This window comes from Pedobacter sp. Leaf194 (assembly GCF_001423945.1).
Taxonomy (GTDB): domain Bacteria; phylum Bacteroidota; class Bacteroidia; order Sphingobacteriales; family Sphingobacteriaceae; genus Pedobacter.
The window spans coordinates 1-57,312 of sequence record NZ_LMPU01000010.1; the positions used below are offsets into that span (position 1 = coordinate 1).

The following is a 57,312-nucleotide window of genomic DNA, read 5'->3' on the forward strand; positions in this document are numbered from 1 at the left end:
TTAAAGTTCACACCAAAAACGGAATAACCATCTCTACCAAAGGTAATCACTTTTTCCTCACCCGCAAGAAATATTTTAAAATAATTTCAAGCCCTCCTACCTCATCATTTCAACCTTTTCCCTTCCTCCGAAGCGGGATGCAAAAGTAGAAAAAAAATTGATGCAGACGAAACGATGAGCTGTTTTTTTATTGATAAATATGTAAGTGTGTGATTTACACTAAGAAAAAATGCAAATTATCTCAAAAGCCGAAACGTGCAGGAGACTTTATAGCATGATTTAGATTTGAAGGGTTGGCTGATGCCCTTTAATAGTTAACGTAAAAGAGGTTAATTAAACCCGACCCGAATGAAAAACCCGCAAGCTGAGGAACGAAGCGAGAATTGAAATGGAGGGCGGGATTGACAATAATAGCAGCACAGACCCTGCTTTAGTAAAAATTAATATTGCCCGGTACTCAACAGCACCAGCGTGCAGGCTTCGATGGGTTCAATTCCATTTGCATCTAACAGTTTTTCTAAGTCGTAATTTTCTGTACCAGGGTTGAAGATAACGCGTTTAGGTTTAGTTGCTAAAATATAATCGTGATACTGTGCTTGTAAAGCCGGCCCGATATATAGTGTTATCGTATCTATATCGTTGTGAATTTTTTCTGGTTGCTCTATTGCTACGCCAGCAACCTCGCCACGTTTAATACCTACATTAACGATTTGGTGATTAAAACGGGTTAACATGTGAGCCGCTTTGTACGCGTATCTTGAGGAATCGGGCGATGCACCGATAATGAGTGTCTTTTTCATAAACTAAAATTTTGAAAGAAGTGCTATTTGTCCGGAGTGATAGGCATGATGCTGAATTAAACCATTTAACAATTCTGCCTTGGTAACGCCGCTACCTAATGGCAAATTGCGTTCATCATTGGTTTTCTCGTCCCATTGGTTGGCATCTATGTTTTCGCAAACCCTGATTAGTTCTTCGTTTGCGACTTTAAAATTAAAAATAATTTTCTCCCAACCTTGAGCAGTTTGGTCATGAACCGGAGGCCAATCGCCCATTGCAGGCTCCACGGCGAGATTTCCATTTAATCTTGAAGATACTTCTTCCGTCCAACTGGTTAGGTGTAATGCAATTTCGGCTATAGAATGCGCATTTGGTATGAAATGCTGAAAGGCATTTTCTGGCATTACATTGTTTAATGTTTGCATTACGTGGTTACCATGCCATGCATCGCCGTTAAAAGCTTTTTTAATTTCGCTGGGTAGATTAAACATAAATGAACAACAACCGCAGTAAAATTATGTTTTTCTATTTTGCTAAAAGGATTGCATTGGCACAATTGATTCCATCGATTGCGGCTGATACAATTCCACCTGCGTAGCCAGCACCCTCTGCACATGGATACAAGCCTTTAAGTTGTGGGTGCTGATAGGTTTCCTTATCCCTGGGGATGCGCACCGGAGATGAGGTTCTGCTCTCGACGCCAACCAAAATTGCCTCATTTGTATAATAGCCCTTAATTTTTTTTCCAAACAACGGCAATGCGGCTTTTAAGCTGCTGGAGACAAAATCTGGTAAAACGTTATCTAACATAACACTTTTTGTGCCGGGCAGGTATGAGTTTTTCGGCAAATCGATTGAAAGTTTATTGTTTACAAAATCTACCATCCTTTGAGCAGGGGCCACTAAATTTCCGCCGCCGGCTTCGAAGGCCAGCTTTTCAATCGCGGATTGAAAGTTCAACATTCTTAAGGGGTCATAACCCTGAACATCATCTAACGTAACCTGAACAACGGTGCCCGAGTTGGCGAACGGATTATTTCTTTTTGATGGCGACCAACCATTTACTACGATTTCATTTTCGCCGGTTGCACAGGGAGCGATAATGCCGCCGGGGCACATACAAAAAGAAAACACGCCACGACTACCAACCTGTTCTACCAGGCTGTAGTAGGCTGGAGGTAAAAACGCTGAGCGAATATCGCAATGGTACTGAGCGGAATCTATTATTTCCTGAGGATGTTCTATCCTTACACCCAAAGCAAAAGGTTTGGCTTCAATTAAAAGATTTTTTTTGTGTAGTAATTCGTAAACGTCTCTTGCAGAATGGCCGGTAGCAAGAATGATATTATTGGCGTGTAGTTTATCTTCGAAGTTAATTTCTATGCCTTTTACTTGACCAAACTCAATTAAAATATCTGTCATCTGGGAATCGAACATCACCTCACCGCCGGCATTTAAGATTGTATCTTTAATTGAAGTAATGATGTGTGGCAGCTTATTAGTGCCAATGTGCGGGCGGGCATCAACAGCAATATCAGGCTCTGCTCCGTGATTTACGAAAACCTGCAGAACTTTGTTAATATCGCCGCGTTTATTGGAGCGGGTGTACAATTTTCCGTCTGAATAGGTGCCTGCCCCGCCCTCTCCATAGCAGTAGTTAGATTCTGTATTAACCAGGCCTTGTTTATTTATGGCCGCTAAATCGCGTCGACGTTGTTTTACGTCTTTTCCGCGTTCGATAATAATAGGCTTCAGACCGTTTTCGATACATTGCAAAGCAGCGAACAAACCTGCCGGCCCTGCTCCAATTATTAGGACAGGTTGCGCATTACTGACATTTTGATAGTTTACAGTATGAACCTGAGGTATTGGTTCTTCGTCGATAAAGACTTTAATCTGCAATCGGAAAATAACTTTTCTGGAGCGGGCATCAATAGAGCGTTTTGCAATTTCATAACCTTTAATTCGCTTTAAAGGAATGTTTAATGCATCAGCTAATTTTTGATTGATGACTTCAGCCTGCTCAACCTGATGAGGAAGCAGCGTAATTTCGATATCTTTTTGCATACAACTTGTCAGGTTTTTATCCTGAATTGTAACAAAGGTACAGATTTTGTAATCTTATTAGTAAATTGACCATAATTCAATTTGACAAATTAGACAAAAACCATAAAAATGAAAAGATTAGTATTTGGAATTTTAGCTGCTGTAATTGCAGTTAGCACTTTAAGCTCATGCGGTTACAATAGCATGGTTAAACTTGATGAAAATGTAAAATCGAAATGGGGAACTGTTCAAACCCAGTACCAGAGACGGGCAGATCTAATTCCGAATTTAGTTAGTACGGTAAAAGGTGCAGCAAAATTTGAACAAGGAACATTAACTGCCGTTGTTGAAGCACGTGCCAAAGCAACACAAATGACGGTAAAGGCTGATGAGTTAACGCCAGAGAACATTCAAAAATATCAGGCTGCGCAAGGTCAGCTGAGCCAGGCGTTGGGAAAATTACTATCTATTACTGAAGCATATCCTGAATTGAGAGCGACACAACAGTTTAGTGATTTATCTGCCCAGTTGGAAAGTACCGAAAACAGAATTACGGTTGCCCGTAAAGACTTCAATGATGCTGTGCAGGAGTATAATGGTAAAATCCGTTCGTTTCCAACAAACTTAACTGCAGGAATGTTCGGCTTTAAGCCTAAAGGCTATTTTGAAGCCGATGCTGCTGCCAAAAATGCACCTAAAGTAGAATTTTAGTTCGCCAAATAATAACATTTGAGGGTAATGGGTGTTTGTTCAGAAACATTTATTACCCTTTTTCATTAATTTAAAATAGAAAGATGTCATTATTCTCAGATATTGAACAAGATAAAATTGCCAAAGCTATCGCCGATGCAGAGCAGGCAACCTCTGGCGAAATTAGAATTGCCATTGATAAACATTGTGACGGTAATGCGTTTGAAAGAGCAACTGAATATTTCGCGAAACTTGACATGGATAAAACTGCACAACGGAACGGCGTATTAATTTATCTTGCCCACGCAGATCATAAGTTTGCAATCATTGGCGATTCAGGAATAAACAGAGTTGTACCAGATAATTTTTGGGAAACCACACAAATTGCCATGACAGCGCATTTTGCTAAGGGGAACCTTGCAGATGGAATTATTGCCGGAGTTGCCCTGGCTGGCGAAAAGCTAGCGCTATATTTCCCTTATCAAACGGGAGATATAAATGAGTTACCAAATGATATTATTTACATGGATGATAAAGAAACCAACTAAGACGATGAAAAAATTACTTCTTTTATCGTTCTTCAGTTTAATTTTTGCTTTTGCCTTTGCCCAGGATTTCCCGGCAAAGCCGACAACATTGGTTAACGATTATTCGAATGTTTTGTCTGCGAGCCAAAAGCAGGCATTGGAACAGAAATTAGTCGCCTTTGATGATTCTTCATCAACACAGATAGCAATTGCCATAGTAAAATCTGTCGGCGATTACGATATTAACGAATATGCGGTTGAGCTGGGCAGAAAGTGGGGCGTTGGCCAAAGCGGAAAAAATAATGGAATTATGATTGTTGTTGCCGTTGGCGACAGGAAAATATCAATTCAAACAGGCTATGGCGTTGAAGGTGCTTTGCCAGATATATATGCGAAAAGAATTATAGACAATGATATCAAGCCAAACTTTAAAGCCGGCGACTATTATGCCGGTTTGGATGCGGGTACGACATCAATTATAAAGTATACCAAAGGCGAATATAAAAATGATAATCCCAGGGCTTCGGCCAAGAAGGGAGGCTCTGCGAGTGTGGTTGTGATCATTATCATCATAATTATAGTAATCATAATTATGAGAAAAGGTGGCGGTGGAGGCAATGGCGAAGTTATCGGCAGTCGCGGTGCTTCGAATGCGCTGTTTTGGGCCATGTTGTTTGGCGGAAGCGGACGTGGAGGCAGCGGAGGCGGAGGCTGGGGCGGCGGTGGATCTTCCGGTGGTGGCGGATTTGGTGGGTTCGGAGGCGGAAGTTTTGGCGGTGGTGGCTCTAGCGGCAGTTGGTAAACCACGAAAATAAGGATTGATTATTCAGCCTTTTTTACAGGTTCCTTAATTATCACCTTGTTTTGAAGTTCGTTGATGCTGAGTTTACTTTTTATCGCCCGGCTTAAAAGCTGGTCAACTTTATAGAATAAAAATGTATAGAAGAGATTTAATAACGGCCGAGATTCAAAAGCTTGCCCAGGTTTTGGCCAAAATAATGGGGTTAAAACTGGAGGGGAATTTGGACGAGGCCCAACAAGTTTTCGAGGAAACCATGGAGGCAGGTTTTAATCTGCCGATTGACATCCTGGAAAGCGCCGACCAAACCATGTTTGAAGCTTGGCTGAACGGTATTGATTTTCCTGCTGAAAAGCTCGATTCTTTGAGTGAATTTCTATATTACGAGTTAGGCGTAAGCGATGAGCGAAACAAATTAATTGCGCCAAAACTGAACCTGATCTACCAAACGCTTGCCGATAAACATAAGGTTGTCCATTTGGTAAACATGCACCGTCAGAATCTAATTAAACAGTATTTATAACGAACGCTTATTTAAGTATTAACCTATTTGAAATGATTATAGAGAAGTGGCAAAAACTCGCCTCAAAATATTTGGTAAGCGAGAAATGGGCAACATTACGTGTCGACGAAGTTAAGCTTCCTGACGGTGTGGTTAAAAACGACTACTATGTTTTGGAATATCCAAACTGGGTTAATGCCATCGCCTTAACAGCGGAAGGAAAAATTTTGATGGTTCGCCAATACCGGCATGCAGCCGATATTGTTTCACTTGAAGTTCCGGGTGGCGTAATGGATGGCGATGAAGCACCAGAATACGCAATTAAACGTGAACTATTGGAAGAAACCGGTTATAGTTTTAAAACATGCAAACTTGTTGCCGAGCTATATCCAAACCCTGCAACCGCGAACAATATAACATTTACTTACCTTTTAACTGGTGGCGAAAAAACACACGAACAGAATCTGGATGAGCACGAAATTCTTAATGTTGAAGAATATACTGTTGATGAGGTTAAGCAGCTTATAAAAGAGAACAAAATTGCACAGGCACTGCACGTGGCAGCTTTATGCTATGGATTGGCAGAACTGGAAAACTTATAAAGTAAAACCCCTTTTGCAAAGAAAGCCTCAGATAAAATTATCTGAGGCTTTCTTTTTTATGGCCTTTGCCCGACAATTAGTTTTACCTAATGTCTTAGCTCATTTTTAATTTTTTCTGAATATCGTGTACGTAAGCTTTAAACTTTTTGTCGGTATCAATTAAATCCTCAACGGTTTGGCAAGCGTATATAACAGTACTATGGTCGCGGCCGCCAAAGAAGGCACCAATTGTTTTCAACGATGATTTTGTATGACTTTTAGATAAATACATCGAGATCTGACGGGCCTGAACAATCTCACGCTTCCGGGTCTGAGATTTAACCATATCAACCGGAACTTCAAAATATTCACAAACAAGTTTCTGAATGTATTCCATAGAAATTTCTTTCGAAGTATTCTTTATGAAATTTTTGAGCATTTGCTTAGCCAGGTTCAAATCGATTTCTTTTTTGTTCAAAGTTGCCTGAGCCAATAAAGAAACCATAGCACCTTCCAATTCCCGAACGTTATTATCGATGTTGTGGGCAACATATTCTACAACTTCCCCAGGTAATTCGATACCATCGGCATACATCTTCTTCCTTAAAATCGCGATGCGGGTTTCCAAGTCAGGAACCTGCAAGTCGGCAGATAAGCCCCATTTGAAACGGCTCAATAACCGCTCTTCCAGGCCAGCTAAATCTTTCGGTGCTTTGTCTGAAGTTAAGATTACCTGTTTACCAGATTGATGAAGATGATTAAAAATATGGAAGAAAATATCCTGAGTTTTTTCTTTCCCGGCGAAGTTATGTACATCATCCATAATGATCACATCCATTGCCTGGTAGAAATTCACGAAATCGTTGATTGTGTTATTCTTTAATGAATCTACAAACTGCTGACAGAATTTCTCACAGCTTACATAAATAACCAGTTTATCTGGCATGCTGCGTTTGATTTCATTTCCAATTGCCTGCGCAAGGTGCGTTTTGCCTAAACCAACGCCACCGTAAATCATCAATGGGTTAAATGATGTACCACCTGGTTTTGCCGCAACTGCATAGCCTGCAGAGCGAGCCAAGCGATTGCAATCTCCCTCAATATAATTATCAAAAGTATAATTTGAATTTAATTGAGGATCGACATTCAATTTTTTTAATCCGGGAATAATGAACGGATTTTTAATGTCTTTATTTATCGAAACCGGGATAGGCATCGACTGCACTTTTGCTTCTGCCCCATTCCCGTTTGAAGGCATGTTTGTTGTGTACGGACTACCGCTGTTAGATGATTTATCTACAACGATGTTATATTCCAACCGGCCATCCTCTCCAAGTTGTTTTTTCACCGTTTTACGGAGTAAGCCTACATAATGTTCTTCAAGCCATTCGTAGAAGAATAAACTTGGTACCTGAATGGTTAAAACCTTACCTTCCAATTTAAGGGCTGTGATAGGCTCGAACCAGGTTTTGAAACTTTGGTTCGGGATGTTATCCTTAATAATTTGAAGACAGTTCTTCCACACTTCTGTACAAGTTTTTTCCATTGCGATTTCTATAATTTATTGGTTTTCAGTGCCGATTCGAATTTACGGGATGGTCCGTTTCGGGACTACGAATATTGATAAAATTATCAACATTTGAAACAAAAATTTCAATTATTTTGTAACGTATTCATAAGCAGTAGGGTACCTCACTTAACCTGAATTTTTAGTGTGGATAACTATTTATTAACATTGGTTTTCCACACAAAAATCGTTTTACCGAGCATTTCAGCCTTTATTTCGAATCTGCAACTAAAAAGCAAATTCTAGGCCACTAATGTATCAGAGGCAGTTTTTTAAACGATTGTGAACCATTTTTTAGTTAAATCACTTGTTATTAAAGCCATTACAAAATCATAACTTAAAATTGTGCGCTAATCGATTGTTTTCCGCTCGTTCCCCCGATGTCGGAACACCCCAGCAACAGCTCTTAATACTCCCCAAAAGTGCCCCTCAGTACATCAGCTATTTCGCCAAGTGTTGCGTACTTTTCTACGGCATCGATAATCAAAGGCATCAGATTGGTTTCTGATTTAGCGGCCTCCATGATAGATTCCAATGCGTGTTTTACCGCAATACTATCTCGCTCCTTTTTTAAAAGATCCAGCTTCTCCGTTTGCAGTTTTCTTATCGAGTCATCAATATTAAAAACCTCGGTTAAACCTTCTTCCTTTTGAGTAAATTTATTAACGCCCACCGAGACCCGGCTACCATCTTCTATTTCAGTTTGATACTGATAGGCCGCGGAAGCAATTTCCTGTTGCATGTAATCGCTTTCAATTGCGTTTACAGAACCGCCCATCGCATCGATTTTATCGATATAAAGCCATGCAGCTGCTTCAACTTCGTTGGTTAGGCTCTCCACGAAAAAAGAGCCTGCTAAGGGGTCAACAGTATCTGTAACCCCGCTTTCGAAGCCGATAATCTGTTGTGTTCGCAATGCTATCTTCGCTGCCGCTTCTGTTGGTAGCGATAGGGCCTCATCAAAACCATTCGTGTGCAAAGATTGAGTACCACCCAATACAGCCGCCATCGCCTGGTTGGTTACCCTAATTACGTTGTTTAAAGGCTGCTGTGCGGTTAATGTTGAGCCGCCAGTTTGTGTGTGGAACCTCAGCATCTGAGCCTTCTCATCCGTTGCGCCTAACTCGCGGGTAATTTTGGCCCACATTCGCCGTGCTGCCCTGAACTTTGCAATCTCTTCGAAAAAATTGTTGTGGCAGTTAAAGAAAAAAGAAAGGCGCTTCGCAAACACATTTATGTCTAAACCTTTATTTATTGCTGCTTTGAGATAGGTTTTACCGTTTGCCAAAGTAAAGGCTAATTCCTGTACTGCCGTAGAACCCGCCTCGCGGATGTGGTATCCGGAAATAGAAATGGTGTTCCACTTCGGAATTTCTTTGCTGCAAAATTCAAAAATGTCGGTAATTAGCCGCATAGATTGTTTTGGAGGATAAATGTAGGTTCCCCTGGCGGCGTATTCCTTTAAGATGTCGTTCTGTATTGTGCCCGAAATTTGTTTCAAATCTGCACCCTGCTTTTTTGCCAGTGCAATATACATCGCCAGCAAAATTGATGCGGTTGCATTAATCGTCATCGAAGTTGTGATGTTTTTCAATTCAATTCCATCAAAAAGAATTTCTATGTCTTTTAAAGAATCAATTGCGACACCGACCTTGCCAACCTCCCCGTCAGCCATTTCATGATCCGAATCGTAGCCTATTTGTGTTGGTAAATCAAAGGCAACAGATAAGCCCGTTGTGCCTTGCCCTAATAAATAATGATAGCGTTTGTTTGATTCTTCTGCGGTAGAAAAACCGGCATACTGCCTCATGGTCCATAACCGGCCGCGGTACATATCTTTTTGAATGCCCCTGGTAAAGGGAAATTCCCCCGGCTTTTCTTCCATCGGCTGCGCCGAGGTATAAAGCTCTTTAATCTCTATGCCCGATGTTGTTATATGTTTTTTATCGCTCATATTTATTTGGTTAGTTGGCATTAAAGCCAGTTTATTGATGATAAAAGACTAAGAAATTTATGCAATTAACCACGCAGCTGCATCAGAACAATTTTTGAATATCCTTTTTAATCAACTCAATCGTTAAGTCGTAAGGATTCTCATCAATACTGGCCATATGCTGCAGAATCGCTTTACTCAGTTCAATTCCGTTAGCCTCTGCCGGTATATTTTGTACGGCGTTGTTAATCATTGCAATCGAATCGTCTTTTAATTTGCGTACAACATTCCAGGTTTCACTATTTACGTAAAGTTGCTGTGTAATGTTGTGCTGATATTCTGAACGCACTTCGTTTAATATCCCGGCCTGCAGCGTGGCAATCGCGATGCCTTGCTGATGCAGACGCACCAAAAGATTCGCAGGGTTAATTCTATCAACAAAAATTATTAGTCGTTCATGTGCCTGCAGCCTCAAGGGCAAGATATGTGCCCTGCTTTCTTTATTCAGCTCGATTGTTTTTAGGTTAAAGAAACGTTGGATATCATTTTTCAAAACGTAATAAATTGCGATTAGCGCTAAAAAAACGCCTGCGCCTAATACCACGACATCTGTGATTATTTGCTGTACATTCATATATATTGTTTATCTACGGTAATTTTAAAACCAGAGAAAAGCAAAAATGTGCATTATTATTTATATTTGTAACAGATAAAATTTAAATAACATGAGCACAACAGTTGATACAGCATTTGCACCGGTAACTTTTTCAGAAGGCGCAGCAAAAGAGTTATATAAATTAAAAGATCAACAAGAAATTGGTGATGACTATGGTTTGCGTGTTGGTGTAGAAGGTGGTGGTTGCGCCGGGATGAATTATATTTTGGGTTTCGACCAGAGAAAAGATGGTGACCAGGAGTTTTTCATTGATGGAATTAAGGTTTTCATGAACAAGGCCCATCAAATGTATTTAATGGGCATGATGATAGACTGGCAAGACGGTTTGAACTCCCGAGGTTTTACTTTTGTTAACCCAAATGCGACGAGCACCTGCGGTTGCGGCACCAGTTTTTCGGCCTAAAGAAAATAATATTGTAACATATTGTACAGTCCCTTTGTCTAAACATCGGGACTTTTTTTATTTTTAGGGATCTTCTAAGAAAAAACCATCGCAATTACGCTATATAACTAAATGAATTACAGAGAAAATATCAGGCTGGCATTACAATCTATTAAAAGCAATCGCTTGCGCACAATGCTAACGGCATTAATTATTGCCATTGGTTTGAGTGCTTTAGTCGGTATTTTAACAACACTCGATGCTGTAAAAACAAGTATGACCGAGGCTTTTAGCAGTATGGGTGCTAATTCATTTACAATTCGTAACCGCGGCACGGGCATTAGAATAGGTGGCCAGGGCAAGCGCCCAAAACCCTTCAAGGCTATCAGATATGAAGATGCTGTTAAATTCAAAGACAGTTTAAATACACCCGCAACGGTTGCAGTGAGCGTTTTTGCCAGTGGTGGTTCTACCATAAAAAATGGAAGTTTAAAAACGAATCCTAATATAAACGTTCAGGGCATCGACGAAAACGGACTTGCCTCACAAGGCCTGAGCTTATCTGAAGGTCGGAATTTTAGTAAGTCGGAAGTTGAAATGGGCAGCAATGTTTGTATTGTTGGTAGTGAAGTTGTGGATAAACTTTTCAAAAATCAGGACCCGATCGATAAACTCATCAACGTGGGAAATAATCGATTCAAAATTGTAGGTATTCTGGTATCGAAAGGTTCGAGTATGGGTTTTAGTGGCGACAGAGCTGTTTACGTGCCCTTGCTAAAAGCAAAACAAATCAATGCTAATGCCAATCCATCTTATACGATAACGGTAATGGTGCCAACGAATGACATGCAGGAAAATATTATCGGTGAATCAACGGCGTTATTCAGAAACATTAGAAAAGTTAAAATCAGCGAACCTAACAACTTCGAGATTACCAAAAGTGATGCTGTTGCGCAAACGCTTTTCGAAAACCTTGCTTTCGTTGCCATTGGTGGCGTGGCAATTGGGATTATTACACTAATCGGAGCATCTATCGGCTTGATGAACATCATGTTGGTTTCAGTTACCGAAAGAACACGCGAGATTGGAATCAGAAAAGCAATTGGTGCAAATCCTAAAGTTATTCGCCGGCAGTTCTTAATCGAAGCGGTTGTAATCTGCTTAATGGGCGGTAGTTTGGGGATATTTCTGGGAATTGTAATTGGAAACCTGATATCGCTCGCCATGGGCGGCTCGTTCATTATCCCATGGTTATTTATTTTTGGAGGATTTGTTATTTGCGTAGGCGTCGGTATTCTTTCTGGCTACTACCCTGCTAAAAAAGCTTCGAAATTAGACCCTGTTGAGGCGCTTAGATACGAGTAACCTTTATTAGCTTAAAGCAAAACATTATTTAACTGGTGGGTAGTTAACAACCTTTGCATAGCAGGGGTATTTAAACTTTCGGCCAATGCTGCAGCATGTTTAAGGTGGTGCATATCGCTGCCAATAAAATCAACCAAATGGTGTTCAACCATCTCGTCGGCCACTTTAGCAGCCCCTTTTCCATAATAACCTGTTAGGGCAATAGAATTTAATTGAAGTAAGCAACCTGTTTCCCTTATCTGATGGTAACTTTCTAAAGAACTGTAGTAGTAAGGATACCTTTCTGGATGTGCGAGCACCGGTTTGTAGCCACAATCCTGTATCAATTTAATAAAATCAAAAAGATTTTGAGGAGGATTTATGTAAGATAGCTCAAAAAGAAGATAGTTGCTGCCAAAAGTTAAAACCTCTTTTTTTCTGATTTTTCGTTCTAGGGTTTCATCGAGGTAATATTCTGCAGCAGCTTCAATTTCTAAATCCAATTGAATTTCTAGCAATCCCTTTCTCAAAACATCGAGCGCCCGGTTAATGGTATCAGGCGTATTGCGAAAATAATCGGCCATGATATGCGGTGTTGCAATAAGCTTTCGGTAGCCAAGCTGCTTGAATTTCCTGGCTAGCATTAAGGCATCACTAAGGGTCTGTGCCCCGTCGTCTATACCTGGAATGATGTGCGAATGCATATCAGTTCCAATATTTGAAAAGTTAAATTCTGGAGTTGGCTTTTTCTTTTTGAATAATCCGAACATGGTAAACTATACAGTTTTAAATGGCACGTGGCAAATTTGATGCCTCTGCTGCTCCTGCTAATTTAGATGAATAAATTTTAGCAAGCAATTTGTTTGTTTGCTCCGACAAGTCAAATTGCAAATCTTCGTGAAGTTTAGCGAGTTTATTTAGCGTAACCTGAACGGTTTTGAGGTAAAAAGTTGAAAAAAGAAAGCCAAAATCTTTATAGCCAAAAAGCGATCGTTTGTAATACAGAGGGATTGAAGACAAAATGAAAATTTTTAATTCAACTTCTCCGAAAGCATCTTTGGTTACTTTGTAGAAATGATTTACCGAGGTAATCATTTTCCTTACTTTTGCGAGTGCCTCTTTAACGTTTAGTTTTTTAAGCTCCGCAATTTCTGTGGTAAAATCTGATTTAAGCTGTTCCTTACGATATTCTAAATCAGTTTCATCTTCCAATAAGCGATAATGAAGGTGTTCTGTTAAAACTTTATCCTTTGCAACTAAGCGCAGCAATAACTTATCTTTCTCTTTAACAGGTAAATCTGTAATGGCGTTTTTTAAGTCTTTATGCTCCGCAAGCTTCATCTAAAACGGATTTGCTTTAATGTATTTTTCCCATTCCCAGGCAGAACGCATCATTTCATTAACGTCTAATTCCGTTTGCCAGCCAAGTAATTCTCTGGATTTTGTTACATCGCCATAAATTTGCTCAATATCACCGTCTCTTCTTGGGCCAATCTGGTAATTTAATTTCTCACCTGTTGAAGTTTCAAAGGCTTTAATGATTTCTAAAACAGAAGAACCTTTTCCTGTTCCAATATTAAAGACTTCGTAATTAGAGGCAGATTCAGCATGTTCCATACGCTTAATGGCAGCAACATGTGCTTTCGCTAAATCTACAACATGTATATAGTCACGAATTGCACTGCCATCCGGTGTATTGTAATTGTCGCCATAAACAGTAATCGGCCCACGTTTACCAATTGCAGATTGCGTAATAAAAGGAACTAAATTAGCCGGCACACCGTTTGGAAGCTCACCAATCAAGGCTGTTTTATGAGCGCCAACCGGGTTGAAATAGCGTAAGGCCACTACATTTAAATCTGGTGTAACTGCAGCTGTTTCCGTTAAAATTTCTTCAGCAATTTGTTTCGTATTTCCATAAGGAGATTCTGCCTGCTTCACTTTTTCTTGCTCCGTAACGGGCAAATTATCGGGCTGACCATAAACGGTACAAGAAGATGAGAATACGAAATTTATCTTTCTATCAAACGCAGTTAAAAGATTGATTAAACTAAAGAAGTTGTTTTTATAATATTTTAAAGGCTTCTGAACGGATTCGCCAACGGCTTTAAAAGCTGCAAAATGAATGATACCGGTGATATCATTATATTTTGCAGCAAAATCGTTTACCTTGGCCGTATCGCACAAATCAAACTGATGAAATTCTGGTTTGATGCCGATAATGGCTTCAATCTGATCTAAAATTTTGATACTTGAGTTGGATAAATCATCAACAATTACAACTTCGTAACCTGCATTGTGTAACTCAACAACGGTGTGTGAACCAATATATCCGGTACCTCCGGTAACTAAAATTTTAGACATTTTTAACGATTGTATTTATGAAAATCTTTGTGTTCTATTTTTGCCAGGGCCTCTTCAGGCAATGATTTAAAGTAATCGTAAGTAATTTTTAATCCTTCGGCACGTCCAACTTTCGGCTCCCATTTTAACAAAGCCTGTGCTTTGGTAATGTCTGGTCTGCGTTGTTTCGGGTCATCCTGAGGAAGTTCCTTGTAAATTATCTTTTGCGATGTACCGGTTAACTTTATAATTTCTTCGCAGAATTGTTTGATGGTAATTTCATCCGGATTACCAATATTTACCGGCTGAGCATAATCGCTCATCAATAAACGATAAATACCTTCAATTAAGTCATCTACATAACAAAATGAACGGGTTTGGCTACCATCACCGAAAACGGTTAAATCTTCTCCTCTTAATGCCTGACCAATAAATGCAGGTAAAACACGACCATCGTTTAGGCGCATTCTTGGGCCATAAGTATTAAAAATACGAACAATCCTCGTTTCTACACCGTGAAAGGTATGATAGGCCATTGTAATTGCTTCCTGGAAACGTTTCGCTTCATCATACACACCTCTCGGACCAACCGGATTTACATTTCCCCAATATTCTTCAGGTTGTGGGTTCACGCTTGGGTCGCCATAAACTTCAGAAGTTGAAGCAATTAACATCCTGGCGCCCTTTGCCCTTGCCAAACCCAATAAATTGTGTGTTCCTAAAGAACCAACTTTTAAAGTCTGGATGGGTATTTTTAAATAATCAATCGGACTTGCAGGAGATGCGAAGTGCAAAATATAATCTAACTGGCCTGGGATATGGACAAACTTTGAAACATCGTGGTTATAAAACTCGAAATTTTCGAGGTGAAACAAATGTTCGATATTGGCCAAATCGCCTGTTATCAGGTTATCCATACCAATTACGTGGTAACCTTCTTTTATAAAACGGTCGCAAAGGTGAGAGCCCAAAAAGCCCGCTGCGCCGGTAATTAAAATTCTTTTATTGCTCATATTAATCTACCAGTTTACGGCCAATGCTGTTGTAATAATATCCTAAATCTACCATTTTATCGAGGTCGTATAAATTCCGTCCGTCAAAAATAACCTTGTTTTTAAGGGTTGACTCTATTTTATCGAAATCAGGATTTCTGAAAACCGACCATTCTGTTGCAATTAAAAGCGCATCAGCATTTTCTAAGGCATCATACTGGTTATCGGCATATTTTACCTTATCACCAATTACACCTTTAACGTTCGACATTCCTTCCGGATCGAAAACAGTTACGGTGGCACCGTTTTTAACCAAAGCATCAATAATATATAAAGCAGGTGCTTCGCGGATATCGTCTGTTTCAGGCTTGAAAGCCAAACCCCAAAGTGCAAAATGCTTGCCCGCGATGCCGTTCTTGTAATATTTCAAAACTTTATCAACCAGGATTGTTTTCTGGCGCTCATTAACTTCCATTACGGATTTTAAGATTTGAAAATCGTAGGTATTTTCGTCGGCTGCCATTACCAAAGCCTGAACGTCTTTCGGAAAACAAGAACCGCCATAGCCGATTCCAGGAAATAGAAAACGTTTACCAATACGATCATCCGAGCCTATACCTCTTCTTACCGCATCAACATCAGCCCCTACCAGTTCGCAAAGGTTTGCAACCTCGTTCATAAAGGTAATTTTTGTTGCCAGGAAAGAGTTGGCCGCATATTTTGTTAATTCTGAAGAACGTTCATCCATAAACAAAATCGGATTTCCCTGGCGAACATATGGTCCGTAAAGGTCTGTCATTAACTTTTTCGCTCTTTCGCTTTTTGTTCCTAAAACTACCCGATCAGGTTTCATAAAATCTTCAACAGCAACCCCCTCGCGTAAAAATTCAGGATTTGAAACCACATCAACTTCTATAGCTGTATTTTCTGCGAATACTGCCCTCACTTTATCCGCTGTTCCAACCGGAACGGTAGATTTGTTAACGATGATTTTGTATTCTTTGATAATTTTAGAAATGTCTTTAGCTGCACCTAAAATATAGGATAAATCAGCTGCACCGTCTCCTCCCGGAGGCGTTGGTAGAGCCATGAAGATAATCTGTGCTTCTTCAATTGCCTCTGCAAGGTTGGTCGTAAAATGCAACCTGCCTTGCTCAATATTTCTGTGAAACAGCAAATCCAGACCCGGCTCATAAATGGGAACCTGTCCTTCTTGCATTTTCTTAACTTTGGCTTCATTAATGTCTACGCAGATTACATTATTTCCTGTTTCTGCTAAACACGTTCCGGTTACTAAACCTACGTATCCGGTACCAACTACGGCTATTTTCATATATTTAATAGGGGATTTTAAATATTTTCGTTTTATCTTGGCACGAAGATAATAAAATCCAATCAATGCTTTTACTTTATATATTAGGAATTAAAATTTATGGTGCGATTATCTGGATTTTCTCCTTTTTTAATCAGAAAGCGGCACTTTTTATTTCCGGAAGGAAGCAGATTTTCAATCAGATAGCCCAAAAAATTCAGCCAGGAAATGAAAATGTGTGGTTTCATTTTGCATCGCTTGGCGAATTTGAGCAAGGAAGACCCGTTCTGGAAAAGTTTAGAACATTACACCCTAAAAAGAAAATCGTCATTACATTTTTCTCTCCTTCGGGATACGAAATCAGAAAAAATTACGCATTAGCCGATGGAATTTTTTACTTACCGCTTGATAGCGAAACCAACGCAAAGCGTTTCATCGAACTGGTAAATCCTGAAATGGCCATTTTTACAAAGTATGAGTTTTGGTATTACTATTTCAAACAGCTTGATAATAAAGGCATTCCACTTTACATCATCTCCGGGATTTTTAGAAAAGACCAGGTTTTTTTTAAAAGCTTCGGAGGCTTTTACAGAAACATACTTAAATATGTTACCCATTTCTTTGTACAAAATCAGGAGAGCAGCTTTTTACTTAAATCAATTGGCCTTGAAAACGTAAGCATAAGTGGTGATACGAGATTCGACAGGGTTTTTGAAAATGCCGCAAATGCAGAAGCAATACCAGAAATAGCTTCGTTTTGTGGCGATTCGCCCGTGTTAATTTGTGGCAGCACCTGGCCTGATGACGAAAAACTGCTGGCCGCACTGCCTGCAAAATATCCAGACTGGAAATTTATCATTGCCCCTCACGAAATTCATGAAGGGCATCTAATGAGCATAGAAAACGCCTTTGGAAAAACGACGAGATATTCTACATACAAAGCCAACCCCCACATTAATTCCCGGGTTTTAATTATCGATAATATCGGGATGCTTTCCGCTTTGTATCAATATGGAAAGATAGCCTACATTGGTGGTGGCTTCGGTGCCGGAATCCATAACACGCTGGAGGCCGCAGCCTTTGGTTTACCTGTAATTTTTGGCCCGAACTTTAACAAATTCCAGGAAGCGAAAGATTTACTTGCCATTGGCGCAGCCAAAAGCATATCAAATGCGTCCGAATTGACGGACGCTTTCGAATATTTTAAATCTAATGAACAATCCTCGTTTTCAGCAAAGAAATATGTTCAGGATAAAAAAGGCGCAACGGAAGTAATTTTGAAGAATTTAAACTAAATCTACTTTACCATTCCAGCTAAAGCTTCAATAAAAACGGGGCTATCGTTCAAACTCTCCACGAGTTGAACATGTTCGCCACCCAGCGCCCTGAATTCTTCATGATATTCAACCGTAATTTCATAAAGTGTTTCAAGGCAATCGGCAACAAAAGCAGGACTAAAAACTAAAAGTCTTTTCTTACCTTCTGATGCAAGTTTCTTTAAAACATCTGTAGTATAAGGTTGAACCCAAGGCTCTTTACCCAAACGTGACTGAAAGCAAACTGTATAGTTTTCTTTTGAAAGGTTAAGTTCTTTGGCAATTAATCTTGCAGTATCGTGTCCCTGTGCAGAATAGCAAAACTTATTAGTATCATTAAGTGTCTGGCAGCAATCCGAATGCTTTAAGCAGTAGCTGGCAGTATGGTCGCACTTTAGCAGTTGTCGTTCAGGCAAACCGTGGAAACTGAATAAAATATGATCGTAAGTTTCGGGCTTATATTTCCTGGCATTTTCGGCGAACACCTTTATCATCAGCTCATTATCATGAAAAGAATTGATAAACGAGATTGGTGGCACCGTAGGCCATTTACTTACCAACTCCATAACCAGCTGCATTACCGAACCTGTACTCGCAGATGCGTATTGTGGAAACATTGGAATTACCTGAATGCTTTCTACCAAACCAGCTTTCAAATTTGCAAGGGCCGACGCAATTGACGGACTTTGATAACGCATTGCAAGTTCTACGTGGTAATCGTCTCCCAGCTTTTCCTGAAGCATTTTTGCCTGTAATTTGCTATAATATAGCAGAGGAGAACCATTTTCACCCCAGATTTCTTTATACAATTTCGCAGTTTTAGGGCTTCGGAAAGGAACTATAATCCCCTTAACCAACAAAGTTCTGTTAAATGCAGGAATGTCGATTACCCGTTCATCCATTAAAAACTGATCTAAATATTTTTTAACGTCAGGTACCGCAGGACTATCGGGTGTTCCTAAATTTACCAGTAAAATTCCCTTTTTGCTCATTTAAATAAAGAATATGTTTGTGGCGCAAATATCGCTTTTTTACCGCCAAGTATTTAGTATAATGTATCAGGATTTAGTAAAAAGCAATTTATTTGGTTTTATACAATTGCCACCATGGCATAGACGGTTTCTGGTGATGCTCCAAATGGTATCCAAAAAAATAACAGGTTATAAAAGCGATAAAATGGTTTTTGCGGAGGGTTGAAGCATAATATTCGTTATCATGTTCGCCTTTATGTGGCAGATAGGTGCCGAAATAAAACAACTGAAAAGTGCTGAGCAACGATGGCAGCACCCAAAAGACCAGTAAGTTTTTTTCGCTGAGCCAAATGTTGAGAACATTGTAAGCAACCGCCATAATAACAAGCTGAATTACGGTTACATAATTCATCATAAAGCTATAGTACCATTTCCAAAAGCCATGAGGTGCAAAATCAGGATCGTGTTCGGTATGCACATGCGAGTGGTGTTTGTGGTGCTTGCTATAAAGTTTATTGTAGAAAAAACCTGCGTACAAAAAGACAGACAGAAAGCCAAAAAAATTATTAAGCCGCTTATTAGGCGAGATAGTTCCATGCATGGCATCATGAGCAGTTATAAATAAACCTGTGTACAAATGCATCTGGACAAAAATCATCATATAAACCAAAGGATTACTCCACTTAAAATCCCAGCTTAGTAGAAAAAAAAGTGATATAAACCAGCAAGTAATTACGATGCAGGCAATAAGAACTCCAGTATAATTTTGGTTTACTTTCAAGTGGCTTTTTCTTATTAACAGTTTTAACAGAAAATTGATTGCCTAAAAAGACTAAAACTGCTCTAAAGCGGCTTTAACTTTCTCCATAAGCCACATTGGTGTTGAGGTTGCGCCGCAAATCCCCACTTTATCATTTTCGTTAAACCAGTTTTTATCCAGTTCTTCTACATTTGAAATGAAGTAAGAATCGTCGTTGTATTTTTTGCAAACATCATAAAGCACCTTTCCGTTGGATGACTTTTTACCTGATACGAAAATGATTTTATTGTATTGGCTTACAAAACTTTCCAACTCCTGGTATCGGTTAGAAACCTGCCTGCAAATGGTATCGTTAGCTTTTACCTCGTAACCCCGAGATAAAAGTTCATCCTTAATATGATAAAATTTATCTACGCTCTTTGTGGTTTGGCTGTATAGGGTAAATTTAGAAGGCAATTCTACATTATCAAGCTCCGCTAAATCCTGAAAAACAATCGCCTTCCCATCCGTTTGGCCCTGCAAACCAATAACCTCCGCATGACCATGTTTCCCGAATATCAGGATTTGTTCATCATCATCGTGCGAGCTTTTAATCCGGTTCTGCAGCTTTAGCACGACCGGGCAAGAGGCATCAATTAGTGTTAAATTGTTTTCTAAGGCAAGCTGATAAGTAGAGGGCGCTTCGCCGTGTGCACGAATTAAAACCTTCTCGTTTTTGAGTGTTTTGAGCACATCATGATCAATAATTTTAAGACCACGATTTGTGAGGCGTTCAACTTCTTCATCATTATGAACGATATCACCAAGACAATATAAATAACCCTCGTTATCTAAAATATCCTCTGCCATTTCAATTGCATAGACTACGCCAAAGCAAAAGCCGGATGATTTATCAATAGTGACTTGTAAATTTTGATTCATTGCGTTACAAAATTAAGCAAAATTATGCTATCGAGTTGTCATGTATAAGACAACAAAAAATATAAATTGCGAAAGAAACATTGCTGTGCCGATGTACTTTTGTTGTTTCAGGCCCAACGCGTAATAGAATTTGAGTAAAATTACCGAAACTACAAACCAGGCGATGTAGTTTTGCAACGGAATTTCGTGCCAATCCCAATGCCAGTAATCAAATTTCATGGCAACCGGTTCCAGGAAAAAATCGAAGGTAATTAAGCACAAACCACCAATTAACGAGGCAAGGATGCCATTACGGATTTTTAAACTTTTAATCATCTGGCCGGTACTGAAAATTAAGATAACCCAGTTTACCCCCATCAGTAGTGGAACCGTTGCAATTTTAAACCCAAGGGTTGTACCATAGTAGTAGCTACCAAATATTTTGCCTGTTTTAACACCTAAAACCTCTACCAGGAAACCACATAAGAAAACGCCGCAAACAAAAAGCGCCAGCCGTTTAATATCTGCATTGTAAGTGCACACTATAACGGCAAACATTAAAAGTAAGTGAAAAGGAACAAGCTTTATAAAATATGGCTGGGCAACAGGAATTAGAAACCCCAGCAAACCAACGAGATGAAAAATGATGATTATGGCTATTGCCAGCTTTTTAATTTTTAAATCGTTTTTATCGATCTGCCCTTCCATGTTCCCTTTTTTTGTAAATGATTAGAAATTGATTTAACTGAGATAAACAGAAACAACAGCATTTGTACCGGATGCAAAACAAGGTTTAACAACACATTCTGCCCTGATAAAAAAGAAATCATCATCCTGCTTAAAACAATTAAAGTTAGCGGTAAAACCAGCAGATGTACATCGTAATTTACGAATAACAAAATGGGCCAGCTAACCACCAAAAGCTGGTAAAGTAATAATATTATGATGTTATTACCAAAACCTGCTAGTAAATTTTTACTAAAGCCGTCGATACTCTCAGCCAGGTTTTTGTACATACGACAGTAAATTAAACTGTTAGCCAACAATGCTTCGGTTTTATATTCTGCCTGCTTTACAAGCTTCATTATCTCTACGTCTTCTACCACGCGGTTTTTAACCCGCTTATGCCAATGATTTTTATGGTAATTTTCTGCATCGAAGAACATGCACTGCCCGCTCGCAGCGGAAAAAGCTGGGTTTTTAGAAAATCTCACCAGGCGGAGCGGCAGCAAATTCAGCAAAATAAAATGCATCAATGGCACGGTTAACTTTTCTCCGTAGCTGATCATTATCTGATTGGTAAAAATACTCAGCAAGCTTAATCCATTGCGTTCTACCCGAAATATTAAACTATTAATTAAACCGCGTTTTATAACCTCATCAGCATCCACAAAAAGCAGAAATTTGCCGGTTGCCATTTCTGAAAGCTGATGGCATGCGTAGTTTTTACCCAGCCAGCCTTCTTGTAATTCCAATCCTTTAAAGATTTTAAACTGCGTATTTTTTTCTGAAAACTGAGTTACCAGTTCGAAAGTATTGTCGCTGCTGCCATCATCTAACACAATTACCTCATAATTGATGTAATCCTGCTCTTTTATTGATTGTAATAATTGAAGGATATTTTCAGCTTCGTTTCTGGCAGGAATTAAAATGGATACTTTTTCCTGGTAATGCTTAATGGTTCGTGGAAGCTTTGGGTTTGACAGGAAGTTAAAAACGGTAACAGAAAACCTAATAATGAGAAAGATTAATGCTGCGTAGATAAAAATTGTCATTCGGTAATTTGTGTTTGTTTAACAACAGAATTATCGTAATGTTTGTTGTAGGCACTTTTCAATAACTGCAAACTAATGTATTCTTCATTTTCCCAGTTCTGCAGATAGGTATATGCAGATGCTTTACGCTTCGAAAAAAAATCTATAAAAGTGGCTGCAAAAACAACATTAATTTTCTTCTGACTTGAATTTATCATTTGCATCACCCCTTTTTCAAAGCTTATATTTTTGAGGTGGTTGGAATACAGTTTACCTTGAGGGAAAACCAAAACCAGGTTCTCCGGATTATCGAGCAAGGTTCCGGCGTAATTTAAGGTTTCCAAAACATCTTTACCCGAATGTTCGGCTGCAAAGGCGCCAAGATATTTTAAAAAGCCAACCTTTTTATAATTTTCTGCATTAACCAAAACATGAAACTGCTTTTTAAATACTTTTTTATTGATGTAAAATATCAAAAAACCATCCCACCAACTGAAATGGTTGGCCAAAACCAAAACTGACACATCCTTTTTGAGGGCAACATTTTCGTAATTGAAGGCAGCGAAATCTTTATCAACGATAAATTGAATGTACCAGGAAAAAAATTTATGGATGATGTTATTTTTTCGTGGATAGTACATTCAGGAAAGTTGCGAAAAAATAGGAATAATTGCAAATGTGTGTGTAAACACAAAATTTTAAAGAAATCAAGATTAACTTAAATAAACACGGTCCTCTTCGCCGTCCACATCCATAACAACATCAACATGTTCTTTTAAAATCGTGGCCAGCTCAAGTCCGACGAAATCGGTGGCAATCGGGAAAATTTTGTGGCTCCTGTCTACCAGCACAACTGTGCGGATTTTTTTATGTGGCGTATTCAAAAAAACACCCAAGCCATAAGCGAGCGTTTTACCGCTGTTCAAAACGTCATCAACCAGTATAATAACTTTATTTTTCCACTGAGTTTCATTTAAATCGGTGGTGGCAACCAGTTTACTGCTTTGCTTTTCTAAATCGATACGGAGCAACGTAAGCTTAAAATCCGAGATCTTCTTCAACACCTTTTCCAAACGAATAGCGAGTTTGTAGCCTCTATCCCAAATTCCGGCAAGTACAATTTCCTTTTCATTAAGGTTATCTTCCAAAATCTGATAAGCTATACGATCAATTTTTTGCTGTATTTGTTTTTTATTGAGAATTAACAGTTGCGTCGCGGCCATTTTTAAAAAGGTTTGAATACAAAAAGAACGATTTTAAGCCTTAAATTCAAACTATTTCAAAATTAATTTTGGATTAGCTGCAACGTTTTGGCCGGTTCTGCGTCTAATATTTAACCGAATAACAAAATCAAAATTCAATCATCCCTTCAAAACACAAAATCTAAATAAACTTCCAATGAAAAATTTCCTAAAAACAACTGCTACAATATTTCTTCTTGCTACCTCCAGTTTAGTTGCAAATGCGCAACAATCTAAAAATGTAGCGGTAAAAAACTTTAGCAACATCACGGTAAGCAGTGGCATCGATTTGTATTTAACCCAGGGAAACAACGAAAGTTTAACGCTAAAAGCGACTTCAGATTTACTGGAAAATGTGGTTGTAGAGCAGAAAGGCAGCAACCTGGTAATTAAAATGAAAGAAGGCGTGCATTGGGGTTCTATGTTTAAAAATCAGAGTATTAAAGCATATGTAAATTTTAAAACGCTGGCGGCACTTACTGCTTCAGGCGGCAGCGATGTTTTCTCGCAGGGACAAGTGAAAACAGGCAAATTTGCACTGCGTTCATCGGGTGGTTCGGACGTTAAACTAAACCTGATTTGTACCGATATCGAGTTGCAAACCAGCGGTGGCAGCGATGTTACCTTGACCGGCAAAGCAGAAAATATGATTTTACAAACCAGCGGCGGCAGCGATGTTGATGCTTATGATTTCGTGGTTGATTATGCTAAAGTTAGCGCATCAGGCGGCTCAGACGCAAATATACATGTAACAAAAGGCTTAGAAGCGGGTGCTTCTGGCGGAAGCGATGTACACTATAAAGGCAACGCATCATTAAAGAAAACGTCATCATCTAAAAGTGGTGATGTTACAAAAGTAAATTAGTTAGTTTTAGGTTTAATTAATTTTACTATCGCTCGCTTTGCGGATGCAAAGCAGCGATTTTTTATATAAAAAACATCAAAAGGGAGCAAATTAACATCCATAACCTGCTTAGAAATAAGCTTCTTCAACTTTTAGCCTTTTTTGTAAGGATAGTAAATAAAGTTTGCCCCTTCAGGAACGACGACAAAAACACACATAAAATTCTCAGGTTTCTTGTAAACTTTCAGAAACTGTTCTTTCTTCTCTTTATTTATAATTCCCTTTTCTACAAATTCTTCCAGCGTGGAGGCCTGTATGGTCCAGTCGGTATTTAGTTCTTCTTTGTTTAAGATAATTTCACCCAGTTTTACTTCGTGCTGGTGTGCAACAAAAATAGGGTAAGCAGAAATCCCCTCTACCATAATTTCTATTGAAACCTCTTTTATCGCATCTGCATAAAACTCCAGGTCCTTTTCCAGACTTATCAACGGACTTTCCTGTTTTTTTTGTGGTGCTCCGCTATCTTCCGGCGTTGCGCCCAATAATTCTTCTCTATCCATTTTTAACTGTTGAATCTTGAATGACTGATTGATTGAATGGGACTAAATGAATAAACTATTTGCCAAAAACCACTCCACAAATCACTCAATTAAATCCTTTAAATTTTAATAAAACTACATTTTCTACATGTTGCGTATGCGGAAACATGTCTACAGGTTTTATCCGGGCAACATCATATTTCTCTTTAAGCAACTCTAAATCCCTTGCCTGCGTTGCAGCATTGCAGCTTACATAAACAATTTTTTCAGCTTCCATTTCCAGCAAACGTTGTACCACATCCGCATGCATTCCTGCCCTTGGCGGGTCGGTAATTACAACATCTGGCTTTCCATGTTCTTTAACAAAATCGGCAGTTAAAATATCTTTCATATCACCCGCATAAAAAATAGTATTGCCGATGCCGTTCAGCTCAGAATTAAATTTTGCATCTTCAATTGCCGTCGGAACATACTCTACACCCACAACCTGCCGAACATCTTTTGCAATGAAATTTGCGATGGTTCCGGCCCCGGTATATAAATCGTAAACCAATTCGTTGCCAGCGAAACCCGCAAATTCTTTCGTTATTTTATAAAGCTCAAAGGCTTGTTCTGAGTTAGTTTGATAAAAAGATTTTACACCGATTTTAAAACGGATGCCATCCATTTCCTCAAAAATATGATCGCGACCAGCGAAAACATTGACTTCCTGATCAAAAATAGTATCGTTCTTTTTCTGGTTTACGATGTAAAGTAAGGAGGTAATCTGCGGAAACTCCACCTTAAGAAAAGTCATCATCGAATCAATTTGGCGCTGCTCCGGATAAGCGAAAATAACCGCTACCATGATTTCACCAGTACTGGAAGTTCTGATGATAAGGTTACGCAAAACGCCTTCGTGGTTTCTCAAATCATAAAATGAAACCTCATTTTCCAAAGCATACTTACGAACAGCATTTCTAATCTGGTTTGATGGATCATCCTGCAAATAACAATGCTCAATATCCAATATTTTGTCAAAACGTAATGGAACATGGAAACCAAGGGCATTCATATCGAAATTATCTTCACGTTCCATGTCGGTTTTTTCCAACCACCGTTTGTTAGAAAAAGTAAATTCCAGCTTGTTGCGGTAATACCTGTTTTTCACTGAACCCAAAATCGGCTCGGCAATAGAGGTGTCTATCTTGCCAAGACGTTGTAATGCTGCTTCAACATTCTTCTGCTTAAATTTTAACTGAGATTGGTAGCCCATGTGCTGCCATTTGCAACCGCCGCATGTACCAAAATGTTGGCAGAAAGGATCGGTGCGTAATGTCGATTTTTCATGCAACTGTTCAATTACGGCCTCCGCAAAATTCTTTTTCTTTTTTGTTAACCGAACATCAACAACATCGCCGGGCACCGCTTTGTCTATAAAAACAACCAACTCATCAGCTTTGCCTACACCTTTTCCTTCTTCCGCAATATCGATTACATGCACATTCGGAATTATAGTTACCGCACCAGGTTTTCTTCTACTCATTATGCCGCAAAGATAGAAAAAAGAGGTTAAAGGTTGAAGGCAGAAAGCCGGAAGATAAAAAGAACTATTAAAAATTTAAGCAATAGTATTGGCCCCGAACGTAAAACTGTTCGTTGAGAAATGTTTGGTTGGTGAAAATTATTTTCCAAAAAACTTAAAAGCTGCGCCCCAAAAACCATCGGCCCAGTTAAATTTTAGGTCGAACTTTTCATCTACCTGTACGGAAAAGTCCAATATTTCTTTGCTCATGATAAAAAACTTATGTATTTAAGCAATAATACAAAATTTAGACCAAAAACCGAAACGGTTCAAATTAATTTTATGTTAATTCCTGATGTATAAATTAGCAGTCGCTCAAATTACCTTTTGATTAATTTTGAAATCATTTATTAGACAAGTCAACCGGTAGAAGCACGAAATTAAGCTGGATTTTGTTAAATATTTAGTTTTCAAATTGTTATTGATTAAACCAAATTAAATAGGTAACTTAATATAACAATTCAAAAAAAGGAGGTTCATCATGAACGTTATCCGTAAAATTGAACACTGGGGAGATGTTCATCAATCAAAATGGCTCGATTTTCTTCGCATCCTGTTAGGCCTGGTAATTTTTGGCAAAGGTGTTTCTTTCATTAGCGATACCTCGGCATTACAAAATCTAATTGTCGAAAACAATGTATTTGGGTTTTCTGGGGTGCTTATTAGTGTTGCCATTCATGTTGTTGCTTTTGCGCATTTAGTTGGTGGCATTTTGTTAACGCTCGGCTTGGTAACAAGGTTTGCAGCGGTAATTCAAATCCCGATATTGTTATGCGCCGTGTTATTTGTAAACCTGACGCGAGGCTTTTCAATGCCAAATTCAGAGTTATGGCTCTCGGTTTTGGTGTTGTTTTTACTTGTTTTGTTTTGGGTAACCGGCTCTGGTCCGTTATCCGTTGATGAAGGATTAAAAAATAGAAAAGGTAAGCGTTATGATTGAAGTAAAACGCAACATTGAAGCGTATTCTTAGTATCTTTCAGCCTTTATAACTGATTAATGAAAACTAAGATTTTTACAGGCCTGCTTTTAGTGGGATTTTCGAGTTACGCCCAAAATACAACGGAACAATATTTCAAGCTTACAAGAGCCGGTTTTAAAGAGAACAATGCCTATGAAACTACGGCTTTTGTGGAAAAGTTTTTTAGAGTTCCGGGCAATACGGGCTTTAATGCCAGTATTCGTAACGTTGAAGGTATTCTGAAAAAAGCCGGTTTTGTGGAGCAAAAGCAAAATGAATTTGAAGCGCCACTAACCTATCGCATCGAAAAGCGGGCGATGAAAAACAAAACCTGGGAACCCATCAACGCTAGTATAGAAATTCTCGGAACAGCTCAGCCGCTAATTTCATTCAAAACAAATCGCAACATGATTCCGATAAACTGCGTGTCTACCCCTGCTGAGGGCGTTACCGCAGATGTGGTATTTATCGATAAAATTGTGCCAGCCGAGATGGAAAAACTGGATCTGAAAGGCAAAATACTGTTTTCAGAGAGTAACCCTTCGAGGTTATTGCCTACCGCAGTTAAGGCTGGTGCCATTGGCGTTCTTGGCTACTCGATGCCAAAATATACGCAACCAGAAGTACATCAAACTTCTATTCAATTTGGAAGCATGCGGGCCAATAGTGAGGTTTGGACGTTGCTTTTGTCTTATTCGGCGAAAGAAAAACTTAAAGCGGAGTGTAAAAAAGGTACAACAAAGCTAAAGGTAAATATCGAGACCAAAATCTACCAGTCGGAAGAATTAACGGTTGTTGCAAACGTAAAAGGAAGCGAAAAAGCAGACGAGCGGTTTGTTTTCAGTGCGCACGTGCAGGAACCGGGCGCAAACGACAACGCAAGCGGCGTTGGTACTCTGGCAGAAATGGCAAGGCTAACGGCCGAGCTTTATCAGGCAAAAAAGATAATCCCAAAACGTACTCTCACATTTTTATGGGGCGATGAAATTGTATCGACCAGAAGATACATAACCGAAGATACAGCACGTGCAAAAGGTATTTTGTGGGGAATGAGTTTAGATATGGTTGGTGAGGACACTAAAAAAACAGGCGGGTCATTTCTGATTGAAAAAATGCCCGACCCTTCTGCTATCTGGACCCGTGGCACGGATAAACATACCGAATGGGGCGCCGGAGACGTGAAAGAAAAAGACCTTTTTCCGCATTACTTCAACGATTTTATTTTCGATATCTGTAAATCCCAGGGTAAGTTTGCCAACTGGACGGTAAATTATAATCCTTTCGAAGGTGGAAGCGACCACACGCCATTTCTTCAGGCTAAAATTCCCGGTTTATTGATGTGGCACTTTACCGATGTATTTTACCACACAGATAACGATAGGATAGATAAAGTTTCTCCAACGGAAATGAAAAATGTGGGCATCAGTGCTTTAACAGCTGCGTATTCATTAATCTCTGCCGATGAAAATATGGCAAGTAAAACCGTTACACAAGTTAAATTGGATGCTTTAACAAGATTAAAAACGGAGTTTGAATTGAGTAAAAAAGCAATTGCAGCAGGAAAGCCTGTTGCTGATGAACAGCACATTATTGAAACCTGGAGTAAATGGTATATTGATGCTTTAGCTACAATAAATAAAATGCCGGTGAAGGCCGAAACAACCAGAATTGGTTCATCAATAAAAGTGGCCACGCTCGAATTGGAAAAACAAACAAAAGCGTACGTGGAGGCGTTGAAATAGCTTTATATATTTCATATGCCGAAAGTAGTAGTAATTGGGGCCGGAATTGCAGGCATCGCATCTGCCATAAGAATGGCCGTTAGAGGATTTGACGTACAGGTTTTTGAAGCGAATGATTATCCCGGCGGAAAACTATCGCAAATTGAAATGAACGGTTTTCGATTTGACGGCGGTCCAAGCTTATTTACAATGCCACAATATGTTGATGAACTTTTTAAGTTGGCGGGAAAAGAACCCAAGGATTATTTTGAATACGAAAAACTTGATGAGATTTGCAGGTACTTTTATGAGGACGGCCTCCGGCTAACGGCCTCTTCTGATGTGGAAATTTTTGCGAACGAAGTGGGCGAAAAAACGAATTCTTCTGCAGCAGAAATTAAAAGATTTTTAAAAAAGAGTGCAACAATTTATGATGTAACCCACAAAGTTTTCCTCGAACGAACCTTGCACAAATTGAAAAGTTATCTGCATCTAGATACCCTCAAATCTGTATTTCGATTTGGCAAAATTGATGCTTTTCGTTCTCAGCATGCGGCAAACGAAAGTTTTTTTAAAGATAACCGTATTTCACAACTGTTTGACAGGTATGCAACATATAATGGTTCAAATCCATTTCAGGCGCCGGCTACACTCAACGTCATTCCCCATTTCGAATACCATTTCGGAGCTTTTCTTCCCAAACATGGCATGTATGGAATTGTAAAATCTTTGGTTAAACTGGCAACAGATTTGGGCGTTAAATTCCACTACAATAAACCTGTTGAAGCAATTGTTTCCGAGCAGAAAAAAATAACAGGTGTAAAGGTTAATGGAAAGTTGGTAGAAGCGAGTGTCGTCATCTCCAATTTAGATGTTTGGTTTACTTACAAAAACCTGTTGAAAAATTTCAAGGCACCTAAAAAGCTTTTAAACCAGGAGCGGAGCAGTTCAGCATTGATTTTTTATTGGGGAATGAAAAATATCTATCCCGACTTAGGCTTACACAATATTATCTTTGCGGAAAATTACGAGGCAGAATTTAATGCAATCTGGAAAGAAAAGTCGATATATGACGACCCGACAATTTACATCAACATTACTTCAAAACACATTGCAAATGATGCACCTGCAGGTAATGAAAACTGGTTTGTAATGATTAATGTGCCTGCAAATAACGGACAAAACTGGGACGAACTTATTGATTTAGCCAGGCAAAACATACTTAAAAAACTCAACAGAATTTTAAAAACAGATATATCGGCTAATATCGCCTGCGAACAAATTTTAGACCCCAGGACGATAGAAAGCAGAACAGGCTCTTATCAGGGTTCGCTATACGGAAACAGTTCCAACAATCAATTCGCTGCATTTTTACGGCACTCCAATTTCAGTCCGGAAATAAAAAACCTGTATTTTTGCGGCGGTAGCGTGCATCCGGGAGGTGGCATCCCATTAGCTTTATTATCTGCAAAAATCATCGATCAAGATCTCATTGATATTTAGCTTATTTATTAGCTGCCCGGCCTTCAGCATTTCGTATCGCTTCCTCCAATCGCTCAGCGTCTAAATCGAAGGCGTTGATAACAATTTTTGATCTTCTATAAAAGGCGTTTCTTTCTTCGAGTTTTAGTTTGATGAACTCAAGGAGCTGTTCATCGTTTAAATCCTTTATCAATGGCCTTTTTTGGCGGTTATGCAATCTCGAAACCAGTTGTGATGGCTCCATTTCGAGATAAACGGTTTCACCATGCGCATTCATCCAGTCCATATTGTCGAAAAAGCATGGCAAACCACCGCCAGTTGCAACCACGCAGGTTTCGGGGTAGTTATATGTTTTAAGCATTTCACTTTCATACGCCCTGAAACCATTTTCGCCATAAGCTTCAAAAAATTCTGCAATTGTTTTACCCGATTTATTTACAATTTCTGCATCTAAATCTATCACGGGGCAAACTAGCCGATGTGCAAGTTGCTTGGCTTTGGTGCTTTTTCCGCAGCCCATATATCCAACGAGAAAAATTTTCATTCTTATACTTTTTTTCTATTAAGCGATTCGATTTCTATAAAGTTGTTAATGTTTGCAAAAATTAGTGTGTAGCTATTAAAATTAACCGTTTAACTATGGTATTATGATTCTGAGCGAACAGTTATGAGTGATACGTAGATCACTAATTTTTCTATAATTCTACGCGAGTTTCACCCTTGGGTCAATGTAGGCATAAAGAATATCGACCAAGATATTTATCACCACAAACACAAAGGCAATAAACAAAATAGAACCCATAACTACCGGAAAGTCAGACATTTCCAGCGCAGTAACCGTTGTTCTGCCCAAGCCATTGTATCCAAAAATGTATTCAACAAAAAAGGAACCTGCCAATAATGATGCAAACCATCCAGAAATAGCAGTTATCACCGGGTTCATCGCATTTTTTAAGGCGTGCTTATAGATGATTGCATTTTTACCCAAACCTTTTGCCCTGGCCGTGCGGATATAGTCTTGCGCCAGAACATCGAGCATGGCGCTTCTGGTTAGCTGCACAATAATGGCTAAAGGCCTTAGTCCTAAAGTTATCATTGGAAGCCACAAATTGCGAAGCGTTAAAACTTCACCTTTAAAAGGGTCATAACTGTATAAACTTCCACTCATTCTTAAGCCGGTATAATTGCTTAATACAAAACCAAATAACCATGCGATGATAATACCGGCAAAAAAAGATGGTGCTGAGATACCCAGAATAGCGAAAGCATTTGCCGATTTATCGACCCAGGAATCTTTGTAAACGGCAGAAAGCACACCCAGAAAAACACCAATAATCGTGGCGAAAATCATGGCAGTTAGCGCCAGCACAAAAGTGTTCGGAACAGTTTCAGAGAGTATCGCAGTAACATCTCTTTTGGTTTGATAAGAACTTCGGAGGTAAGGCCACTTTATAACTAAAGCCTTTTCGTTGAAACCAAGCAGCTTTACGAAACGATATTTTTTTTGTGCAGTGCTGTCATTATCAAGGATGGAAATCGGGGATAAATCATTCACATATAGAATGAACTGCACTGGTTTGGACTTATCTAAGCCAAATTCCTTTCTTACAGCTTCTAACGATTGAACATCGGCTCGCTGACCCATCGTCATCCTCGCAGGATCGCCAGGCAGAATATTAAATAACACAAACACAACAAATACAACCCCCGCCATAACCAGCAAGCCATAAAGAAGTTTTTTTATGATATAGGCTAACATTTATTTGCTGAAATATTTAGTGCTTAACTGCTCGAATGTAGGCACATTATGAAAATGCCACTTGTTAATTACGACACCGTTTTTTAAAAGCAGCACCCCCGGATTTGCTCGCACCATACTTTTTAGTGGAACGGCATCCGCATAAAACACCTCGGAAAAAAGATTGGTCTTTTTAATAAACTTCTCCGCATCAACAGCAGAATTTGAAGTAAGCAGCACCGTACGTATATTAAATTGCTGCGTTGCATTCATTGCCAAAGCATTTAGGTCGCCAATTGCCTTGAGATTAGCATCATTTAGACTGTAGGCAACAAAAACCAAACTGTAATAAGGATTTTCGATAAGTTCCTTTGTATAATCTGTTCCTGAAGCATCGGTTATGATAAGATCTTTAATTTTAGGTTCGTAACCTTTTTTAACAAGCGTTTTGGAAGGTTCACCAATAATTTCCCAGTTATTGTCTTTCCAAATTTCGGTTTTAAGGTATTCCTTATCGCTCATGTCTTTTTCAGCTTTTGTAGCCTTATTTTTCAAATGATACATGATTTGATATTCATCGGGTTGTTCTCCGGGAGGAATTACCATAAGCGACGGAATATGGGCCCCTACCTTATATGGCAGAAAATCTACCACAGGTAAAAAATTGTAGGTGTACAAACCGAATAAAAGTGAAATTAGGATAACCGCTATCGATACATTTCGCTGCGTTATAAAACTTTTAAATGCCGGCCGGATTAAAGCCTTGTTTAGAAAAATGTAGACTATAAGCACCAGGAGCACTAAATCTTTACTAAACGACTGCCATGGCGTTAGCGGAATTGCATCGCCAAAACAACCACAACTGGTTACCACTTTAAAAAATGCAGAAACGAACGTAAGTATTGTAAAAAACACGATGAGCAAAAGCAAGCCCCAGCTTACCTTTCTGCCCCAGAAACCGAGCAAAAGTAAGGCACCAAGAACCACCTCTAACGTGCAAAGAAAAATAGCGATTCCGGTAGCAATCGGACTTAAAAAGTCGATGTGAAAAACTTCAAAGTACTCCTGAAGTTTGTAGCCAAAACCCAAAGGATCATTTGCTTTTATCAATCCGGAAAAGATGAATAAAATGCCTACAAATATTCTCGAAAAGGTTAGTGCTGTGTTCTTCATCTATTTTACGCCAAGTTTTATCAATGCAAAAACCGAATAATTTAACATGTCCTGGTAGTTTGCGCTCACACCTTCAGATGCAAGTGTTTGTCCATCATTATCTTCAATTTGCTTAACACGGAAAATCTTCATTAATATCAAATCTGTTAACGAGCTTATGCGCATATCTCGCCATGCCTCGCCATAATCGTGGTTTTTCGCAAACATTAAATCTTTCGTTTCACTTACCTTGGCATCGAAAACGGATTGCACCACATCAAAAGGCAGTTCAATCGGGTCGTTTTCTGTAAGCTCCAGCTGCATCATTGCAATTACGCAATAATTGATAATCCCAATATATTCTGAGGTGATTCCCTCACCCACCATACTCACTTTCTTTTCTTCCAAAGTGCGGATTCGTTGGGCCTTTATAAAAATTTGATCGGTAATCGAACTCGGCCTCAAAATGCGCCATGCAGTACCATAATCTTTCGTTTTTTTTAGGAATAAGGATCTGCAAACTGCAATCACATCATCAAATTCGGTAGCGGTATTTGTTTGTGCCAAGGCCAATAATTATTTAGTTTTAATGTATTTTTGTTTAGAAAAAACAAAAGCTAAAGATACATTTTTAATGCGAAACCCAAATCCCGAAAGGGCTTAATATGGTAGAAAAAAACTTTTTTGAAGCAAAACAAAGCCTGAATATTAAAGGAAAAATCTTTGACTTAAGTACGCCAAAAGTGATGGGGGTTCTAAACATTACGCCAGATTCATTTTACATCAACAGCCGCACCAAATCTATCGACGAGGTGCTAAAAAAAACAGAAGAATTTTTAAATGAAGGCGCTTCCTTTGTAGATATAGGCGGCTATTCTTCCAGACCGGGTGCTACAAATATCTCTGAGGATGAAGAGCTTGGCCGATTAATTCCAGTTATCGAAGCTCTGCATAAAAACCTGCCGGAAGCACTAATTTCAATAGATACTTTTAGAGCAAAAGTGGCGGAAGAAACCATTATGGCCGGTGCGCATATGATTAACGATATTGCAGCAGGCGAGCTCGACGAGAATATGTTCGAGACGGTAGCCAGGCTGCAGGTTCCTTACATTTTTATGCACATGCTTGGAACCCCACAAACAATGCAGCAAAACCCAGGTTACAAAAATGTTCTGTTCGATATTATGGATTATCTCGCCAAAAAAATCAGTATTTTAAAAGGCTTGAAAGTTCATGATTTAATTATCGACCCAGGCTTTGGCTTTGGTAAAACAACCGATCATAACTACGAACTTTTGAGCCAGCTGCAGGAATTTCAAATCTTCAATCTCCCGGTTCTGGCCGGTTTTTCGAGAAAGGGAATGGTTTACAAAGTTTTAGGGAATACCGCTGCCGAAGCGCTAAATGGAACGACAGTACTCAACACAATTGCCCTGCAAAAAGGTGCTAAAATTTTAAGGGTTCACGATGTTAAAGAGGCAGTTGAATGTGTAAAACTGATTGAACGGTTAGACTTGCCGGGTTAATTGTATAACGTTTTTTAGCTCGTTACATGCTACGCTTAGTTGACGATTACTAGTGACTTACTTCACGAATCGGATAATTAATTTGAACACTGAATAGCTGCAGAGTTAAACAATTCAACAATTTTTCAATTCGAACAATAAACCAAATCAAACAAAAAAAACTATCTTGTCGCTGATGAAAGGATTAGATTTCGACTTCGTAAAATTCACCGTAACAGATGTGGTAGATATTGTGCTGGTTGCGCTTTTGATTTATTACGTTTACACCCTGATCCGCAATACCTTAGCCGTAAACCTATTGGTTGGTATGCTCATTATAGCAGTGTTTTACAAAGTTGTAGACGTTCTGCATATGAAGTTGCTTACAACAATCATAGAAAAATTTATGAGTGTTGGTATCATTGCACTTATCGTGATTTTTCACCCTGAAATCAGGCGATTTCTTTTACTGATTGGAAAAAATGCATTTCTTCAAAAAAATAAAGCCTGGTGGGGCTATTTATTCGGTCGAAAGGAAATTGAACGCAATAACCTAACGCGGATTAAGCCAATAATTGACGCCTGTAAAACGATGAAGAAAACCAGAACAGGCGCCTTAATCGTTTTTGTAAAATTTTATGATGAACAGTTTTTTGCAAACAGCTGTGAGGTTGTTGATGCCAAAATATCTAAACGATTACTTGAAAGCATATTTCAGAAAAACAGTCCGCTGCACGATGGCGCTGTGGTAATATCAGAAAATAAAATAAAAAGTGCCAGCTGTATTTTACCGCTCACCGATAACGACCAGTTGCCATCTCAATTTGGCTTAAGGCATAGAGCCGGTATAGGTGTTTCGGAAACAACCGATGCAGTTGCGGTAATTATTTCGGAAGAAACAGGAGAAATATCTTACGCAAAACAAGGAAGAGTTAGAATGAATGTGTCTTTCGGAGAACTTGAAAAGTTACTTAACAAAGATTTCTAGTATTAAGAAAATCAAAGCTCTTTACAAACTTGAACATAAAAAAAGCAAGGATTATTTAAATTAATCCTTGCTTTTTTAGCTTCTGCTTAATTAGCAATATTGTTCAAAAGCACCAATTAAATTATCGGCAATCATTTGGGCAGGGCGGCCTTCAATTTGATGGCGCTCAATCATATGAACCAATTTACCATCTTTAAATAAAGCCATTGCTGGTGATGATGGCGGGAAAGGCATCATGTAATTTCTAGCCTGATCAACAGCTTCTTTCTCCATTCCGGCGAAAACTGTTACCAATTTATCAGGATGTTTTTCGTGTGCTGCTGCAGCTCTCGCTGCCGGGCGTGCATTTGCTGCCGCGCAACCACAAACGGAGTTAACAACAACCAAAACAGTTCCTTCGCCTTTAATGGCCTGGTCTACCTCTTCAGCATTTTTTAATTCTTCAAAACCTACGTTAGTTAATTCCTTACGCATTGGCTCTACTAAATATTCTGGATACATTATCGTGAGTTTTTTATTTACAATATCAGACTACAAAAATAAGAAAATCGAACAGCATGAGCCGTTCGATTTATATTTTTAAGGTAAAATTAAGTTTAGAAAAATGTTTACTTAAGACCTTTTTCTCTTAACAACTCTTTCATAAGCTCTGGATCGCGTAGCGCTGCCCATCCAAAGGCTATAATCATTGCAACAAGGGCAACAATGTAAAGCGCACTCAAAATTACACCGATAATGCCACAAACTTTACCAGCCTTGGTATTTTTTAAAGATGATAAAGAGTAAGCGCCGGGATTTAAATTATACTGTTTTATATCTTTTCCCGCTAAAACCCAGGCCACGATTCCGAATACCAAACCTAATCCATAACAGCAGCAGGCTGGAATGGATAAAATGCCCAAAATTAATGCAACAGTAGCATTTGGCAAATTCTGTTGTCCCATGCCATTTCCAAACTGGCCAAATGGTGGCTGCTGCTGAAATGGCGGAGGCGTTACCGGCGGCGTCTGTACGGGTTCGGCAGGCGGAATGTTGCTCTTTATTGGTTCTAATGGATTTTGTTGAGGATTTTCTTGTTCTTCAGACATAAAAGGACGTTTTTAGTTTATAAGTTGATGGTTGTATATTTTGTAAATGTAGTTGATTAAGATAATTACCGCAATACCCGTAAACACCAATTTAATAAGTTGGGCACCAAACTTAAAATCAACTTTAAGGTGTATAAAGGTAAAAATCAATAATGCAAGAAGCGGAATTGTTGCGGGATAGAATTTGAAAGATTCGACCAGATTTCCTTTTAGCAGGGCTAAAACGGAACGCTGCAAACCGCAACCCGGACAGTCGAAACCGAACTGCGCTTTGAAAGGGCAACTTAGCAAATGGCCACTTAACCAATCAAATATATCAGATTTCTGTTGCGTCAGCATCTTCTATGTAATCGATTTGAGTGTCTTTCCATACTTTATATTTCTCTAAATCCTTCAAAACTTGTTTGTAAACCAGATTGAGCACAAAAATATCATCAATAAATCCCAAAACCGGAACAAAATCAGGCACTACATCAATTGGCGATAGAAAATAAATCAACCCGCCTAAAATGGCAATAATTGAGCGTTTCGGAATTTCGGTATAATCGCCGTTTACATAATCTTTGGCAATAGCGAAAAGCAACACCATTTTTGCCCAAACGCCCTCGAGTTCGCCTTTGTTCGAAACAGCTTTACCCAACGCTTCTTTAATCGTATTGCTGGCTTTAGCTTTATCATTAAGTATAGCTGATGCTTTGCTTTCTGACTTTTTAAAGAAATCCAATATCTTTTTCCTGTTAAACTTCATGCTTTAAGTGATTATGAACCAACGTAAAAATTTAATTTAAGTATTTATGCTTTGGATTTCAGCATTTCTAAAATATCATCGAGGTATTTTCGCTCGTTCGCTAAACGCGGCACTTTATGTTGCCCCCCCAGTTTATTTTTCGTTTTTAACCAATCGTAAAAAGTATTGGCCGGTACATTATGAACTTTCGGGCGGCACAAAGCCATATCTTTAAAACGTTTTGCATCGTAATCAGAATTTATTTCCCTCAGTGTATTGTCCATCACATCAACAAACTTCTCAAAATTATCAGGCTGTTTGTCAAACTCAATAATCCATTCGTGCCCACCTGCTTTTTCGCCTTTAAAATAAATCGGACCAGCAGTATAATCTTTAATCCCCGCACCGGTTTCCGTACATGCTTTGGTTAGCGCCTGCTCAGCATTATCTATAATTACTTCCTCACCAAAAGCATTTATAAAATGTTTCGTTCGCCCGGTTATTTTAATACGGTAAGGCAGCAAAGAGGTAAATTGAACGGTATCCCCAATCATGTACCGCCATAAGCCGCCATTGGTTGAGATAACGATTGCATAGTTTTTATTGATTTCAACCTCGCCCAACAAGAGCGCCTTCGGATTTTCTTCACCAATGTTTTCCATCGGAACAAACTCATAAAAAATGCCATAGTCTAGCATTAATAACATCTCATCGGAGTTATCCTGATCCTGAATTCCAAAAAAACCTTCCGATGCGTTGTATGTTTCCAGATAGTACATATCGGCAGAGGGGATGAGTTGTTTAAATTGTTCACGATAAGGCGTAAAATTTACCGCCCCATGAACGTAAAGTTCCAGGTTTGGCCAAACCTCGAGTAGATTCTTTTTCCCGGTTAATTCCAAAACCTTTTTAGCCAATACAATTGTCCAGGTTGGCACGCCGGAAATGCTGGTTACATTTTCATGAATAGTCGCCTCCGCCATTTTATCCATCTTGATCTCATAATTGTCCATCAGGGCGATAGACATATCCGGAGTTCTGTAATATTCTGCCCAAATCGGAAGGTTTTTAATCAGTACGGCTGATAAGTCGCCATAAAAACAATCCTCGTTTAATTGATTTACCTGATGACTTCCGCCTAAAACCAATCCTTTACCAGTAAACATTTGGTTATCAGGCCGGTTGTTACAATAAATGGATAACATATCCTTACCACCTTTAAAGTGGCATTCTTCCAGAGATTCTTCTGAAACGGGAATAAATTTACTTCTATCACTCGTTGTGCCTGATGATTTTGCGAACCACTTGATATCTGACGGCCACAAAATATTTTGCTCGCCATTTAGCATGCGCTCAATATATGGCTTCAACGTATCGTAATTTTGAATTGGAACCCGCTCCTGGTACTGTTGGGTGGTTAAAATACTCTTATAATCGTATTTCCTTCCCCATTCTGTATTTTCTGCACTATCTATCAGGCTATGAAACCACTCCTCCTGAACATCATAAGGATACTTCATAAAAAGCTCAATCTGATGGATTCGCTTCTTCATCAACCAGGTAAAAATTGAATTTACGATTGCCATAATACCGATTTAAACTTCAAAGGTTTTACGTTTTAACACAAAGTTTGCACCAAGATATACCTTGCGCACCATTTCATTCTCAGCTAAAACCTCAGGAACACCCTGTTCAAGAATTTTTCCTTCGAAAAGAAGGTAGGCTCTGTCGGTAATGGAAAGCGTTTCCTGAACGTTATGGTCGGTTATTAAAATGCCGATATTCTTGTGTTTCAATTTAGCAACGATACTTTGAATTTCCTCTACGGCAATTGGGTCAACTCCGGCAAAAGGTTCATCAAGAAGTATAAAATTAGGGTTTGCCGCCAGGGCACGGGCAATTTCTGTACGCCGGCGTTCGCCTCCAGAAAGTAAATCGCCGCGGTTTTTACGAACTTTATGCAAGCTAAACTCGTTAATCAATTCCTCGAGTTTCTCTTTCTGCTCTTCCTTACTCATCTTGCTCATTTCCAAAATAGCAAGAATGTTCTCCTCTACAGTCAGTTTTCTAAAAACCGATGCCTCCTGCGCAAGATAGCCTATACCTTTTTGCGCCCTGCGATACATGGCATCTTCGGTAATATCCTGATCTTCCAAAAAGATCTTTCCTTCATTTGGCTTTATCAAACCAACAATCATATAAAAAGAAGTGGTTTTACCAGCACCATTCGGCCCAAGTAAACCCACAATTTCTCCCTGACTTACGTTGAAAGACACATCATTAACAACGGTACGCTGTTTATATTTTTTAACCAGATTTTCGGCTCTTAATATCATTCGTATTTACGATTTTTAATTTACGATTTACGATTACTGCAAATCTAAATCTGTATTTTCACACCATGCCTTTTTAATTCATTTCAGAAACTTTTCTAAAGAATCTGAAGCGTGTTGGGCACAGCGGGCTGTTTAACTAATTTTTATTCCTTTAATATTTAGTTGCAAACGCTTCTTATCTCTCCACACATTTTCTTCTATTGTATAACAAACAGAAAATGGAACTTTTGGTTGCAGGAGATTTTGAAATTCTGCTAACCCGAAACCAATGGCTTCAAAAATAGACGAATTTTGTTGCTTTATATTTATTTTTAAATGATTTGCGCCAACAGCCATTGCCTGCTGGGCCAGGTAAACCTTGTGCGTAACAAATATTGGCGCCATATTTTCCGGACCAAAAGGGCCCATTTGCGCCAATACCCGATAAAACTTCCCATCTATTTGAGCAAGCTCTATTTCGGCATCTATCTTGATCATCGGCGTTAAAAGTTCGTCGGTAATTGTTGCTGAAACAATTTCCTCAAATTTATCGGCAAAGGCATTTACATTGCCTTGCTGCATGGTTAAACCGGCAGCAAATTTATGTCCGCCAAACTGATCTAACAGATGTGAACAACCACTTAACGCCTCGTACAAATCGAAACCGGCCACCGAACGGCAAGAACCTGCAACATGGCCATTTGATTTGGTTAAAACAATTGTTGGACGATAATATTTTTCTGTTAAACGGGAAGCTACAATTCCAATAACACCTTTATGCCAATTCTCATTAAAAACAACGGTTGTTTTTTTGTTAATTAAAATTTCGCTATCGCCAATTAACGCCAAAGCTTCTCTTGTAATGTCCTGGTCGAAAGTTTTCCGCTCGGTATTTTTTAAATTAATAAGCTCGCTTTGTTCCAGCGAATTCCCATCAACCTGGCAAAGTAACATGGCAACCGCGTGTTTGGCGTGGTCTATCCTTCCGGCGGCATTTATCCGGGGCCCTAATGTAAACACAACGTCGGTTATAGTGTAGTTTTCCGTTTTGCCTGAAACCTCCATTAAAGCACGTAAACCTTCACAAGGATTTGTATTCAGCTTTCGAATACCATAATAAGCCAGTATTCTGTTTTCGCCAACAACCGGAACAATATCTGCAGCAATACTCACCATTACCAAATCAAGGTATTGCAAATATGATTCTTTTGGAAGATGATGTTTTTGCGCATAAGCCTGCGCCAGCTTAAAACCAATTCCACAACCTGCCAATTCTTTAAAAGGGTATTCGCAATCGGCCCGTTTTGGGTCTAATACTGCAATCGCTTTTGGCAGTTCATCGCCTGGTAAGTGGTGGTCGCAAATTATAAAATCGATGCCAAGCGTATTTGCGTAGTCTATTTTATCAAGCGATTTTATCCCGCAATCCAGTGCAATAATTAGCGAAAAACCATTTTCATTTGCGTAATCAATACCTGCGGTAGAAATGCCGTAGCCTTCCAAATATCTGTCAGGAATGTAGTATTCTATATTTTGCGTAAGCTGAGAAAAGAAACTATAAGCTAAAGCAACCGAAGTGGTGCCATCAACATCGTAATCGCCATAAATGAGAATCTTTTCGTGTGTATTAAGTGCCTGCTCAATCCTTGCAATGGCCACATCCATATCTTTCATAAGAAAAGAATTGTGAAGGTGATCTAAATCCGGCCTGAAAAAATCTTTGGCAGATTCGTAATCGCAAATGTTTCTTTGAACTAAAATCCGAGCAAGCGAGCTATCTATATTAAGTTGTTCCGTTATTTTCTTTACCGTGTCATCATTGCAATTTGATGTCAGCACCCATCTTTTTTCCATTATATTTGTTTCCGAACAGTAAATATACTTTTTTAATTTAAATCTCTACATTTTGCAAGTTCATACCTTATTCGAAGGCACCTATTCTGTTGATGCGTCGAAGAAATTCGTTCCTTTCGACACGGCCATACATAATTTTAAAGACAGGCCGGGCTCATTGTTTATCAATGTTCAACCTTTTTTAGTTGAACTGAAGAACGATTTGATTCTGTTTGATACAGGTTTGGGTTTTAGCGATGACCATGGCGAACTTGTTTTACATAAAAACATCCGCAATGCCGGTTTCGACCCGGCTGATGTAACCAAAGTTCTAATGTCGCACTTACATTATGATCATTCTGGCGGTATGATTCATAAACTTGGCGATAAAACTGAACTTAGTTTTCCGGATGCGGAATATGTGATTAATCGTGGCGAATGGGAAACTGCCTTCAGCAGCACTTCATCTTCCTACCATGCCGATATCTTTGCATTTCTTCAGAGAAATGCGCAACTCCACTTTGTAGAAGGCAACGGTAATTTGGATGAAACAATTGCCTTTGAATTTACTGGCGCTCATTGCCCCAATCACCAGGTTTTTTTGTTAACAGAGGGAAAACAGAAAGTTTTTTTTGGTGGCGATGTGTTACCAGAACCCGAAGAACTGGTGAAAAATTTTATTGCTAAATATGATTTCGACGGGCGCAAGGCCATGGAGTTACGTAAAGAATTTGGTAAACGTGCCGCCGATGAAAACTGGGAATGTTTATTCTACCATGGAAAAAGTGCCGCAACGGGTTTTGTAGATGCGGTTGAAGGCGGATTTAGGATAAGATAATTTTGAGGTTGAAGGTAGAAAGGCGAAAGGTTTAGGGGGAAAGACTAAAGCTCAAAGACCAAAGCCTATAGGCTAAAGCGAAAGGACTTAAGCTGGTAAAACCGATTGGCTATGGATTTCATTACCGCCTAGCTTTAGCTGACGGAAAATAAATAAGGCGAGCAAGGCTTTAGCCAAACCTGCAATTTGCAAGCTGCGTTTCTTGCAGTTCTGTAGTTTCTAAACCCGACAGCAGCGAAAATACTTTTGATTAAACCTATAAGGTTTTAAAAACCTTTTAGGTTTGAAAAAGATTGCAGCGAATGGCGGGAACAAACACTAATAGTTTCACTGAAGTTGCTTTCCAAAAATCTTTAGAAAAGTCTGTAAAACAAAAAAAAGTCCCGGCAAAATTGCCAGGACTTTCCTAAATTCCGAGACAGGATTAATTATTTTTTAGCTACCAATTTAACAGCTAATTCGAAATTATCGTCAATTGCTTTGTCGCCAATGCTATCGAAGAAAGATTTAGAACCGTAACGGATGTCATATTTAGTTCTATCTACAGTAATTTTACCTGCTAAAGCAGAAACAGTACCATCAGCATTTACAGCTACAGTTGCAGGGAAACTTAATGGCTTAGAAATTCCTTTAATTGTTAAATTACCTGTTACTGTTACCGCAGCGCCAGAACCGGCAACTTTAGTAATTACGAAAGTTGAAGTCGGGAATTTAGCAACACCAAAAAAATCGTCTGCTTTTAAGTGACCTTCTAATTTAGCACTACCGTCTGCATCTTTAATTGAATTCATATCAATAGTAAAAGTACCACCTGTTACTTTTTTGCCATCAACATTTAGCGTACCTGATTGTAAAGCGATTGTTCCGTTATGAGAACCTGTTACTTTTTTGCCAACCCATGTAATGGTCGATTTTGCTGCATCTACAGTGTAAGCAACTGGTTTAATAGTTGTAAAAGCTGATAATGATACAACTGCAACTAATAAAAAGATTGAAGAGATTTTTAATTTCATTTTCTGGTTTTTAAATTATGGTACAAAGATATAATTAAGGTCGACCCTTGTTATTGACCTATGTTAAGTTTTTCAAAAATAGTCGGATTTATTTAAAATCAGTCTATTGACTTAAATTAGTTGTTGAGGTTTAATATAAAGCCTATTTATATTATTTAGAAAAGCAAATGCAGAACTATGGTGAATGTTAGCCGGGCTTTACGTTAAATCTTTTTTGTAACATGCATCTCGAGGTTGTAAGAACCTGTGAAACAAAAAAGTATATCACTTCAATCCCGTTTAAATCCCGTTACAGCTTTGGTGCTATTTAAGGCTGCAAAACGTAAAATGTTTTCATAATAATATTGTTTGTTTAAATTTATATCATGAACCACAACGCAAAATCCATCCGACCGTTTATCGGCGCTAAAAATTTTGAAACTTCAAGAAGCTTCTACCGTGATTTAGGTTTCGAAGAAGTAACCTTGGGCGACAGCATGTCGGTTTTCAAAAGTGGAGAAATGGCCTTTTACCTGCAAAATGCCTATGTGAAAGATTGGATAGATAATACAATGATTTTTATGGAAGTTGATGATGTTGATCGTTTTTACAATGAACTTTTAGCACTCGGTTTACCAGCCAGATACGAAAATGTGAAGCTTAGTGCAATAAAAACCGAAACCTGGGGTAAAGAATGTTTTCTGCATGACCCATCAGGAATTTTGTGGCATTTTGGCGAATTTAGTTAAATCACAGTAGGTTACCCGATATGTATCCTATGGAAAAACCATGGAACAGCTGCTAACTTCAATTACGAATAATTCTTTGAGTCGGTTAAGGCTATCTTTATACCCCACATTTACAAAAGTTGGGTAAATTACTTTGCTGACATGCGCCTGGCTGTTGTTTTTAAACACGACAAAAGCGGGCACGAAACACAATTTTCTTGTGTGAGTAAAGCGGATGGCGGGGCTGAAACCGGCCATTAAATACTGACAGTCATTTCCAAAAAAAAAATCTGCAAGCTTTATGAAAATGCTTTCACAAAACTTGCAGATAATTTTTTAAAGAGATTACAAATCACCTTTGAACGGTAGTTGTATTTACAATACCTAACCCAACGCTTATCGTAAATTGCTTCTAAGGAACAATTTCTTCCAGGTAACTTTCCACCGGCGGGCAAGCACATATTAATGAGCGGTCGCCATGGCTATCGTTTACGCGGCCAACTGATGGCCAGAATTTGCGTTCTAGCACATAAGGAAGCGGAAATGCAGCGGTTTGACGGCTGTACGCATGCTCCCACTCATTTGCTGTAATAACGGCAACAGTGTGAGGGGCATTTTTTAATGGATTATCGATCTTATCGAAAGTACCGTTTTCCACTTCGGTAATTTCATTTTTAATCGCGATTAAAGCCTCGCAAAAGCGATCTAATTCGTGCTTTGGCTCAGATTCTGTTGGCTCTACCATTAAGGTTCCTGCAACCGGAAACGAAACCGTTGGTGCGTGGAAACCATAATCCATTAAGCGTTTTGCTATGTCGGTAACTTCTATGCCGAAAGCTTTAAAAGAGCGGCAATCCAAAATCATTTCGTGTGCGCAACGACCCTGAGCACCTGAATATAAAACCGGATAGTGTTGCTCTAAACGAGCTTTCATGTAGTTTGCATTTAAAATGGCATATTTCGTGGCATTTGTTAAGCCTTCGGCACCCATCATTGCAATGTATGCATGAGAAATAATGAGAATAGACGCCGAGCCCCAAGGTGCTGATGAAACTGCAGAAATTGATTTTCCTTTCTCGATATCGACCACGGTATGACCGGGAAGATACGGAACCAGGTGTTTAGCAACACCGATTGGGCCCATACCCGGACCACCACCGCCGTGAGGAATACAGAAGGTTTTATGTAAATTTAAGTGGCAAACATCGGCACCAATATTAGCCGGACTTGTTAAGCCAACCTGGGCGTTCATGTTTGCCCCATCCATGTAAACCTGACCACCATTAGCGTGAATGGTTTCGCAAATTTCGATGATACTTTCTTCGAATACACCGTGGGTTGATGGATAAGTAACCATCAAACACGATAAATTGTCTTTATGAAGTTCAGCTTTTGCTTTTAAGTCTTCAACATCGATGTTACCGTTTTCCAAAGATTTTACAACAACGATTTTCATATCAGCCATTGCCGCCGATGCGGGGTTTGTACCGTGAGCAGATGCAGGAATTAACGCAACATTACGGTGGAAATCACCTCTATCCTGATGATAAGCACGAATAACCATTAAACCGGCATATTCGCCCTGTGCGCCTGCATTTGGCTGCAAGCTCATTGCCGCAAAACCTGTAATTTCGCTCAACCATTTATCCAGTTCGTTAAAAACCGAGTAATAACCTAACACCTGGTCGGCCGGAGCAAACGGGTGAACACGACCGAAGTGAGACCAGGTAACTGGGATCATTTCTGCCGTAGCGTTTAACTTCATGGTACAGCTACCCAAAGCAATCATCGAATGGCAAAGCGATAAATCTTTTGCCTCTAACGATTTTATGTAACGCAACATTTCATGTTCTGAATGGTGCGAATTAAAAATTGGATGTTCCAGATAAGCCGACTTACGCTGTAACTCTGCCGGAATAACCGTTTCTACATTTTCTATTACTTCAAGTTGGTCTGCGGCGACAGCTTTAACTTTTGCGAAAATTTTAGCTATTAAAGTAATATCTTCAAAAGTTGTGGTTTCATCAACTGAAATTGTAGCCACATTGCCTACATAATTTAAATTGATTTCGTTATCAACACAACCTGAATGGATACCGCCTTTTAAATCGCCTAAGTCAAAACGAATGGTATCGAAGTAAGCTGAATTTAATTGTTCGTAACCCAGGCTCTTTAAGGTTGAAGCCAGGCTGATGGCCAAACCATGTGTGCGCTCTGCAATAGCTTTCAGGCCTTTCGGACCATGATAAGCGGCGTAGAAACCAGCCATAATTGCCAATAACGCCTGTGCTGTACAGATGTTGGAAGTGGCTTTATCTCTACGGATGTGTTGCTCACGGGTTTGCAATGCCATACGCAAGGCGTAATCTCCGTGGCTATCTATGGTAACACCTATAATACGCCCTGGAATGGAGCGCTTGTATTCATCTTTTGTTGCAAAAAATGCTGCATGTGGCCCACCAAAGCCCATCGGTATTCCGAAACGCTGCGTTGTACCTACAACAATGTCAGCGCCCCACTCGCCCGGAGGCGTTAGCAAGGTTAGGCTTAAAATATCTGCCGCAACGGTTAACTTAATTTTCTGAGTGTGTAAGTCTGAGGCAAAGTTTCTGTAATCGAAAACTTCTCCGTTGCCTGCAGGGTATTGAACGATTGCCCCAAAGAAATCTTCTGTAGCCAGAAAATCTAGATGACTGCCAATAACCAGTTCTATGCCATAAGGATTCGCACGGGTTTTTAAAATGTCTATTGTTTGAGGAAAAACCAGTTCAGACACGAAATATTTCTTCGCCGATTGGTTTTTACGAGTGCTGTATTGCATAAACATTGCTTCTGCCGCCGCAGTACCTTCATCTAAAAGCGAAGCGTTGGCAATTTCCATTCCGGTTAAATCAATAACCATGGTTTGAAAATTTAACAGGGCCTGTAAACGGCCTTGCGCAATTTCTGCCTGATATGGCGTGTATTGAGTATACCATCCCGGGTTCTCGAACACATTACGTAAAATTACGCCAGGCGTAATGGTATCATAATAACCCTGACCGATAAAGCTTTTAAAAACTTTATTTAACAATGAAGTTTGTTTCAAAGCACCAAGATATTCAGTTTCTGATTTCGCTGCCGGCAAATTTAAAGGTTGCTTTAATCTAATAGCTGTTGGAACAGTTTGTTCAATTAGCTCATCAATAGAATTTACGCCAACAGTTTGCAACATTTCGGCTGTATCTGCCTCATTTGGTGCAATATGACGATTTTGAAAATCTTCCTTGTAATGGATATTTAAGCTCATGCGGTTATGAATAATAAATTTGCTGCAAAGGTAGCAAAAACGATGCTGTATTTCGCTATCAGGCAGTGTAAAAAAGGTGTCTTATTTAGTGCAAATAGCTATAAAGCAGGCACACTTTATTAACAACGATGATGACAAACGTTTGTCTAGTTTGGCATGAATTTCGTTTATTTGGAATGCAGTACTTTTACAAAAATAAAATTTGTTCACGAAGCTGTTATGCGGCGGGTAAACTCGAATTTCCATTTTTTGCGAAGACACAGGATTTTTAAAGTTTTCCTACCTTTGAATAAACAATACATTTTAAATGTCAAGATCAAAAAATAACGTTGCCATTTTAGTTCAGGCCTGCGACCGTTACAAATTTCTATACGAAGGTTTTGATCATTTCTTCTCCGAACACTGGGATTTTAAAATTCCGGGGCAATATTATTTTGCTACCGAAGAACTAGATGTTAAGATAAGTGGTTTTGAAAACATAAAATCGGGTAACGGAGCCTGGGCCGATCGACTTTCTTATCTGTTAAATACTCAAATTAAGGAAGATTATATTCTCTACTTCCAGGAAGATATGTGGCTTAGCAAACCGGTAAACCGCAGCTTTTTTACTCAGCTTTTTGATTTAGCGGAAGAAAACAACTGGAAGCATGTGAAACTTCATAGCTCGACCGTTTACAAAACGAAACCAACAGAGCTGTTTATTGATGGGTTTAATGTTGCAGAAATCGACAATAAAAAATCTGAGTTCTTAATGTCGCATCAGGTTACGCTCTGGAAAAAAGATTATTTGCTGGCACAACTTTACAAAAACGAGCACCCGTGGCGAAACGAAAGACGGGCCACAAAAAGACTGAAAAAGCTAAATCCTCAAATTTTTCACATCGATTACTTTGCAGAAAACAGCTGCGCAGAAATAAATGAAAATCAGCAGCCGAAATCGAGAAGCGAATATCACGCAGTTTCTTTTAACAGCACGCTCAATTTCAATGTAGTACACTATATAAAAATCCTCAGTAAGGGGAAAGCTGCACAGAAAAAGTATGCTGAAGAACTACAAGATCACTACGATAATAACTTAACTCACGATGGCAAACCCAAAGCGAAAAAGGAAGATATCTTCAAGAGATTTAAAAATTGGTTTGTTAAGAAAAAAGCTTAAAACCGGTTTCATGGTTTACGCTACTTCTGTACTTTCCAGCCTTCATCCTTACTCAATTTAAGTTTATAGGTTTTGGTAATAAAATTGCTGTTTTCACTCGCATCTTTATCAAATGGGGCAAAATCCGTATTCACCTTTTTTAGTGATACCGTTACTTTGGCAGTACTCGAATTGACCTGCGAGAAATCGACTGGCTTTTCATCAGATAGTACGTATTCTACAACCTTAACGGTTGCTTTATCTTCATCTTGTTTCAAAACTAAAGGACTCGCCTTTTCTGTAAGCGTAATCTGATAAACAAAACTGCTGTCTTTTGATAAAAACTTTTTATTAGCCTCTTTTAAGGTAAGAGAAACCATGCCCTTACGCTCTAAAATTTTATATTTTGCCAGTGTTATCTTATCGCTTTTGCTACTGAATTTGATTTCGCCGAAGTTGAAACGGGTCGTTTTATACTCTGGATTTGCCGTTAAAAATTCTGTAATCACCGAACCGGCTTCATCCTGATTGATGGTGGTTTTGGTTTTGCATCCGGCGAAGCCGATAAAAAGAACTGCTAAAATATAAATGGTTAATTTTTTCATGTTTATAGATTTTTGCTTTTTAAAGGTATTTATTTTTTTTAACAGTCTGAGGGTGGAACGCTGAAAGTTGGGTGAGTACAAAAAAAATCCAATAAAGAAGCGGTTTAGACTTATAAGCTTTTACTTGATGTCCTTTTCAAATATTTTAGATTTGGAAGAACCATTGCTGACAGAATTATGCATACGCCAACCCATCGCAAAAAAGAAACTTCTTCTTGCAAAACAAATCCTGCCATCATAACGGCCACCGGTAATTCTGCAGCACTTAAAATGGAACTTAGTGCCGTACCAATTTTAGGAACGCCCTCGGCATAAAACAATGGAGGAATTACGGTTCCGAAAACGGAAATAATCAAGCCCCACTTAAGCAAACTTCCGTTTAATGCTCCATTGAATAGAAACACAGGCGGAAAAATGATGAAAATTAAAATGCAGGCGCCCGAAATCATCAATGCACTTTTCTTAAGCGCAGGATATTCATTTCCGATTTTTCCGCTTAGCATTAAAAAGCCAGCATAACAAATCGCAGCAAGTAATCCGAACGAGATTCCCCTCAAATTAAGATTTGAGATAGAGGTTTCGACCATACCACTTGCCAAAACTGTTCCTGCTAAAACCAGGAGGATTGCAAAAAATTGCAAACCTGAAGGTTTCTTTTTATAAATTAAAAACTCTAGTAAAATGCTCATCCAAATAAATTGCATTAACAAAATAATGGCTACCGAATTTGGCACGAGTTTAACGCACTGGTAATAAAAAATTGAAACCAGACCTGTACAGGAACCTGCGAGAATCATTTTCCACCAGGGGGTAATAAACTTGATTTGTTTGGATTGGTATGTGGTCGTTCTGCTTTGCAAAAAGAACAAAACCCAAAGGATTACTGCGCCGAAAAAAGCTTGCGCACCAGTTACATCACCCAGGGTGTAGCCATCATGATAAGCGAGTTTTACAAAAGTAGATAAGATACCGAAGCTACAGGCACCGAAAAAGACAAGGAGAATTCCTTTTAACATTAATATATAGTTTCAATTAATTAGTTTCATGTTAAAGACATGGGCTTTTGTATCTGAGCATGAAAACATCAATAATCAGACAATTAACGCAACTGTTTAGTGTGGCGGTTTTAGCGTTTTGCTTTAATAATAAAGCATTTAGGCAAGCTGTTGCAAATATTTTTTAATGGTTGTTTCGAGGCCTAAATAAAGTGCGTCACTAATTAAGGCATGACCAATGGAAACTTCGAGCAAACCCGGAATGCTTTGCGCAAAGTAATGCAGGTTATGCAAATCCAAATCATGACCAGCATTGATGCCTAGTTTTAGGCGGTTTGCGTGGTGGGCTGCAGCAACATAATTTACGATAGCTTTTTCTCTATCTGCATAATAATTGTGTGCATAAGCTTCGGTGTATAACTCTATTCTATCTGTTCCGGTTTCGGCAGCTCCTTCAACCATTTCAACAATCGGATCGACAAAAATAGAGACACGAATGCCTTCCTTCTGGAAAACCGAAACCATTTCTTTCAGGTAATCTTTATGCTTTATGGTATCCCACCCATGATTTGAAGTAATTTGCCCTTCTGCATCTGGCACCAAAGTAACCTGAGCAGGTTTGTTGGTCAAAACTAAATCGACAAATTTATCCTCTTTACAATTCCCTTCTATGTTAAATTCTGTTGAAATTGCGGCTTTCAAATCGTAAACATCCTGATAACGAATATGACGCTCATCAGGCCGCGGATGCACCGTAATGCCCTGTGCCCCGAAGGCTTCGCAATCCAATGCAACTTTAACTAAATCAGGATTATTACCACCGCGACTGTTGCGCAATGTGGCAATTTTATTGATGTTAACAGATAACTTTGTCATGCTTCAAAGATAAGACTTTGCCTTTGTTAATCGGAAACCATAAATAAAATTGACTTTTTTTTGCTCATATTTGCTTAAAGCAATATGAATTTAAAGGATACTACACTATATAAATTTTTAATCGTTTTACTCGTACTCGCGAGCATTCCCGCACTTTTTGGGGGCGTAATGGAACCCGACGGCGCACTTTACGCATCGATGTCTAAAAATATAATTCTTTTTAGAGATTGGTTTAATTTGTATGGTCGCGGGGCCGATTGGTTGGATAAACCACACCTTACGTTTTGGATTTCTGCAGCATCATTCAAGATTTTTGGCATTTCATCCTTTGCTTACAAGCTTCCATCCTTTCTTTTCGGCCTGCTTGGGGCATGGTACCTTTATAAGTTAGCTAAAGATATTTACGGTGACAAAACAGGCATCATCAGCGCATTAATCTTTTTAAGTGCGCTACATATTATTACGTCAACTTTCGATGTGCGTGCCGAAATTTACATTACTACATTTACGCTTGCATCGATATACCATTTTTATAAAGCGCATCATTATTCTTTCTGGCATGTCGTGGCAGGAGCCTTTTTTGCCGCCTGTGCAATTCTAATTAAAGGCATTTTTGTGCTCATTCCGGTGTTTGCCGGCTTTATTATTTACTGGTTGCTAACCAAACAATACAAGCAACTGCTAAATCCGAAATGGTACATTGCTATCGTTCTAATCTTTGTTTTTATCACGCCAGAATTATACGCACTTTATAATCAATTTGATTTACACCCAGAAAAGGTCGTTTTCGGAAGAACTGGTGTTTCGGGCCTGAAATTTTTCTTTTGGGATAGCCAGTTTGGCCGTTTTTTTAACAACGGACCAATAAAGGGGAAAGGTGATGTTTCCTTTTTTCTACACACAACACTTTGGGCATTCTTACCCTGGTCGGTATTGTTTTATGCAGCAGTTATAAATCTTTTTAAATGGAAAAACCGAAACAACCTAGCGCCAGAAAGTATTATTATCTGGGCAAGCGCAGCCGTCACTTTCCTAATTTTCTCACTTTCTAAGTTTCAGTTGCCTCATTACATATTAATTATCTTTCCTCAATTTTCTATAATAACCGCTTTATTCCTTCAAAAACTTGATGGTAAAACACTCAAAGCTTTTCTTATTACTCAGAATATAATACTTGGAATAGTTCTGAGTCTGCTTCTAACCATCTGGTTCTTTTTCGGTTTCGAAAATTCGACAATAGTTATGTTCGTCATTCTCGCCGGTGCCATCTTCACATTTACTTATGTTAGAGGGCAGGAAGTAAAAACCCTAATTGGTCGCAGCGCAGCGGTTTCAATTACGCTGGCCTTATTTCTTTTTATTTTTTTTTATCCCGCGGTATTGAAGTATCAGTCTGGCATGCAGGCCGGCAACTGGCTTAAAGAAAATTACCCTAGGGCTAAACCTGCTGTATTAAATTACATTGATGCTTTTTCTTTCGATTTCTATGCGCCAGGCGAAGTAAAATACCTCCACAATTATGCCGATTTGGACAAGACGAAAAATCTGAAAGATTTGGTTATTTACGTCTCCGAAGCAGAGTTACCCAAGCTGCGAAGTGATTATCGTGCGGAAGTACTGAAAAAGTTTGAATATTTTCACATCACAAAACTAACGGGTAAGTTTTTGAATGCTAAAACCCGCAAAGAGGTTTTAGAGCATTTCTATTTGGTTAAGCTACATTAGCATGGACTTATTTTTTCGCATAATAAAATTCGGTTTAACAGGCTTGCTGGGCATGGCAATTGATTTTGGCGCAACCTGGCTTTTTAAAGAAAAAATTAAAATTGATAAGTATATCTCAAACGCAATTGGTTTTAGCCTTGCAGTAACTAATAACTACCTGATAAACCGAGTATGGACTTTCCAAAGCACCAACACACATTGGGGCACAGAGTTTAGCAAATTTCTGATGGTAAGTTTAATAGGACTGGCACTTAATACTTTTATTATTTACCTTTTTCATCAACGCAAAAACGGAACGAACTTTTATGTAGCAAAATTTTTTGCAATCGTAATTGTGTTTATCTGGAATTTCCTGGCTAATATGATGTTTACTTTTAAGTAACGTTTTTCCCGATAAAATAGAACACAACAAGCCAGATTATTCCCTTTATCAGGAAAAATAAAAACCCAGCTAATCCAACCCGCTTAAACCATAATTTTACTTTTTCTTTGTTCATGGCGCTGATGTAAAGATAACGGATTTGAACTAAATTAGAAAGATTTTAAATAAGGAATGATGAACTTGTCGAAATTAATGAGCCTGTTTTTATTGATGCTGATATCAACCCTGAAACTTTCGGCGCAAAACTTTCTAGCCATAAAACGCTACAAGGTAAATTTTTCAATCGCCACCAAAGCAAACGAACAGTTAATTGCGATGAGGAGTTTTACAAACAACAATACAAAGTATTTGCTTTTGATTGATCCTAAAACGCTTGATACAAAAGTTGATTTAGCGGACAATTATTCCTTAAAAAGTGTAGACTATTTTAATGTACTTGCCCTTTTTAAAAATACCGCCTACGTAAGAGCGCTGGACGCCGCGGCTGCAAAAGATCTGCAATTGCAGAACGCCGGAATAGACCATTCCATCCCTAATGAAAAAGGTATTACCTTAACGATTGATTTATGCCCATCTCACAAACCATTAGACAGAATAATATTCCAATCCGTTTTGGATGAGTTTAAAAAGATTGAAAAGCCAGCGCCTTTGGCAATCTCTGTATCTGGAAAATGGATGATTAAACACCAGGAAGATTTAAATTGGTTGAAAAGTTTTGCTGACAAAAAAGAATTGAATATTACCTGGGTAAACCATAGTTACAACCACGAGGTGAACAGTTTGCCTCTTGCAGAAAATTTTTTACTTGCGCCAGGAACCAATTTAGATATAGAGGTGCTTGAAAACGAGAAACTGATGTTAAAAAATGGCTTAATACCTTCTGCTTTTTTCCGTTTTCCGGGTTTGGTTTCAGATAAAGCGATAGTACAGAAAATTGAAGCCTATGGCTTAATTCCTATTGGCAGTGATGCCTGGCTGGCGAAAGGGCAACAGCCAAACGCAGGCAGCATTGTATTGATTCACGGTAACGGAAATGAAGAAACTGGCGTAAAAGATTTTATTCAACTATTAAAAACCAAACAAAATGATGTTACCGATAAGCAATGGTTACTTTTCGACCTACGCCAGGGATTAGAAAAGGAATTTTAGCAGCACTTTAACCTCAACCGCAAACTAACGAAAATTAAACCTACACACCACCACCTTCCCGGAAAACTCCACTAATTGATAGGCAATAGTTTCGTACTTCAAAACTTCGCTTTAACCGTTACAGAGTTACTTTCTGCCTGGCAACAATTTAATTTCCTTTGCCTTGAAGCGATTATTTACGATTTCTCCAGTTATCTCAGCTTTACTTACTGCGTTACAGAAGCCATGTTCTCCATGTGCATCACCGAAATCATCAATTCCCTTTCCATCAACGAAGTAAGGCTTACCGTCGATTTTAACGGCGAGCTCACAATCTTTCCCTTTCATTTTGAACTGACATTCTCCGCAGGCAATATCAACAGTTTGTTTAGTAATTATCTTTGTGGGATTAGCCTTTGGGCTTGTTTGAGCATTTGCGCTTAATGCAAAAACAGATAGAAATAAAGCAAATAATAACTTTTTCATTGTTTTCTTTTTTCAAAGTTAGCTTAAAAGAATTACTTTATTGAGGAAATAGAGAAGCGTAGCGAGCACAGAATGTTAGCAAGTAAGGAGCGCTTAGTAAAGGAATTTATGAGGAAATGGTTTATTGCTTCTTTGCTTTTTAGCCACGGAAGGATGGTGTTGAATTAAATTGCTTTTCAGACTTAAAATTTATTAAGATTTAGTGGTGATGGTTTTTAACTTTTTGGCCACGCAAACACAGAAGGCACTGAAGGATAGTGTTGAAGTAAATGTGGTATAATTTTCATAGCAGCAATGAGATTTCTTAGGAATGATGATGCGCCGTTTCGAAATATTTTAAGCTAATTGTTGTGAGTAGGAACCGCCACTATAGTCTTAAAAAAAAGGGATATGCAATTTGCACATCCCTTTTTAACATTAGACTCGCAACTATTTTAGTAACGATATTCGTCAGATTTAAAAGGCCCTTCAACTTGAACGCCAATGTAATCTGCCTGGTGTTGATCTAAAACTTCTAATTCTACTCCAATTTTCTCTAAGTGCAAACGGGCAACTTTTTCGTCTAAATGCTTAGGTAAAGTGTAAACCTTATTCTCGTAAGCAGCAGTGTTAGTCCATAGCTCTATTTGCGCCAGGGTTTGGTTCGTAAATGAGTTACTCATTACAAAACTTGGGTGACCAGTTGCACAACCTAAGTTTACCAAACGGCCTTCAGCAAGCACAATTACATCTTTTCCATCAATTGTGTATTTATCAACCTGAGGCTTGATTTCAACTTTAGTATCGCCATAAGCACCGTTTAACCAGGCCATGTCAATTTCGTTATCAAAGTGACCGATGTTACAAACGATAGCTTTATCTTTTAATGCACGGAAGTGTTTCTCACGAACAATATCACAGTTACCTGTAGTTGTAACTACAATATCAGCCTCTTTAATTGCTGTATCTAAACGTTTAACTTCGTAACCTTCCATCGCAGCTTGTAAAGCACAAATCGGGTCGATTTCAGTTACGATTACACGTACACCCTGAGAGCTTAACGATTCTGCAGAACCTTTACCAACATCGCCGTAACCACAAACAACAGCTACTTTACCGGCCATCATTACGTCAGTAGCACGACGAATCGCATCTACCAAAGATTCGCGACAACCGTATTTGTTATCAAATTTAGATTTTGTTACCGAATCGTTTACGTTAATTGCAGGTGTGTGCAATGTGCCGTTTTTCATTCTCTCGTACAAACGGTGAACACCTGTTGTCGTTTCTTCTGATAAACCTTTAATTGCTGCGATTAACTCCGGATACTTATCGAAAACCATGTTGGTTAAATCGCCACCATCATCTAAAATCATGTTTAATGGTTGTTGCTCAGGACCAAAGTGTAACGTCTGTTCAATACACCAATCAAATTCTTCCTCATTTAAACCTTTCCAGGCATAAACCTGAATTCCAGCAGCAGCAATTGCAGCAGCGGCGTGATCCTGAGTCGAAAATATATTACATGATGACCAGGTAACTTCAGCACCCAGCGCAATTAATGTTTCGATTAATACAGCCGTTTGGATAGTCATGTGCAGGCAACCTGCAATACGAGCACCTTTTAACGGTTGCGTTGGACCGAATTCTTTACGTAAACTCATTAAACCTGGCATTTCTGCTTCGGCTAATTCGATTTCTTTACGGCCCCATTCTGCCAGTGAAATGTCCTTAACTTTGTAAGGGATGTAAGTTGTCTCTACTGATGACATATTGTTTTTGTTTAAATTGTTGTAAATTAGGAGGTTAAGAGAATTATAAATTAAACTTGCCCACTATTTGCCCATCTCAATTGAAAACTCTTTACCTTTAATGCCTCAAAATTACGCAATACTTTAATCAATTTCAAAGGCTTAAGTATTAATTAAGTCAATGATCATTTTGATATGATATATGCTACATCAAAAGACACCGCACGTCTACATGTCCATGTATTGCACTAATAGTAAACTTCATTTAGTTAATGGATATAGATAGTGTCGTCTGATGGAGGTGGCAAAACTTCTCTTTTTACATTGCTTACCCTATACTTGCCTTTTAGCGGTTCAACAATCACTAATTCATGATGAACATCAAAGGAGTAACCATCCTGGACAACCAGCTTGATGAGCTCATCTATCCCAATGTACTCTCCTGACGGGCATTTCCTAACCAATTTTTCTGGAAACTTTTTGCCAATGCGCGTAACAACATTGAAGTGCCCCTTCCATTTCCCTATAC

Annotated in this window: 60 protein-coding genes (1 of these 60 only partly in view); 20 read left to right on the forward strand and 40 right to left on the reverse strand. The window is 38.9% G+C overall.

All coding sequences use genetic code 11. From position 1 onward, the window contains the following. Window positions 1-440 precede the first annotated feature (440 nt). The 3 genes from ASG14_RS14510 to ASG14_RS14520 are packed head-to-tail and all read right to left on the reverse strand — an operon-like array spanning window position 441 to window position 2,847. Window positions 441-800, reverse strand: coding sequence for a CoA-binding protein (locus tag ASG14_RS14510; protein ID WP_056871804.1), 360 nt, complete (start codon window positions 798-800; stop codon window positions 441-443). A gap of 3 nt (window positions 801-803) precedes the next feature. Beyond that, window positions 804-1,271, reverse strand: a complete 468-nt coding sequence (locus ASG14_RS14515) for a DinB family protein (protein WP_056871805.1) — start codon at window positions 1,269-1,271, stop codon at window positions 804-806. A 34-nt stretch (window positions 1,272-1,305) separates the two neighbouring features. Next, window positions 1,306-2,847: an NAD(P)/FAD-dependent oxidoreductase gene (locus ASG14_RS14520; protein WP_056871806.1), complete on the reverse strand. Its 1,542-nt coding sequence runs from the start codon at window positions 2,845-2,847 to the stop codon at window positions 1,306-1,308. A 108-nt stretch (window positions 2,848-2,955) separates the two neighbouring features. Here ASG14_RS14520 and ASG14_RS14525 point away from each other — a divergent pair, with 108 nt between their 5' ends. The 5 genes from ASG14_RS14525 (at window position 2,956) to ASG14_RS14545 (ending at window position 5,946) form a co-directional block, all read left to right on the forward strand. Then, window positions 2,956-3,537 (forward strand): LemA family protein, encoded by a 582-nt coding sequence (locus ASG14_RS14525; protein WP_056088417.1) that lies wholly within the window; start codon window positions 2,956-2,958, stop codon window positions 3,535-3,537. 83 nt (window positions 3,538-3,620) lie between these two features. Then, window positions 3,621-4,064 carry a TPM domain-containing protein gene (locus ASG14_RS14530; protein ID WP_056871807.1) on the forward strand — a complete coding sequence of 148 codons (444 nt, stop codon included), beginning with the start codon at window positions 3,621-3,623 and terminating at the stop codon, window positions 4,062-4,064. 4 nt (window positions 4,065-4,068) lie between these two features. Next, a complete protein-coding gene (locus tag ASG14_RS14535) occupies window positions 4,069-4,845 on the forward strand; it encodes a YgcG family protein (protein WP_082491622.1) in 777 nt (258 codons plus the stop codon). Window positions 4,846-4,978: 133 nt separating this feature from the next. Next, window positions 4,979-5,365, forward strand: coding sequence for a hypothetical protein (locus ASG14_RS14540; protein ID WP_056871809.1), 387 nt, complete (start codon window positions 4,979-4,981; stop codon window positions 5,363-5,365). 32 nt (window positions 5,366-5,397) lie between these two features. After that, a complete protein-coding gene (locus tag ASG14_RS14545; protein ID WP_082491624.1) occupies window positions 5,398-5,946 on the forward strand; it encodes an NUDIX hydrolase in 549 nt (182 codons plus the stop codon). Between the two features lie 94 nt (window positions 5,947-6,040). Here ASG14_RS14545 and dnaA read toward each other — a convergent pair whose 3' ends face one another. From dnaA to ASG14_RS14560, 3 genes are all read right to left on the reverse strand, one after another. Further along, complete coding sequence (gene dnaA, locus ASG14_RS14550) at window positions 6,041-7,471, reverse strand: chromosomal replication initiator protein DnaA (protein ID WP_056871810.1); 1,431 nt, start codon at window positions 7,469-7,471, stop codon at window positions 6,041-6,043. A gap of 427 nt (window positions 7,472-7,898) precedes the next feature. Beyond that, a complete protein-coding gene (locus tag ASG14_RS14555) occupies window positions 7,899-9,446 on the reverse strand; it encodes a methylmalonyl-CoA mutase (protein ID WP_056871811.1) in 1,548 nt (515 codons plus the stop codon). Between the two features lie 82 nt (window positions 9,447-9,528). After that, window positions 9,529-10,059 carry a hypothetical protein gene (locus ASG14_RS14560; RefSeq protein ID WP_056871812.1) on the reverse strand — a complete coding sequence of 177 codons (531 nt, stop codon included), beginning with the start codon at window positions 10,057-10,059 and terminating at the stop codon, window positions 9,529-9,531. A 91-nt stretch (window positions 10,060-10,150) separates the two neighbouring features. Here ASG14_RS14560 and ASG14_RS14565 point away from each other — a divergent pair, with 91 nt between their 5' ends. Further along, the gene (locus ASG14_RS14565; protein WP_056871813.1) at window positions 10,151-10,504 is read left to right on the forward strand and encodes an iron-sulfur cluster assembly accessory protein; all 354 of its coding nucleotides are present in this window, start codon (window positions 10,151-10,153) and stop codon (window positions 10,502-10,504) included. A 111-nt stretch (window positions 10,505-10,615) separates the two neighbouring features. Then, complete coding sequence (locus tag ASG14_RS14570; RefSeq protein ID WP_056871814.1) at window positions 10,616-11,848, forward strand: ABC transporter permease; 1,233 nt, start codon at window positions 10,616-10,618, stop codon at window positions 11,846-11,848. A gap of 11 nt (window positions 11,849-11,859) precedes the next feature. Here the strand turns inward: ASG14_RS14570 and ASG14_RS14575 are convergent, their stop codons facing one another. From ASG14_RS14575 to ASG14_RS14595, 5 genes are read right to left on the reverse strand one after another with little or no spacing between them, the layout of a single operon-like run. Further along, complete coding sequence (locus tag ASG14_RS14575; protein ID WP_056871815.1) at window positions 11,860-12,597, reverse strand: tyrosine-protein phosphatase; 738 nt, start codon at window positions 12,595-12,597, stop codon at window positions 11,860-11,862. Between the two features lie 16 nt (window positions 12,598-12,613). Continuing rightward, window positions 12,614-13,168: a hypothetical protein gene (locus tag ASG14_RS14580; protein WP_056871816.1), complete on the reverse strand. Its 555-nt coding sequence runs from the start codon at window positions 13,166-13,168 to the stop codon at window positions 12,614-12,616. Then, window positions 13,169-14,191, reverse strand: a complete 1,023-nt coding sequence (galE, locus tag ASG14_RS14585; protein ID WP_056871817.1) for a UDP-glucose 4-epimerase GalE — start codon at window positions 14,189-14,191, stop codon at window positions 13,169-13,171. Window positions 14,192-14,193: 2 nt separating this feature from the next. Further along, the gene (locus ASG14_RS14590) at window positions 14,194-15,183 is read right to left on the reverse strand and encodes a UDP-glucuronic acid decarboxylase family protein (protein ID WP_056871818.1); all 990 of its coding nucleotides are present in this window, start codon (window positions 15,181-15,183) and stop codon (window positions 14,194-14,196) included. A gap of 1 nt (window position 15,184) precedes the next feature. After that, on the reverse strand, window positions 15,185-16,495 hold the full coding sequence (locus ASG14_RS14595; protein WP_056871819.1) for a UDP-glucose/GDP-mannose dehydrogenase family protein: 1,311 nt from the start codon (window positions 16,493-16,495) through the stop codon (window positions 15,185-15,187). A 65-nt stretch (window positions 16,496-16,560) separates the two neighbouring features. On the opposite strand from ASG14_RS14595, the gene ASG14_RS14600 reads away from it, so the two are divergent. Then, window positions 16,561-17,769: a 3-deoxy-D-manno-octulosonic acid transferase gene (locus tag ASG14_RS14600; RefSeq protein ID WP_056871820.1), complete on the forward strand. Its 1,209-nt coding sequence runs from the start codon at window positions 16,561-16,563 to the stop codon at window positions 17,767-17,769. Between the two features lie 2 nt (window positions 17,770-17,771). Here ASG14_RS14600 and hemH read toward each other — a convergent pair whose 3' ends face one another. The 7 genes from hemH to ASG14_RS14635 form a co-directional block, all read right to left on the reverse strand. Next, complete coding sequence (gene hemH / locus ASG14_RS14605) at window positions 17,772-18,782, reverse strand: ferrochelatase (RefSeq protein ID WP_056871821.1); 1,011 nt, start codon at window positions 18,780-18,782, stop codon at window positions 17,772-17,774. A gap of 88 nt (window positions 18,783-18,870) precedes the next feature. Then, entirely contained in the window at window positions 18,871-19,422 is a 552-nt protein-coding gene (locus ASG14_RS14610) for a fatty acid desaturase (protein ID WP_235528595.1), read from the reverse strand. Window positions 19,423-19,593: 171 nt separating this feature from the next. Then, window positions 19,594-20,442, reverse strand: a complete 849-nt coding sequence (locus ASG14_RS14615) for a 4-hydroxy-3-methylbut-2-enyl diphosphate reductase (protein ID WP_056871823.1) — start codon at window positions 20,440-20,442, stop codon at window positions 19,594-19,596. 27 nt (window positions 20,443-20,469) lie between these two features. Then, window positions 20,470-21,129, reverse strand: coding sequence for a carotenoid biosynthesis protein (locus ASG14_RS14620; RefSeq protein ID WP_056871824.1), 660 nt, complete (start codon window positions 21,127-21,129; stop codon window positions 20,470-20,472). Next, on the reverse strand, window positions 21,099-22,196 hold the full coding sequence (locus ASG14_RS14625; RefSeq protein ID WP_056871825.1) for a glycosyltransferase family 2 protein: 1,098 nt from the start codon (window positions 22,194-22,196) through the stop codon (window positions 21,099-21,101). The genes ASG14_RS14620 and ASG14_RS14625 overlap by 31 nt, the downstream gene beginning before the upstream one ends. After that, complete coding sequence (locus tag ASG14_RS14630) at window positions 22,193-22,816, reverse strand: 1-acyl-sn-glycerol-3-phosphate acyltransferase (RefSeq protein WP_056871826.1); 624 nt, start codon at window positions 22,814-22,816, stop codon at window positions 22,193-22,195. The genes ASG14_RS14625 and ASG14_RS14630 overlap by 4 nt, the downstream gene beginning before the upstream one ends. Window positions 22,817-22,888: 72 nt before the next feature. Further along, on the reverse strand, window positions 22,889-23,398 hold the full coding sequence (locus ASG14_RS14635) for a phosphoribosyltransferase family protein (RefSeq protein ID WP_056871827.1): 510 nt from the start codon (window positions 23,396-23,398) through the stop codon (window positions 22,889-22,891). A gap of 175 nt (window positions 23,399-23,573) precedes the next feature. On the opposite strand from ASG14_RS14635, the gene ASG14_RS14640 reads away from it, so the two are divergent. Then, a complete protein-coding gene (locus tag ASG14_RS14640; protein ID WP_056871828.1) occupies window positions 23,574-24,281 on the forward strand; it encodes a head GIN domain-containing protein in 708 nt (235 codons plus the stop codon). A 131-nt stretch (window positions 24,282-24,412) separates the two neighbouring features. Here ASG14_RS14640 and ASG14_RS14645 read toward each other — a convergent pair whose 3' ends face one another. The 3 genes from ASG14_RS14645 to ASG14_RS14655 all read right to left on the reverse strand — a co-directional run bounded on the left by ASG14_RS14645 (window position 24,413) and on the right by ASG14_RS14655 (window position 26,573). Next, window positions 24,413-24,820: a hypothetical protein gene (locus ASG14_RS14645; RefSeq protein ID WP_056871829.1), complete on the reverse strand. Its 408-nt coding sequence runs from the start codon at window positions 24,818-24,820 to the stop codon at window positions 24,413-24,415. Window positions 24,821-24,905: 85 nt separating this feature from the next. Further along, a complete protein-coding gene (gene rlmD, locus ASG14_RS14650) occupies window positions 24,906-26,324 on the reverse strand; it encodes a 23S rRNA (uracil(1939)-C(5))-methyltransferase RlmD (RefSeq protein ID WP_056871830.1) in 1,419 nt (472 codons plus the stop codon). Between the two features lie 138 nt (window positions 26,325-26,462). After that, window positions 26,463-26,573, reverse strand: a complete 111-nt coding sequence (locus ASG14_RS14655; RefSeq protein ID WP_056871831.1) for a hypothetical protein — start codon at window positions 26,571-26,573, stop codon at window positions 26,463-26,465. 271 nt (window positions 26,574-26,844) lie between these two features. On the opposite strand from ASG14_RS14655, the gene ASG14_RS14660 reads away from it, so the two are divergent. From ASG14_RS14660 to crtD, 3 genes are read left to right on the forward strand one after another with little or no spacing between them, the layout of a single operon-like run. Continuing rightward, entirely contained in the window at window positions 26,845-27,303 is a 459-nt protein-coding gene (locus ASG14_RS14660; RefSeq protein ID WP_056871832.1) for a DoxX family protein, read from the forward strand. Between the two features lie 57 nt (window positions 27,304-27,360). Continuing rightward, a complete protein-coding gene (locus tag ASG14_RS14665) occupies window positions 27,361-29,064 on the forward strand; it encodes a M28 family peptidase (RefSeq protein WP_056871833.1) in 1,704 nt (567 codons plus the stop codon). Between the two features lie 15 nt (window positions 29,065-29,079). Beyond that, the gene (gene crtD / locus ASG14_RS14670; protein ID WP_056871834.1) at window positions 29,080-30,546 is read left to right on the forward strand and encodes a 1-hydroxycarotenoid 3,4-desaturase CrtD; all 1,467 of its coding nucleotides are present in this window, start codon (window positions 29,080-29,082) and stop codon (window positions 30,544-30,546) included. Between the two features lies 1 nt (window position 30,547). On the opposite strand, the gene ASG14_RS14675 is transcribed toward crtD, so the two are convergent. The 4 genes from ASG14_RS14675 to ASG14_RS14690 all read right to left on the reverse strand — a co-directional run bounded on the left by ASG14_RS14675 (window position 30,548) and on the right by ASG14_RS14690 (window position 33,982). Continuing rightward, complete coding sequence (locus ASG14_RS14675) at window positions 30,548-31,069, reverse strand: shikimate kinase (protein ID WP_056871835.1); 522 nt, start codon at window positions 31,067-31,069, stop codon at window positions 30,548-30,550. A gap of 159 nt (window positions 31,070-31,228) precedes the next feature. Continuing rightward, a complete protein-coding gene (locus tag ASG14_RS14680; RefSeq protein WP_056871836.1) occupies window positions 31,229-32,284 on the reverse strand; it encodes an ABC transporter permease in 1,056 nt (351 codons plus the stop codon). Further along, complete coding sequence (locus ASG14_RS14685; RefSeq protein WP_056871837.1) at window positions 32,285-33,436, reverse strand: BT_3928 family protein; 1,152 nt, start codon at window positions 33,434-33,436, stop codon at window positions 32,285-32,287. It abuts the gene before it with no gap. Continuing rightward, a complete protein-coding gene (locus tag ASG14_RS14690) occupies window positions 33,437-33,982 on the reverse strand; it encodes a DUF1599 domain-containing protein (RefSeq protein ID WP_056872072.1) in 546 nt (181 codons plus the stop codon). 98 nt (window positions 33,983-34,080) lie between these two features. Between ASG14_RS14690 and folP the strand changes: the two genes are divergently transcribed. Together folP and cdaA are read left to right on the forward strand one after the other, a co-directional pair. Further along, window positions 34,081-34,941, forward strand: a complete 861-nt coding sequence (folP, locus tag ASG14_RS14695) for a dihydropteroate synthase (protein ID WP_056871838.1) — start codon at window positions 34,081-34,083, stop codon at window positions 34,939-34,941. 175 nt (window positions 34,942-35,116) lie between these two features. Further along, on the forward strand, window positions 35,117-35,908 hold the full coding sequence (cdaA, locus tag ASG14_RS14700) for a diadenylate cyclase CdaA (RefSeq protein ID WP_056871839.1): 792 nt from the start codon (window positions 35,117-35,119) through the stop codon (window positions 35,906-35,908). A gap of 90 nt (window positions 35,909-35,998) precedes the next feature. On the opposite strand, the gene ASG14_RS14705 is transcribed toward cdaA, so the two are convergent. From ASG14_RS14705 to recJ, 7 genes are all read right to left on the reverse strand, one after another. Continuing rightward, entirely contained in the window at window positions 35,999-36,409 is a 411-nt protein-coding gene (locus tag ASG14_RS14705) for a BrxA/BrxB family bacilliredoxin (protein ID WP_056871840.1), read from the reverse strand. Between the two features lie 107 nt (window positions 36,410-36,516). Further along, entirely contained in the window at window positions 36,517-36,996 is a 480-nt protein-coding gene (locus ASG14_RS20435; RefSeq protein WP_200940354.1) for a CCC motif membrane protein, read from the reverse strand. A 12-nt stretch (window positions 36,997-37,008) separates the two neighbouring features. Then, window positions 37,009-37,335 (reverse strand): DUF2752 domain-containing protein, encoded by a 327-nt coding sequence (locus ASG14_RS14715; RefSeq protein ID WP_056871841.1) that lies wholly within the window; start codon window positions 37,333-37,335, stop codon window positions 37,009-37,011. Then, window positions 37,313-37,744 (reverse strand): YkvA family protein, encoded by a 432-nt coding sequence (locus ASG14_RS14720; protein ID WP_056871842.1) that lies wholly within the window; start codon window positions 37,742-37,744, stop codon window positions 37,313-37,315. The genes ASG14_RS14715 and ASG14_RS14720 overlap by 23 nt, the downstream gene beginning before the upstream one ends. A gap of 44 nt (window positions 37,745-37,788) precedes the next feature. Continuing rightward, window positions 37,789-39,309 (reverse strand): GH3 auxin-responsive promoter family protein, encoded by a 1,521-nt coding sequence (locus tag ASG14_RS14725; protein ID WP_056871843.1) that lies wholly within the window; start codon window positions 39,307-39,309, stop codon window positions 37,789-37,791. 9 nt (window positions 39,310-39,318) lie between these two features. Next, on the reverse strand, window positions 39,319-40,059 hold the full coding sequence (gene lptB / locus ASG14_RS14730; protein WP_056871844.1) for an LPS export ABC transporter ATP-binding protein: 741 nt from the start codon (window positions 40,057-40,059) through the stop codon (window positions 39,319-39,321). Window positions 40,060-40,191: 132 nt separating this feature from the next. Then, window positions 40,192-41,892 carry a single-stranded-DNA-specific exonuclease RecJ gene (recJ, locus tag ASG14_RS14735; RefSeq protein WP_056871845.1) on the reverse strand — a complete coding sequence of 567 codons (1,701 nt, stop codon included), beginning with the start codon at window positions 41,890-41,892 and terminating at the stop codon, window positions 40,192-40,194. Between the two features lie 52 nt (window positions 41,893-41,944). Here recJ and ASG14_RS14740 point away from each other — a divergent pair, with 52 nt between their 5' ends. After that, entirely contained in the window at window positions 41,945-42,709 is a 765-nt protein-coding gene (locus tag ASG14_RS14740) for an MBL fold metallo-hydrolase (RefSeq protein ID WP_200940355.1), read from the forward strand. 428 nt (window positions 42,710-43,137) lie between these two features. Here the strand turns inward: ASG14_RS14740 and ASG14_RS14745 are convergent, their stop codons facing one another. Then, complete coding sequence (locus ASG14_RS14745; protein ID WP_056871847.1) at window positions 43,138-43,722, reverse strand: YceI family protein; 585 nt, start codon at window positions 43,720-43,722, stop codon at window positions 43,138-43,140. A gap of 365 nt (window positions 43,723-44,087) precedes the next feature. Between ASG14_RS14745 and ASG14_RS14750 the strand changes: the two genes are divergently transcribed. After that, complete coding sequence (locus ASG14_RS14750; protein WP_056871848.1) at window positions 44,088-44,450, forward strand: VOC family protein; 363 nt, start codon at window positions 44,088-44,090, stop codon at window positions 44,448-44,450. A 391-nt stretch (window positions 44,451-44,841) separates the two neighbouring features. On the opposite strand, the gene gcvP is transcribed toward ASG14_RS14750, so the two are convergent. Continuing rightward, window positions 44,842-47,718 carry an aminomethyl-transferring glycine dehydrogenase gene (gcvP, locus tag ASG14_RS14760; RefSeq protein WP_056871850.1) on the reverse strand — a complete coding sequence of 959 codons (2,877 nt, stop codon included), beginning with the start codon at window positions 47,716-47,718 and terminating at the stop codon, window positions 44,842-44,844. Between the two features lie 307 nt (window positions 47,719-48,025). Between gcvP and ASG14_RS14765 the strand changes: the two genes are divergently transcribed. Beyond that, complete coding sequence (locus ASG14_RS14765) at window positions 48,026-48,877, forward strand: hypothetical protein (RefSeq protein WP_056871851.1); 852 nt, start codon at window positions 48,026-48,028, stop codon at window positions 48,875-48,877. Between the two features lie 20 nt (window positions 48,878-48,897). Here the strand turns inward: ASG14_RS14765 and ASG14_RS14770 are convergent, their stop codons facing one another. From ASG14_RS14770 to ASG14_RS14780, 3 genes are all read right to left on the reverse strand, one after another. Beyond that, the gene (locus tag ASG14_RS14770; protein WP_056871852.1) at window positions 48,898-49,461 is read right to left on the reverse strand and encodes a hypothetical protein; all 564 of its coding nucleotides are present in this window, start codon (window positions 49,459-49,461) and stop codon (window positions 48,898-48,900) included. 110 nt (window positions 49,462-49,571) lie between these two features. Next, window positions 49,572-50,477: a DMT family transporter gene (locus tag ASG14_RS14775; protein ID WP_056871853.1), complete on the reverse strand. Its 906-nt coding sequence runs from the start codon at window positions 50,475-50,477 to the stop codon at window positions 49,572-49,574. A gap of 138 nt (window positions 50,478-50,615) precedes the next feature. Further along, the gene (locus tag ASG14_RS14780) at window positions 50,616-51,332 is read right to left on the reverse strand and encodes a pyridoxine 5'-phosphate synthase (RefSeq protein ID WP_056871854.1); all 717 of its coding nucleotides are present in this window, start codon (window positions 51,330-51,332) and stop codon (window positions 50,616-50,618) included. An 84-nt stretch (window positions 51,333-51,416) separates the two neighbouring features. On the opposite strand from ASG14_RS14780, the gene ASG14_RS14785 reads away from it, so the two are divergent. From ASG14_RS14785 to ASG14_RS14795, 3 genes are all read left to right on the forward strand, one after another. Beyond that, window positions 51,417-53,057, forward strand: a complete 1,641-nt coding sequence (locus tag ASG14_RS14785; protein WP_056871855.1) for a glycosyltransferase family 39 protein — start codon at window positions 51,417-51,419, stop codon at window positions 53,055-53,057. Between the two features lies 1 nt (window position 53,058). Continuing rightward, complete coding sequence (locus tag ASG14_RS14790; RefSeq protein WP_056871856.1) at window positions 53,059-53,439, forward strand: GtrA family protein; 381 nt, start codon at window positions 53,059-53,061, stop codon at window positions 53,437-53,439. Window positions 53,440-53,631: 192 nt separating this feature from the next. Then, on the forward strand, window positions 53,632-54,588 hold the full coding sequence (locus ASG14_RS14795) for a polysaccharide deacetylase (RefSeq protein ID WP_157274945.1): 957 nt from the start codon (window positions 53,632-53,634) through the stop codon (window positions 54,586-54,588). Window positions 54,589-54,714: 126 nt separating this feature from the next. Here the strand turns inward: ASG14_RS14795 and ASG14_RS14800 are convergent, their stop codons facing one another. The 3 genes from ASG14_RS14800 to ASG14_RS14810 all read right to left on the reverse strand — a co-directional run. Continuing rightward, window positions 54,715-55,053, reverse strand: a complete 339-nt coding sequence (locus ASG14_RS14800; RefSeq protein ID WP_056871858.1) for a DUF6370 family protein — start codon at window positions 55,051-55,053, stop codon at window positions 54,715-54,717. A 434-nt stretch (window positions 55,054-55,487) separates the two neighbouring features. Beyond that, the gene (gene ahcY / locus ASG14_RS14805; RefSeq protein WP_056871859.1) at window positions 55,488-56,804 is read right to left on the reverse strand and encodes an adenosylhomocysteinase; all 1,317 of its coding nucleotides are present in this window, start codon (window positions 56,802-56,804) and stop codon (window positions 55,488-55,490) included. 248 nt (window positions 56,805-57,052) lie between these two features. After that, window positions 57,053-57,312, reverse strand: partial view of a hypothetical protein gene (locus ASG14_RS14810; protein WP_056871860.1) — the 3' portion only. The gene runs 172 nt beyond the window's last position; 260 of the gene's 432 nt are visible here — the last part of the coding sequence; its start codon lies beyond the right edge, outside the window; the stop codon is at window positions 57,053-57,055.

Coding starts and splice junctions, on each gene's coding strand:
- ASG14_RS14510 (WP_056871804.1), bottom strand. CDS start 800: ATGAAAAAGACACTCATTATCGGTGCATCGCCCGATTCCTCAAGATAC.
- ASG14_RS14515 (WP_056871805.1), bottom strand. CDS start 1,271: ATGTTTAATCTACCCAGCGAAATTAAAAAAGCTTTTAACGGCGATGCA.
- ASG14_RS14520 (WP_056871806.1), bottom strand. CDS start 2,847: ATGCAAAAAGATATCGAAATTACGCTGCTTCCTCATCAGGTTGAGCAG.
- ASG14_RS14525 (WP_056088417.1), top strand. CDS start 2,956: ATGAAAAGATTAGTATTTGGAATTTTAGCTGCTGTAATTGCAGTTAGC.
- ASG14_RS14530 (WP_056871807.1), top strand. CDS start 3,621: ATGTCATTATTCTCAGATATTGAACAAGATAAAATTGCCAAAGCTATC.
- ASG14_RS14535 (WP_082491622.1), top strand. CDS start 4,069: ATGAAAAAATTACTTCTTTTATCGTTCTTCAGTTTAATTTTTGCTTTT.
- ASG14_RS14540 (WP_056871809.1), top strand. CDS start 4,979: ATGTATAGAAGAGATTTAATAACGGCCGAGATTCAAAAGCTTGCCCAG.
- ASG14_RS14545 (WP_082491624.1), top strand. CDS start 5,398: ATGATTATAGAGAAGTGGCAAAAACTCGCCTCAAAATATTTGGTAAGC.
- dnaA (WP_056871810.1), bottom strand. CDS start 7,471: ATGGAAAAAACTTGTACAGAAGTGTGGAAGAACTGTCTTCAAATTATT.
- ASG14_RS14555 (WP_056871811.1), bottom strand. CDS start 9,446: ATGAGCGATAAAAAACATATAACAACATCGGGCATAGAGATTAAAGAG.
- ASG14_RS14560 (WP_056871812.1), bottom strand. CDS start 10,059: ATGAATGTACAGCAAATAATCACAGATGTCGTGGTATTAGGCGCAGGC.
- ASG14_RS14565 (WP_056871813.1), top strand. CDS start 10,151: ATGAGCACAACAGTTGATACAGCATTTGCACCGGTAACTTTTTCAGAA.
- ASG14_RS14570 (WP_056871814.1), top strand. CDS start 10,616: ATGAATTACAGAGAAAATATCAGGCTGGCATTACAATCTATTAAAAGC.
- ASG14_RS14575 (WP_056871815.1), bottom strand. CDS start 12,597: ATGTTCGGATTATTCAAAAAGAAAAAGCCAACTCCAGAATTTAACTTT.
- ASG14_RS14580 (WP_056871816.1), bottom strand. CDS start 13,168: ATGAAGCTTGCGGAGCATAAAGACTTAAAAAACGCCATTACAGATTTA.
- galE (WP_056871817.1), bottom strand. CDS start 14,191: ATGTCTAAAATTTTAGTTACCGGAGGTACCGGATATATTGGTTCACAC.
- ASG14_RS14590 (WP_056871818.1), bottom strand. CDS start 15,183: ATGAGCAATAAAAGAATTTTAATTACCGGCGCAGCGGGCTTTTTGGGC.
- ASG14_RS14595 (WP_056871819.1), bottom strand. CDS start 16,495: ATGAAAATAGCCGTAGTTGGTACCGGATACGTAGGTTTAGTAACCGGA.
- ASG14_RS14600 (WP_056871820.1), top strand. CDS start 16,561: ATGCTTTTACTTTATATATTAGGAATTAAAATTTATGGTGCGATTATC.
- hemH (WP_056871821.1), bottom strand. CDS start 18,782: ATGAGCAAAAAGGGAATTTTACTGGTAAATTTAGGAACACCCGATAGT.
- ASG14_RS14610 (WP_235528595.1), bottom strand. CDS start 19,422: ATGATGATTTTTGTCCAGATGCATTTGTACACAGGTTTATTTATAACT.
- ASG14_RS14615 (WP_056871823.1), bottom strand. CDS start 20,442: ATGAATCAAAATTTACAAGTCACTATTGATAAATCATCCGGCTTTTGC.
- ASG14_RS14620 (WP_056871824.1), bottom strand. CDS start 21,129: ATGGAAGGGCAGATCGATAAAAACGATTTAAAAATTAAAAAGCTGGCA.
- ASG14_RS14625 (WP_056871825.1), bottom strand. CDS start 22,196: ATGACAATTTTTATCTACGCAGCATTAATCTTTCTCATTATTAGGTTT.
- ASG14_RS14630 (WP_056871826.1), bottom strand. CDS start 22,816: ATGTACTATCCACGAAAAAATAACATCATCCATAAATTTTTTTCCTGG.
- ASG14_RS14635 (WP_056871827.1), bottom strand. CDS start 23,398: ATGGCCGCGACGCAACTGTTAATTCTCAATAAAAAACAAATACAGCAA.
- ASG14_RS14640 (WP_056871828.1), top strand. CDS start 23,574: ATGAAAAATTTCCTAAAAACAACTGCTACAATATTTCTTCTTGCTACC.
- ASG14_RS14645 (WP_056871829.1), bottom strand. CDS start 24,820: ATGGATAGAGAAGAATTATTGGGCGCAACGCCGGAAGATAGCGGAGCA.
- rlmD (WP_056871830.1), bottom strand. CDS start 26,324: ATGAGTAGAAGAAAACCTGGTGCGGTAACTATAATTCCGAATGTGCAT.
- ASG14_RS14655 (WP_056871831.1), bottom strand. CDS start 26,573: ATGAGCAAAGAAATATTGGACTTTTCCGTACAGGTAGATGAAAAGTTC.
- ASG14_RS14660 (WP_056871832.1), top strand. CDS start 26,845: ATGAACGTTATCCGTAAAATTGAACACTGGGGAGATGTTCATCAATCA.
- ASG14_RS14665 (WP_056871833.1), top strand. CDS start 27,361: ATGAAAACTAAGATTTTTACAGGCCTGCTTTTAGTGGGATTTTCGAGT.
- crtD (WP_056871834.1), top strand. CDS start 29,080: ATGCCGAAAGTAGTAGTAATTGGGGCCGGAATTGCAGGCATCGCATCT.
- ASG14_RS14675 (WP_056871835.1), bottom strand. CDS start 31,069: ATGAAAATTTTTCTCGTTGGATATATGGGCTGCGGAAAAAGCACCAAA.
- ASG14_RS14680 (WP_056871836.1), bottom strand. CDS start 32,284: ATGTTAGCCTATATCATAAAAAAACTTCTTTATGGCTTGCTGGTTATG.
- ASG14_RS14685 (WP_056871837.1), bottom strand. CDS start 33,436: ATGAAGAACACAGCACTAACCTTTTCGAGAATATTTGTAGGCATTTTA.
- folP (WP_056871838.1), top strand. CDS start 34,081: ATGGTAGAAAAAAACTTTTTTGAAGCAAAACAAAGCCTGAATATTAAA.
- cdaA (WP_056871839.1), top strand. CDS start 35,117: ATGAAAGGATTAGATTTCGACTTCGTAAAATTCACCGTAACAGATGTG.
- ASG14_RS14705 (WP_056871840.1), bottom strand. CDS start 36,409: ATGTATCCAGAATATTTAGTAGAGCCAATGCGTAAGGAATTAACTAAC.
- ASG14_RS20435 (WP_200940354.1), bottom strand. CDS start 36,996: ATGTCTGAAGAACAAGAAAATCCTCAACAAAATCCATTAGAACCAATA.
- ASG14_RS14715 (WP_056871841.1), bottom strand. CDS start 37,335: ATGCTGACGCAACAGAAATCTGATATATTTGATTGGTTAAGTGGCCAT.
- ASG14_RS14720 (WP_056871842.1), bottom strand. CDS start 37,744: ATGAAGTTTAACAGGAAAAAGATATTGGATTTCTTTAAAAAGTCAGAA.
- ASG14_RS14725 (WP_056871843.1), bottom strand. CDS start 39,309: ATGGCAATCGTAAATTCAATTTTTACCTGGTTGATGAAGAAGCGAATC.
- lptB (WP_056871844.1), bottom strand. CDS start 40,059: ATGATATTAAGAGCCGAAAATCTGGTTAAAAAATATAAACAGCGTACC.
- recJ (WP_056871845.1), bottom strand. CDS start 41,892: ATGGAAAAAAGATGGGTGCTGACATCAAATTGCAATGATGACACGGTA.
- ASG14_RS14745 (WP_056871847.1), bottom strand. CDS start 43,722: ATGAAATTAAAAATCTCTTCAATCTTTTTATTAGTTGCAGTTGTATCA.
- ASG14_RS14750 (WP_056871848.1), top strand. CDS start 44,088: ATGAACCACAACGCAAAATCCATCCGACCGTTTATCGGCGCTAAAAAT.
- gcvP (WP_056871850.1), bottom strand. CDS start 47,718: ATGAGCTTAAATATCCATTACAAGGAAGATTTTCAAAATCGTCATATT.
- ASG14_RS14765 (WP_056871851.1), top strand. CDS start 48,026: ATGTCAAGATCAAAAAATAACGTTGCCATTTTAGTTCAGGCCTGCGAC.
- ASG14_RS14770 (WP_056871852.1), bottom strand. CDS start 49,461: ATGAAAAAATTAACCATTTATATTTTAGCAGTTCTTTTTATCGGCTTC.
- ASG14_RS14775 (WP_056871853.1), bottom strand. CDS start 50,477: ATGTTAAAAGGAATTCTCCTTGTCTTTTTCGGTGCCTGTAGCTTCGGT.
- ASG14_RS14780 (WP_056871854.1), bottom strand. CDS start 51,332: ATGACAAAGTTATCTGTTAACATCAATAAAATTGCCACATTGCGCAAC.
- ASG14_RS14785 (WP_056871855.1), top strand. CDS start 51,417: ATGAATTTAAAGGATACTACACTATATAAATTTTTAATCGTTTTACTC.
- ASG14_RS14790 (WP_056871856.1), top strand. CDS start 53,059: ATGGACTTATTTTTTCGCATAATAAAATTCGGTTTAACAGGCTTGCTG.
- ASG14_RS14795 (WP_157274945.1), top strand. CDS start 53,632: ATGAGCCTGTTTTTATTGATGCTGATATCAACCCTGAAACTTTCGGCG.
- ASG14_RS14800 (WP_056871858.1), bottom strand. CDS start 55,053: ATGAAAAAGTTATTATTTGCTTTATTTCTATCTGTTTTTGCATTAAGC.
- ahcY (WP_056871859.1), bottom strand. CDS start 56,804: ATGTCATCAGTAGAGACAACTTACATCCCTTACAAAGTTAAGGACATT.